The organism is Acidiluteibacter sp., from assembly GCF_055129545.1.
On the sequence record NZ_JBSRUB010000012.1, the window covers coordinates 173,015 to 230,685 of the forward strand.

General features: G+C 37.1%; 38 protein-coding genes and 3 tRNA genes (2 of these 41 running past the window's edge). 19 read left to right on the forward strand and 22 right to left on the reverse strand.

Translation table 11 applies throughout. The features are described 5' to 3' along the window. The 7 genes from ACTB0X_RS05895 to ACTB0X_RS05925 form a co-directional block, all read left to right on the forward strand. Nucleotides 1–1,918 carry the 3' portion of a T9SS type A sorting domain-containing protein gene (locus tag ACTB0X_RS05895; protein ID WP_463024062.1) on the forward strand. It extends 374 nt beyond the left edge of the window, so only the last 1,918 of its 2,292 coding nucleotides appear in the window; its start codon lies beyond the left edge, outside the window; its stop codon occupies nt 1,916–1,918. Nucleotides 1,919–2,026: 108 nt separating this feature from the next. Then, nucleotides 2,027–6,841: a T9SS type B sorting domain-containing protein gene (locus ACTB0X_RS05900; RefSeq protein ID WP_463024063.1), complete on the forward strand. Its 4,815-nt coding sequence runs from the start codon at nt 2,027–2,029 to the stop codon at nt 6,839–6,841. A gap of 129 nt (nt 6,842–6,970) precedes the next feature. Continuing rightward, complete coding sequence (gene guaB / locus ACTB0X_RS05905) at nt 6,971–8,446, forward strand: IMP dehydrogenase (RefSeq protein WP_463024064.1); 1,476 nt, start codon at nt 6,971–6,973, stop codon at nt 8,444–8,446. Nucleotides 8,447–8,495: 49 nt separating this feature from the next. Beyond that, entirely contained in the window at nt 8,496–10,463 is a 1,968-nt protein-coding gene (locus ACTB0X_RS05910) for a peptidylprolyl isomerase (RefSeq protein WP_463024065.1), read from the forward strand. A 2-nt stretch (nt 10,464–10,465) separates the two neighbouring features. Beyond that, nucleotides 10,466–11,329: a hypothetical protein gene (locus ACTB0X_RS05915; protein ID WP_463024066.1), complete on the forward strand. Its 864-nt coding sequence runs from the start codon at nt 10,466–10,468 to the stop codon at nt 11,327–11,329. Nucleotide 11,330: 1 nt separating this feature from the next. Further along, a complete protein-coding gene (locus ACTB0X_RS05920) occupies nt 11,331–12,695 on the forward strand; it encodes a peptidylprolyl isomerase (protein WP_463024067.1) in 1,365 nt (454 codons plus the stop codon). A gap of 11 nt (nt 12,696–12,706) precedes the next feature. After that, nucleotides 12,707–13,684, forward strand: coding sequence for an AAA family ATPase (locus tag ACTB0X_RS05925; protein ID WP_463024068.1), 978 nt, complete (start codon nt 12,707–12,709; stop codon nt 13,682–13,684). A 4-nt stretch (nt 13,685–13,688) separates the two neighbouring features. On the opposite strand, the gene ACTB0X_RS05930 is transcribed toward ACTB0X_RS05925, so the two are convergent. Then, nucleotides 13,689–14,606, reverse strand: a complete 918-nt coding sequence (locus ACTB0X_RS05930) for a hypothetical protein (RefSeq protein ID WP_463024069.1) — start codon at nt 14,604–14,606, stop codon at nt 13,689–13,691. A 111-nt stretch (nt 14,607–14,717) separates the two neighbouring features. Beyond that, nucleotides 14,718–15,065: a 4Fe-4S dicluster domain-containing protein gene (locus tag ACTB0X_RS05935; RefSeq protein ID WP_463024070.1), complete on the reverse strand. Its 348-nt coding sequence runs from the start codon at nt 15,063–15,065 to the stop codon at nt 14,718–14,720. A 105-nt stretch (nt 15,066–15,170) separates the two neighbouring features. Here ACTB0X_RS05935 and ACTB0X_RS05940 point away from each other — a divergent pair, with 105 nt between their 5' ends. Next, nucleotides 15,171–16,232 carry an acyl-CoA reductase gene (locus ACTB0X_RS05940; protein WP_463024071.1) on the forward strand — a complete coding sequence of 354 codons (1,062 nt, stop codon included), beginning with the start codon at nt 15,171–15,173 and terminating at the stop codon, nt 16,230–16,232. On the opposite strand, the gene ACTB0X_RS05945 is transcribed toward ACTB0X_RS05940, so the two are convergent. Next, on the reverse strand, nt 16,233–17,687 hold the full coding sequence (locus ACTB0X_RS05945; RefSeq protein ID WP_463024072.1) for a choice-of-anchor Q domain-containing protein: 1,455 nt from the start codon (nt 17,685–17,687) through the stop codon (nt 16,233–16,235). 34 nt (nt 17,688–17,721) lie between these two features. After that, nucleotides 17,722–18,345: a thioredoxin family protein gene (locus ACTB0X_RS05950; RefSeq protein ID WP_463024073.1), complete on the reverse strand. Its 624-nt coding sequence runs from the start codon at nt 18,343–18,345 to the stop codon at nt 17,722–17,724. A 75-nt stretch (nt 18,346–18,420) separates the two neighbouring features. Here ACTB0X_RS05950 and mnmC2 point away from each other — a divergent pair, with 75 nt between their 5' ends. Next, nucleotides 18,421–19,092, forward strand: a complete 672-nt coding sequence (mnmC2, locus tag ACTB0X_RS05955; protein ID WP_463024074.1) for a tRNA (5-methylaminomethyl-2-thiouridine)(34)-methyltransferase MnmC2 — start codon at nt 18,421–18,423, stop codon at nt 19,090–19,092. 203 nt (nt 19,093–19,295) lie between these two features. Here mnmC2 and ACTB0X_RS05960 read toward each other — a convergent pair whose 3' ends face one another. After that, nucleotides 19,296–20,801, reverse strand: coding sequence for an OmpP1/FadL family transporter (locus tag ACTB0X_RS05960; RefSeq protein WP_463024075.1), 1,506 nt, complete (start codon nt 20,799–20,801; stop codon nt 19,296–19,298). A gap of 12 nt (nt 20,802–20,813) precedes the next feature. After that, on the reverse strand, nt 20,814–22,022 hold the full coding sequence (locus ACTB0X_RS05965; protein WP_463024076.1) for a hypothetical protein: 1,209 nt from the start codon (nt 22,020–22,022) through the stop codon (nt 20,814–20,816). 115 nt (nt 22,023–22,137) lie between these two features. Between ACTB0X_RS05965 and proS the strand changes: the two genes are divergently transcribed. The 4 genes from proS (at nt 22,138) to rpsT (ending at nt 24,741) form a co-directional block, all read left to right on the forward strand. Then, complete coding sequence (gene proS, locus ACTB0X_RS05970) at nt 22,138–23,616, forward strand: proline--tRNA ligase (protein ID WP_463024077.1); 1,479 nt, start codon at nt 22,138–22,140, stop codon at nt 23,614–23,616. A 2-nt stretch (nt 23,617–23,618) separates the two neighbouring features. Further along, on the forward strand, nt 23,619–24,314 hold the full coding sequence (locus ACTB0X_RS05975; RefSeq protein ID WP_463024078.1) for a hypothetical protein: 696 nt from the start codon (nt 23,619–23,621) through the stop codon (nt 24,312–24,314). 81 nt (nt 24,315–24,395) lie between these two features. Beyond that, nucleotides 24,396–24,467: transfer RNA gene (locus tag ACTB0X_RS05980), tRNA-Glu, on the forward strand. A gap of 22 nt (nt 24,468–24,489) precedes the next feature. Next, complete coding sequence (gene rpsT, locus ACTB0X_RS05985) at nt 24,490–24,741, forward strand: 30S ribosomal protein S20 (RefSeq protein ID WP_463024079.1); 252 nt, start codon at nt 24,490–24,492, stop codon at nt 24,739–24,741. A gap of 216 nt (nt 24,742–24,957) precedes the next feature. Here rpsT and ACTB0X_RS05990 read toward each other — a convergent pair whose 3' ends face one another. Next, nucleotides 24,958–25,500 (reverse strand): hypothetical protein, encoded by a 543-nt coding sequence (locus ACTB0X_RS05990; protein WP_463024080.1) that lies wholly within the window; start codon nt 25,498–25,500, stop codon nt 24,958–24,960. Between the two features lie 322 nt (nt 25,501–25,822). On the opposite strand from ACTB0X_RS05990, the gene mscL reads away from it, so the two are divergent. Next, the gene (gene mscL / locus ACTB0X_RS05995) at nt 25,823–26,260 is read left to right on the forward strand and encodes a large-conductance mechanosensitive channel protein MscL (RefSeq protein WP_463024081.1); all 438 of its coding nucleotides are present in this window, start codon (nt 25,823–25,825) and stop codon (nt 26,258–26,260) included. Between the two features lie 39 nt (nt 26,261–26,299). On the opposite strand, the gene corA is transcribed toward mscL, so the two are convergent. From corA to ACTB0X_RS06025, 6 genes are all read right to left on the reverse strand, one after another. Beyond that, nucleotides 26,300–27,403 carry a magnesium/cobalt transporter CorA gene (gene corA / locus ACTB0X_RS06000; RefSeq protein WP_463024082.1) on the reverse strand — a complete coding sequence of 368 codons (1,104 nt, stop codon included), beginning with the start codon at nt 27,401–27,403 and terminating at the stop codon, nt 26,300–26,302. A 29-nt stretch (nt 27,404–27,432) separates the two neighbouring features. Then, nucleotides 27,433–28,503: a mechanosensitive ion channel family protein gene (locus ACTB0X_RS06005; protein WP_463024083.1), complete on the reverse strand. Its 1,071-nt coding sequence runs from the start codon at nt 28,501–28,503 to the stop codon at nt 27,433–27,435. Nucleotide 28,504: 1 nt separating this feature from the next. Continuing rightward, on the reverse strand, nt 28,505–31,531 hold the full coding sequence (locus ACTB0X_RS06010) for an ATP-binding protein (RefSeq protein ID WP_463024084.1): 3,027 nt from the start codon (nt 31,529–31,531) through the stop codon (nt 28,505–28,507). A gap of 121 nt (nt 31,532–31,652) precedes the next feature. After that, a complete protein-coding gene (gene purB, locus ACTB0X_RS06015; protein WP_463024085.1) occupies nt 31,653–32,996 on the reverse strand; it encodes an adenylosuccinate lyase in 1,344 nt (447 codons plus the stop codon). 18 nt (nt 32,997–33,014) lie between these two features. Further along, on the reverse strand, nt 33,015–34,730 hold the full coding sequence (locus ACTB0X_RS06020) for a M3 family oligoendopeptidase (RefSeq protein ID WP_463024086.1): 1,716 nt from the start codon (nt 34,728–34,730) through the stop codon (nt 33,015–33,017). 38 nt (nt 34,731–34,768) lie between these two features. Then, a complete protein-coding gene (locus ACTB0X_RS06025) occupies nt 34,769–35,338 on the reverse strand; it encodes a DUF5606 family protein (protein ID WP_463024087.1) in 570 nt (189 codons plus the stop codon). A 121-nt stretch (nt 35,339–35,459) separates the two neighbouring features. Here ACTB0X_RS06025 and ACTB0X_RS06030 point away from each other — a divergent pair, with 121 nt between their 5' ends. Together ACTB0X_RS06030 and ACTB0X_RS06035 are read left to right on the forward strand one after the other, a co-directional pair. Beyond that, nucleotides 35,460–44,828 carry a PKD domain-containing protein gene (locus tag ACTB0X_RS06030; RefSeq protein WP_463024088.1) on the forward strand — a complete coding sequence of 3,123 codons (9,369 nt, stop codon included), beginning with the start codon at nt 35,460–35,462 and terminating at the stop codon, nt 44,826–44,828. A 77-nt stretch (nt 44,829–44,905) separates the two neighbouring features. Next, entirely contained in the window at nt 44,906–46,306 is a 1,401-nt protein-coding gene (locus tag ACTB0X_RS06035) for an FAD-binding oxidoreductase (RefSeq protein ID WP_463024089.1), read from the forward strand. Nucleotides 46,307–46,345: 39 nt separating this feature from the next. Here ACTB0X_RS06035 and ACTB0X_RS06040 read toward each other — a convergent pair whose 3' ends face one another. From ACTB0X_RS06040 to ACTB0X_RS06055, 4 genes are all read right to left on the reverse strand, one after another. Further along, the gene (locus tag ACTB0X_RS06040; RefSeq protein ID WP_463024090.1) at nt 46,346–47,686 is read right to left on the reverse strand and encodes a T9SS type A sorting domain-containing protein; all 1,341 of its coding nucleotides are present in this window, start codon (nt 47,684–47,686) and stop codon (nt 46,346–46,348) included. Between the two features lie 124 nt (nt 47,687–47,810). Next, a tRNA-Leu gene (locus ACTB0X_RS06045) sits at nt 47,811–47,894 on the reverse strand. A gap of 72 nt (nt 47,895–47,966) precedes the next feature. After that, nucleotides 47,967–48,039, reverse strand: a tRNA-Lys gene (locus tag ACTB0X_RS06050). 113 nt (nt 48,040–48,152) lie between these two features. Beyond that, nucleotides 48,153–49,316 carry a hypothetical protein gene (locus ACTB0X_RS06055; protein WP_463024092.1) on the reverse strand — a complete coding sequence of 388 codons (1,164 nt, stop codon included), beginning with the start codon at nt 49,314–49,316 and terminating at the stop codon, nt 48,153–48,155. Nucleotides 49,317–49,393: 77 nt separating this feature from the next. Here ACTB0X_RS06055 and ACTB0X_RS06060 point away from each other — a divergent pair, with 77 nt between their 5' ends. Both ACTB0X_RS06060 and ACTB0X_RS06065 read left to right on the forward strand, forming a co-directional pair. Beyond that, a complete protein-coding gene (locus ACTB0X_RS06060) occupies nt 49,394–50,209 on the forward strand; it encodes an SDR family oxidoreductase (RefSeq protein ID WP_463024093.1) in 816 nt (271 codons plus the stop codon). Further along, nucleotides 50,210–50,707, forward strand: coding sequence for a shikimate kinase (locus ACTB0X_RS06065; RefSeq protein ID WP_463024094.1), 498 nt, complete (start codon nt 50,210–50,212; stop codon nt 50,705–50,707). It begins immediately after the preceding gene. Here ACTB0X_RS06065 and ACTB0X_RS06070 read toward each other — a convergent pair. The 4 genes from ACTB0X_RS06070 to ACTB0X_RS06085 form a co-directional block, all read right to left on the reverse strand. Then, nucleotides 50,700–51,209, reverse strand: coding sequence for a phosphoribosyltransferase family protein (locus ACTB0X_RS06070; RefSeq protein WP_463024095.1), 510 nt, complete (start codon nt 51,207–51,209; stop codon nt 50,700–50,702). The genes ACTB0X_RS06065 and ACTB0X_RS06070 overlap by 8 nt on opposite strands. Nucleotides 51,210–51,236: 27 nt before the next feature. Beyond that, on the reverse strand, nt 51,237–51,821 hold the full coding sequence (locus ACTB0X_RS06075; RefSeq protein WP_463024096.1) for a class I SAM-dependent methyltransferase: 585 nt from the start codon (nt 51,819–51,821) through the stop codon (nt 51,237–51,239). After that, a complete protein-coding gene (rlmD, locus tag ACTB0X_RS06080; protein WP_463024097.1) occupies nt 51,818–53,248 on the reverse strand; it encodes a 23S rRNA (uracil(1939)-C(5))-methyltransferase RlmD in 1,431 nt (476 codons plus the stop codon). Before rlmD ends, ACTB0X_RS06075 begins: the two co-directional genes overlap by 4 nt. A gap of 87 nt (nt 53,249–53,335) precedes the next feature. Further along, a complete protein-coding gene (locus ACTB0X_RS06085; protein ID WP_463024098.1) occupies nt 53,336–55,294 on the reverse strand; it encodes a tetratricopeptide repeat protein in 1,959 nt (652 codons plus the stop codon). Nucleotides 55,295–55,371: 77 nt separating this feature from the next. Between ACTB0X_RS06085 and rocD the strand changes: the two genes are divergently transcribed. Next, entirely contained in the window at nt 55,372–56,655 is a 1,284-nt protein-coding gene (gene rocD / locus ACTB0X_RS06090) for an ornithine--oxo-acid transaminase (protein ID WP_463024099.1), read from the forward strand. 56 nt (nt 56,656–56,711) lie between these two features. Here rocD and ACTB0X_RS06095 read toward each other — a convergent pair whose 3' ends face one another. Further along, nucleotides 56,712–57,671, reverse strand: the 3' portion of a protein-coding gene (locus ACTB0X_RS06095; protein ID WP_463024100.1) for an HTTM domain-containing protein. Its footprint extends 357 nt past the window's final position; the window shows 960 of its 1,317 coding nt (coding positions 358–1,317); its start codon lies off the right edge, out of view; the stop codon is at nt 56,712–56,714.

The following is a 57,671-nucleotide window of genomic DNA, read 5'->3' on the forward strand; positions in this document are numbered from 1 at the left end:
ATTAGAGAAAATAACTTACCGATCACAACCGATCGCATTAAGCGGCCAACCACCAAGTAATGGGTGGGTTTTTGGTTATACTTCAGGTTGTTGTCGAAGTCCCGATATTCAAAATTTATCAAATACTTCTGCATCATACTTTTTTAAAGCAATCATGTATGGCGATGGGAGAGCTTCTCAATATCCTTGTTACGATAATTCGCCGCAATTTATGGCTCATGTAGAACCTGCTCTTTGTGAAGGATATGATTTTCAATTCAACAGCCATGTGGTGGATAATGAATTCGATTCTTTGTCTTACCAATGGGCCAATGTGGTGAACTCAAGTGCTAGTACAACAATTTATCAACCTGTATATGCGGCATGGGAGGTAGGTTTTTCAAGATTAAACCCAACTCCTACAACTGCTCAAAATCCTTTGAATAAATCAGCAACCTTAAACGCAAGAACCGGAGATATAAATTTTAATACTATTTTGCCTGCTTCAGTCCCTGCAAATAGATTCGGGATTTATGTGGCGTCCATTCAGGTAGACTCTTGGAGAAGAAATGCCACCACAGGTCAACGAACTAAAGTGGCCACAGTATTTCGAGATATGTCATTCAGTATATTTCGCTGTCCCAATATTGATTTTTATTATTTAGATGCATTAAATGATACCATTCGGATTGATCAAAAAAACTTGCCACCAAGTTTAGAAGTGAATGGACGTAAGAATATAAAAAGCATTGATACCACCCTAGGTTATGGGGATTCATTAGTATTGGATTATCGATTGATTGACAATGGGATTAGTCCATGTGGAGTAAATCGAGTTACAGATATTTATATGGTACCTATGGGGGCGCAATTTGATTCGTTATATTCAAATCCTATTGGAAATTGTATGCTACCTCCTTGCGCAACATTATTTCCTGCACCTACAGGTCAATTGAATCGAATTTCTGCCTCAAGAACATTGAATACCCAATTTAAGTGGGCATTAGATTGTTCCCATCTAGCCCCAATTGGAAACAACGGTTCAACAGATAAAACACGATTGTTTCAATTTGTTTTTAAACTGTACGATGATTTTTGTCCGATTCCCTTGGTTAACTACAGTTCCTTAAATGTAACTGTAGAGTTGCTTAAAGTACCAGATGCTCCAAAGATTTATTGTTTTGATAGAACCGCTAACGGTATAAAGTTCGCTTATGAAGCCGTAAGTTATCATCCGAGTAGATTTTCAAAAATAGAAGTATATCTAGGCCAAAGAGCACTAAACTCCACTGCGCCATTTGTATTTTCTTCAAGTCCATCAAAAACGATTGTGACTTACACTGCTCAGGATTCATTACCCAACAGTATTTTGCCTCCAAATATGGAGTATGCCATCAAGTTGAAGCAGATAGATTCAGTCTGTGGAAATGTGGCATCTTCACCTTTAAGTAACTTGGCTTCTATTCGTTATGCTGATTTGGTTTCATTCAGGTTTAATTTCGAGAATAACGTTCTAAGTGTGTTGAACCAATTTGTAGGCACTTTTCAATGGTCAAGGAATGGAGTAGCTATTCCAAATTCAAATGCTAAATCCATTCCGATCACTAGTTCGGGTACATATAGATTAGAAGTCATTATTGGGAGTTGTGTGCTTTTAAGTCCGCCTTATGCACTCACATACGTCGGGTTGCAAGATGTATTCCCTGAATCCACTTCAATAACTGTATATCCAAATCCAACGACGAACCAGATTAATATTGGAGGTCTAAAAGATAAAGAGGAAGTTAAAAGTATTCGAGTGTATAACCTAAATGGCGAACTAGTGATTTCTGAATATGGAGAGCGATTGATTGATTTAAGTGCACTTCGTAACCAGTTGTATTTCCTTCGAGTGGAGACTACTTTTAGAGGAATTACAAAGAAAATCATAAAACAGTAGCCAAATAATAGAACTAAATTGTAATTTTTTTTCGAAATTGCGGCAACCTTTGTATTTCTTCACGTCTTTTGGGCGTTAAGAAACTACACGCATTTTAATTTAATGACTATGAAAAAGATAAGTTTACTGCTATTGATTTTTATTGCAGCATCCACCAGTTCTTTTGCCTCGCACTATGTTGGAGGGGAAATTTATTGGCGATGTATTCAGGGTACTGGAAAGTACATTTTCTACATGGATTACTATAGAGATTGTGCTTCAAATACAGCTAACATTGGTACAGGACCTGTAAATTTAAAAATTTACAACACGCCTCTGCCTAACAATGGCGCATTAACCACCCTTAACCTAGCATTTGTGCCACCAGATCCTGGTACACCACTAGGACCAAATGGAGGAGCTTCAGTTGCTCCTTTGTGTACTGGGTGTTCAAATTCCTCACAACCAATATCTTGCGTAACTCAGGATCAAGGGACGCTGGAGAAATATTCTTATCGTTCTCAACCAGTTACGTTGACTGGTAAGCCGCCAACAGGTGGTTGGGTGTTTGGTTATACTGCAGCTTGTTGTCGATCTGGTGATGTGAAAAACTTATCAAGTACTGGAACTTCCTCAATGTTTAAAGCCATTATGTATGGTGATGGACGTCCTTCTCAAGATCCGTGTTACGACAGTTCGCCTCAATTTAAGGAAGCTCCTTCCGTAATAATCTGTGAAGGTTACGATTTTCAATTTAATCACAATGCTACAGATGATGAGCTAGATTCATTGTCCTATCATTGGGCAAACGTTGTGAATTCAAGCTCTAGTGCGACACAATATGTGCCTCAAATTAATAACTGGGCTGCTGGTTATTCTTTAGCTAATCCAACGCCAACACCGGCAATGAATCCGTTAAATAAATCAGCGACTATTGATCCATTAACTGGTGAAATTAGAATGTTTACAATTTTGCCTGCCAATGTTCCTGCAAATAAGGCAGGTATTTACGTTACTTCAGCTCAGGTAGATGCTTGGGGGATTAGTCCAACAACAGGTCAGCGGGTAAAGACAGGTACTATTTTTAGAGACATGCCTTTTAATGTGTTTAGATGTCCTGCTATTAATTTTACATACAATGATGTGAATGCAAATCCCATAAATGTAAATGAGATCAATAAGCCTCCATTTGTTCAAATTGGAGCCACTTCTGGGTCGAATAGTCTGGATACAATTGTTTATGCAGGAGATCTTGTTTCCATTTCATTTTTAGCTGTGGATACGAATATTAGTCCATGTTCACCTACTTTGTTGACTGAGGTTTCTGTTGAGCCGACTGGTTATCAGTTTGATAAATCATTCAATGATCCTCAAGGAAACTGTCCAATTAAGCCTTGTGCTACTTTAACTCCTCCGCCTACAGGTGCTCCTGTAAAACGATTAAGAGGATTGTCAACCGTAGGGACTAAGTTTAACTGGCAAACCACTTGTGATCACTTGAATCCTGTTGGAATTCAACAATTACAAACTGGACGATTTACTTTCGTTATGAAGGTGTATGATGATTTTTGCCCGGTACCTGCAATTAACTACCCGACTATTAACATTACATTGAAGGCTCCTGAACCAATTGGCCCTCCTGTAATTCGATGTGTCAGTATTCAAGAAGACGGTAGTTATGTGATTACTTGGACTGGTCCTGTTTTTCCAGATACCACCAATTCGTTTAATTCTTATGAATTATTCTTAGGTCAGCGTCCTGCAGGAACTAATGCTAACTTTATTTTTCCTCCGGCGACTTCACCAACTGCCATTGGTCTTACCGACTATGAAGGATCATTTACGCTTCCTGCAAGTGCTTTTGATCCTACGTTGGAATATGCATTTAAAATGAGATCAAGATATGGTTGTGGCGGTCTTATACTTTCAGGTTTATCTGAATTGGCTGCTGTTACCAATCGTGTGAAAGCAACCTATTCAGGTACATTGCCTGTAGGTGATCCCAATCGTTTTGAAACTAAGGTGACTTTAAGTTGGAAATCATTGTTCAATGCTCCATCAAACTATACTCCAAACCGCAACCCTTTGTTAATGCCTAGTTCAATGCTAGAATCTTGGGATGGTAAGTTTTACATTTATCAGCGTCATACGCCGCACAATGCTGGGCCTTGGGTTTTGATTGATTCAATTATTGAAACGGATACTTCTAAGTTCAAATGGACTGGAGAAAGTCCTGTGTGTGATGGGTTGGTTTCTTTTAAAATCATGTCAAGAGATACATTGGCCAAATGTGAGTCATTTAGTAATGTAGTGACTAAAAACATGAAGTCTATTAATCCACCTCCAGCACCTCGATTGTTAGAAACTGCAGTACGTGCCAATGGTGATGTGTTTTTAAATTGGAGTATATTCAATACTTCAGCGGATGCGTTTGTTATTTATGAATCCAACGCTGCCGGTGCGCTACTAACCAAGTTAGACAGTATAATGGTTCCCCAAGATACTTTTATACATGTTGGGGCTGGTGCTGATTTAGCAGAGAAATACTATGTTATTGTTCCTTATGATACCTGTAATAAAACGGTGCCTGGGGTAAAGTCGAAGTCGATTAAGACATCTTTGTCAAGTGTATCTTTAACAGGAAGTTGTATAGTGACGGCTAATATCACTTGGCAGCCTTTCTTAGGGTTCGATAACCCGATTACTCAGTATGATTTTTATGCTATTGTTAATAATGTAACTACCAAAATAGGTACAAGAAACATACCTGTAACTTCATTTGATTATAATGTAGGACCTCAGACGTCATATGATTTTTATGTTGTCGCGAAGACTGCTTTGGGGCTTTCTGCACGTTCTAGTATCACTAATGTTGTAACTGCTAGTTTACCTGATACTTTTGTAGTACCATCTCCTGATATACGTTGTGTTCGTTATGTTGGAGGAGTTGTTGAATTGGAGTGGATTAAACCTGAAAATCCAAAAAATAACTTTGAGAATTATAGAGTGGAACGTTTAAATGGAACTAATTGGGGTGTTTTACCAGGCGGTGTTATTACAGATTATAACATTACAACCTTTACAGACGGAAGTCCATTGGGAGATTTGAAATATAGAATTGTTTCAGTTTCAAACTATTGTAATCAGTCCAAAGACTCTATATTAACCGGTTATTTCGTCTCTCCAATTATACTAACTGGGACTCCTTCAACGAGTGGTTTGCCAGAAGTGGACTTAACTTGGACAGACCCATTAATTTCATATATAAATCCTTTTGAGATCCTAAGGGATACAAATGGTATTTATGTTGAAAATACTCGTCCTCAAGGAGTGTTTACTTTTACAAGTAAAGGTGTTTGTGGTGAGGATGGTGTACATACAATACAAGTTCAAGATACCTCAGGTTGTTATTCAATATCCAATACTACAACAACTGCTTATGTGAATGGGAAAGGTCCTGATAAGCAATTTATTGATTATGTCACTTATGACTATTCTGATATTAATAATCTTGTTGTAAAAATAGTGTGGTCTCCAAATTCTGCTAAAGATGTTGCTAGTTACAAAGTGGATCGACCACTTACTCTTAACCCTGTGACTAATCTTACACAGATAGTAGGGAAGGACACATTGTTTGTAACTGATGACAATGCAATTCTTGACGATACTACTTATACTTACATCATCTCTGCACTGGATTCTTGTAATGCTCCTTCTGACGGTCCTTTCGATAAAGCAACTACTATTGATATCGACAGTAAGTTCTTAATCTGTGATTCAGCGGTGGAATTGACTTGGAACAATTACGAGTGGTTCAGATCAGGGGCTCAGGTTGTTTATGAAGTTTACACTTCTCAAACAAAAGTGTTCGCTGATTTTACAAAAATTGGAAACACTACTAGAAATGAGTTCACTCACGAAGGGGTGTTGTCAGGTGATAATTATTATTACGTGAAGGCAGTTGATTTAAATGGTGCAGGTCCATTCTTCTCAAACTCTAACTTAACCCAAGAGTTTGTAGAATATCCTGATCCTCCTGCATTCCAGTACATGCATTCAGTGTTTGTGAATTCGCCTACCTTTATTGAGATTCAGTGCTATGTAGATACTATGGCATTGGTGAAAGGGTATGAAATCTTTAGAGGGGTAGATTCTTCTTCAATGGTTAAGTTGGATCAAGTAGGTATTGATGCAGTAGTTGATGGATATGTAAACTTTGAAGACTACAATGTAGTATCAGATGAGGGAAGCTATTACTACAGAATCAATGCATTGGATTCTTGTGGAAACTTGTCGATCGCTTCTAACTTAGGTAAGTCTATTTTCTTGACCAATACAACTGATAATTTAGCATTAACAAACACGTTGAAGTGGACGGCTTATGAAGATTGGAGAAATGGTGTGAGTCATTATCTAATATACAAAGCAGAGAACAATAAATTCGGAGTTAATGCATTTGATACATTATATGTTGAGCCAAATATGGGCGATGTGATTACATATACTGATGATGTTTCAAATTACTCAGATAGTAAAACTGACTTTGTTAAAAATGGTCAATATTGTTACTATGTGGTAGCAGTTGAGAATGGCAAAGGAGTTCCTACTGATCCGGACATAACGCCAGGTATGGCATTGTCAAATGCGGTTTGTACGAATATGCAACCGACCATGTACATTCCTAATGCATTCTCTCCTGGAACAGGAGTAAACAATGTATTCCGTCCTGAAGGAATCTACTTTGACTTTACCCGTTATGAAATGATTATTTACAACCGATGGGGAGAAGTAGTTTTCGAAACTACAGATTACTATAAAGGTTGGGATGGAGCGCTTAGTGGTGGCACATTTGCACCAATTGGCACCTATGTATATACCATTCGATTCATTGACTCTAATGGAAAAGAACGTTCAAAGAAAGGAACGTTAACCATTGTGAGGTAATCGAAGTTATTAAAACTCGAAAGACCCTGATTAGTTTCATCTAGTCAGGGTCTTTTTTTGTTTTTTTTAAATTTTTTGCTGGCTTAAAATTGTTAATTTTGCCCCTATTTATAAAGAATTTCACCGATTATGAAAAACGCCGAACATTCTAAATTTATCGCAGAAGGATTAACTTATGATGATGTGCTATTGGTTCCTTCCTATTCAGAAGTAATGCCAAGAGAAGTTGTTATCTCATCCATGTTCACAAAGAAAATAAAACTCAATACTCCAATAGTGTCTGCTGCTATGGATACAGTTACTGAATCGGCTTTGGCCATTGCAATAGCGCAAGAAGGTGGAATTGGGGTTTTACACAAAAACATGAGTATAGAAGCTCAAGCAGGTGAGGTTCGAAAGGTGAAGCGTTCAGAAAGTGGGATGATTAAAGATCCAATCACTTTGCACGATAGTGCGAAAGTAATGGATGCAAAAAAGATCATGCGTGAAAATAAAATTGGTGGAATTCCAATTGTAGACGATCACAATGTGTTGGTTGGAATTATTACCAATCGAGACCTTCGATTTGAAAAAGACTTCAATCAAAAAGTGGCAGATATAATGACCACAAAAAATTTAATTACCGCCAAAGAAGGCACTGATTTGTCAAAAGCAGAATCAATCTTGCAGCAGCATAAAATTGAAAAGCTGCCGGTGGTGAATGATAAAAATGAACTAGTAGGATTAATTACCTATCGTGATATCATCAAATTAAAAGAACGTCCAAATGCATGTAAAGATGAGTTTGGTCGGTTGAGAGTTGCTGCTGCGGTTGGTGTAACTGCCGATGTCGTGGACAGAATCACAGCATTAGTGAACGTAGGTGTTGATGCAGTAGTTATTGATACTGCGCATGGTCATTCAAAGGCGGTGTTGGAAACTTTGAAAAGAGTAAAATCTTCCTTCCCAGAATTACAAGTTGTTGTGGGGAACATAGCCACAGGAGAAGCTGCTATAGCTTTGGCCGAAGCAGGTGCCGATGCTGTAAAGGTTGGGATTGGTCCTGGATCCATTTGTACTACTCGAGTGATTGCTGGAGTGGGTGTTCCACAGCTTTCTGCAGTATTGATGGTCGCTGAAGCATTGAAAGGAACGGGAGTTCCAATTATAGCCGATGGAGGTTTGCGTTTTACAGGCGATGTTGTGAAAGCAATTGCTGCCGGTGCCAATACAGTTATGGCGGGCTCCATGTTTGCAGGTGTTGAGGAATCACCTGGTGAGACTATCATCTATGAAGGTAGAAAGTTTAAAGCTTATCGAGGCATGGGAAGTATCGAAGCGATGCAAAAAGGATCAAAAGATCGATATTTTCAAGACATGGAAGACGATATCGCAAAGTTAGTTCCTGAAGGTATTTCTGCAAGAGTTCCTTACAAAGGAAATATATCAGAAGTTATTTATCAATTAGTTGGTGGATTAAGAGCTGGTATGGGCTACTGTGGTTCAAGCACGGTGGAAGAGTTACAAGAGAAATCACAATTTATTCGAATTACAAACGCAGGAATTCGAGAAAGTCATCCACATGGTGTAGCCATTACAAGAGAAGCACCAAATTATAGCCGTTAAAAACAATATTAATCACATAATAAAGTTTAATTACCCAATATTTAACATTATGAATTTCTATAAACAACTATTATTTGTGGCTGCGGCCATTTCTTTTAACACGGCGATTGGCCAAGACAAAGATCCAGTTTTAATGAAAATTGGAGAAGAGAAGGTCTTATTGTCTGAATTCAAGACAGTTTATGAAAAAAATAATTCAAATACCCAGGTGGCAAAGAGTTCACCTGAAGAGTATTTAGATTTATATGTTAAGTTTAAATTGAAAGTGAAGCAAGCCATGGACTTACAGATGGATACACTTCCAACTTTTGTTCAAGAATTAAGTGGTTATCGAAAGCAATTGGCTCAGCCTTACTTAACAGATGAAAAAACCAAAGAGCGTCTAAAGAAAGAGACTTATGAGCGTTTGCAGCAAGAAGTGAGAGCTTCTCATATTTTAATACGAGTAGACGAAACGGCTTCTGCTGCCGATACATTAAAAGCGTATAAGAAAGCACAGGAAGCTAGAAATAAGGTGTTAGGTGGTCAAGATTTTACTGCAGTTGCTAAGGAATATTCTGAGGATCCATCGGTGAGAAATAACGATGGTGATTTGGGTTATTTTACTGCCATGTTTATGGTGTACCCTTTTGAGAAGGCTGCATACGACACAAAAGTGGGTGAAATAACGGATATTGTTAGAACTTCTTACGGGTACCACATTATAAAAGTAACGGATAAAAGAAAAGCAAGAGGAGACATTCAGGTGGCTCACATTTTAGTTCGATTTAATGATGGCGCAAATCAAGAATCTGTGAAAGATGTTGCAGTACCTGATAGTAAAAAGAAGGTGGATGAAATTTATGAAAAGTTAAAGAATGGCGAGTCATTTGAAGAATTGGCTGCACTGTATTCTGAAGATAATAAGACGGCTAAAAGTGGAGGAGTTTTACCTCCTTTTGGAACAGGTAAGATGATTCAACCGTTCGAAGATATTGCCTTTGAATTAGAAGAAGACGGCAGTTACTCTGAGCCATTCAAAACCCAGTTTGGATACCATATTATAAAGAAAATTAAATCTTTTCCAGTTCCATCGTATGAAGAAATGGAATCCAAAATCGAAAAGAACTTGTCGCGTGATGCCAAGAAAATGTATACGACTGAAGCAGTCGTAAATCGATTGAAAAAGGAATATGGCTTTATGGAGATGAAAAACAACTTAAAACCATTTTTAGCTGTTGGGAATGAGTTTGAAGATAAGAAATGGAACGGTGAAGGCATTAAGAAACCAAATGACGTAATGGCAACTTTCGCTGATCAAAAAGTAACCAATCAAGACTTTATTGACTTCTTGGTGAAAAGAACTGCTGACCTTAGAAAACAGGATAGAAATATCTTAATTAAAAAACAGTACACTGATTTTATCAATGAAACAATGTTGGATTATGAGGATACTCAATTGGAAAGAAAGTACCCTGAATTCAAAGCTTTGGTTCAAGAGTATCATGATGGAATATTGTTATTTGAATTAACAGAAGACAAGGTTTGGAACAAAGCAATTATTGATACCAATGGATTTAAGCAATTCTATGAAGAGAATATTTTGGATTATCAATGGCCGGAGCGAGTTGATGCTGTGATTTATGTAGCCAATGATAAAACAATAGCGAATGCAACTTATAAATTGGTAAAAAAGCGTTACAAAAAGGAATGGTCACCTGCAGATATTAAAAAGATGATCAATGAAACTTCTCAGTTGAATTTAGAAATAATGGAAGGAAAGTTTGCTTCACAAGCTAATCCATACATTGATAAAGTGGTTTGGGTACCAAGTTTATCAAAACCAATAGAAGTGGATAGTAAATTTGCAGTCGTTGAAATTTTGGGAGTTATAGAGCCAGGCGCAAAAACAATAGAAGAAATAAGAGGTAAAATAACTTCTGATTATCAAGACTACTTAGAAAAAGAATGGATCAAATCTTTGCAAGAAACTTATCCTGTAGAGGTGAATAAGGAAGTCCTAAAATCAATTAAGTAATTGTGATATTAAACCGATTCAGTGTCTTTTTGACGATGTTGTTTGTAGTGACAATGTCATCGTGTAGTTATTTCAAATCGAAGGAAGATGGGAAGCTAATTGCGTCAGTGTACGAAAAAAATCTTTACGAAAAAGACATTACTGAATTGTTTAATGCGGAAATGTCTGCGGAGGATAGTACTAATGTTGCCAATGCCTATATTGATAAATGGATTAAGGATAATTTATTGCTAAAAAAGGCAGAATTAAATTTAACCATTGAACAAAAAGATTTTGAAAAGCAGCTAGAGAATTACCGGAATTCACTAATCACGTTTAACTACGAAAAACGACTAGTAGAGCAAAATTTGGATACATTGATCTCAGATCAAGAAATTTTGGAATATTACGATCAGAATTCAGCAAATTTTGAACTGAAGAATAATATCCTAAAAGCAGTTTTTGTGAAGGTTTCGAATGAAGCTCCCAAAGTTGAAAAGTTGAGGAAAGTAGTTCAGCTGAAGAATGAAAAAGATTGGCAAGAATTGGAAGAATATTGTGTTCAGTTTGCCGAAACATATTCACTAGACACGGCTGATTGGTTGCTTTTTTCGGAGTTTCGTAAACTAACTGGATATGAAGTGACCGATGAAGAGGCATTTATAAGAAGTAATCCAACCAAAGAATGGAGTGATTCTACGGGTACTTATTTTTTGAATGTATTGACCCATAAAATAAAATCGAGAATCTCACCTTTGGAATTTGCAAAAGATGATATTCGATCCATTTTGCTGAATCAACGGAAACTGAAATTGATCGCCAAGATGAAACAAAGTATATACGAGGAAGCGCTTCGTAAAAAGCAATTTGAAATTTATGAAGACTAAAATGACACAAATAATAAAACAAGTAGCTTTCATCATTTTATTAATGGTTTCTAGCCATTTAAATGCTCAGCCTGAGAATAGTCAAGTAATTGATGAAGTAATAGCCGTAGTTGGAGATGAGATTGTGACAAAGAGTTCTTTAGAAACTCAATATTTGCAATATATTTCTCAAGGGGAGAAGGTTACTGATGATTTGCGGTGTGTTATTATGGAAGACTTATTGTTCCAAAAGCTTTTACTAAATCAAGCAAAGATTGATAGTGTAGATGTTACAGACGGACAGGTAGAGTCGGAAATGGAAAGAAGGCTGCGTTACTTTATTGGACAAATAGGCAGTGAAAAGGCGCTAGAAGCGTATTATAAAAAATCGATCGATCAGATAAAAGCTGAACTGAGAGAGTCTTTGAAGGAGCAATTGCTGATTCAAACGATGCAAGATAAAATAACTTCGGATGTATCGGTTACACCTTCAGAAGTTCGGGAGTTTTATAATTCCTTTCCTACCGATAGTTTGCCATTAATCAACTCTGAAGTAGAGGTCGCTCAAATTGTTAGGTATGCGCCAATTAGTCAAGAAAGTAAGGAGTATGCAAAGGAAAGGTTGAGAGGGTTTAAAGAACGAATTAGGAAGGGAGAAAAGCTATCAACTTTGGCAGTATTGTATTCAGACGATAAAGGGTCTGCTAAAAAAGGAGGAGAAATTGGCTATATTGGTAGAGCAGAAGTAGAGCCAGAATTTGCTCAAGCAGCATTTAAACTAAAGCCGGGTCAGGTTTCTGAAGTATTTTCTACTCGATATGGCTTTCATATAGTAGAGCTAATTGATCGAAAAGGGGAAAAGATAAATGTGAGGCACATTTTAATAAAACCTACTATTGATTATGTTGGTTTGGAAAAGTTGAAATTGGAATTAGATAGTATCGCGAAGGTGATTATGAATGATACCATTACGTTTACACAAATGGCTCTGAAATATTCTGAGGATGAAGACTCCAAAAACAATGGGGGGTTGATATTGAATCCATACTCCGGAACTTCAATTTTCCAGATTGACCAACTAGACCCGTCACTATTTTTTGTCATTGATAAAATGGAAGTGGGTGAAATTTCTACTGCTTTTTCTACTTCTGATCAACGAAATAGAGAGGGATACCGAATCATTAAACTAATCAAAAGGACAGAGCCACATACTGCCAACTTAGACGATGATTATCAAAAATTAAAGAATGTGGCTACGCAACAAAAAGAGCAAGAGGTGGTTCAAAAATGGATTAAAGATCGATTGGAAACTTCTTACATAAAAATGAACGAAAAATATACCGATTGTGATTATAGAAACGATTGGATGAAGAAATCTACTCAATAAATTAGAAGAATATGTCTGAAATGAATTACAAGTCTGAAGTAGAAGCTGTAGATGCGTTAGTGGCGAAATACAAAGCACTAAATGCTGAAATTGGGAAAGTTATTGTGGGACAAGAAGACGTTGTAAAAAGCGTATTGATTTCTATTTTTAGTAATGGACACTGCTTGTTGGTTGGAGTTCCCGGATTGGCGAAAACTTTATTGGTGAATACGATTTCTCAAGTGCTAGGGCTTAGTTTTAATCGGATTCAGTTTACACCAGATTTAATGCCTTCAGATATTATAGGTTCTGAGATTCTTGATGAGACTAGAAATTTTAAATTCATCAAAGGGCCATTGTTTTCGAACTTAATTTTGGCAGATGAAATTAACCGAACACCACCAAAAACACAATCTGCCTTATTAGAGGCAATGCAAGAAAAATCCATCACAACAGGTGGAAAAACTTATCCATTGAGTCATCCATTTTTTGTCTTAGCTACTCAAAACCCGATCGAGCAAGAAGGCACTTATCCTTTGCCTGAAGCGCAGTTAGACCGATTCATGTTTAATATTTGGTTGGATTACCCCACTTTTGAAGAAGAAATAGCCGTTGTAAAAGCGACTACTTCCGACGCTAAAGCTTCAGTAAATAAAATCATGTCAGCTGAGGAAATTATATACTTTCAACAATTGATTCGTAAAATTCCGATTACTGATAATGTCTTAAATTATGCAGTGAAATTAGCCTCTAGTACGCGTCCAAATACAAAAATGGCACATGATGTCGTAAATCAATATATCGGTTGGGGAGCAGGTCCAAGAGCCTCTCAGTTTTTAGTATTGGGAGCTAAATGTCATGCTGCGATTAACGGAAAGTATTCTCCAGATATTGAAGATGTAAAAGCGGTTGCAAAAGCTATTTTACGTCACAGAATGGTGAAAAATTACAAAGCAGAAGCAGAAGGGTTGAGCATTGATTCCATCATTGATCAATTGATAGAAGCATAAAAATTTATTTCCCGTATGGTTGAAATAGGTTTTTACTTTGAATGGTGTCACGGTCTTTTACTTCAAAGTCTTTGTCCTTTTTCTTGAGTCCTTCTTCTACATTAATATCGGCTTCATAATCCCAAAATTGGCCTCCCCAATTGAAGGCATCAAAAATTAAAGCAGGGCCATAGTATTCATATACTCCTGTTAAGGATGGATTGGATGGTCTTAGGGATTCAAATACGATTCGGTTTAAATTGCGTTGAAATTTCAAATTCATACTCACTTCAGCCGAAAATTCAAAGATTTTTCGATATCGGATGTCTCGTTTTTCCCTAAAAATTGGACTGCCAAATCGCAAGCTGTCATCCCGATCAAAGTAAAAAATATCAATCACTTTTTTGTGGCTCATGTTGTTGTTTCCATCCCACCCCAAGATGGTATACATTTCTTTTAGTCCATTGTTGACCAATGCGACATCGTAATACATACTGCCCCACCAATTCTCCGAAGAAAGTACCAATTTTTCAGGATCAATAATTTGATCTGAACGGTCCTTTAATTCATATAAAAGATAATCTCCATCGGGTTTCAATCGTTGAACGAAACCGTGGTAATGATAGGTGTTGTTGGTATTCAATAAACTCCAAGTAAGTATCCGTATGCTACTATCTGCTGACGTTACTTTAATCAGGTTACTAACCAAGTTGAAAGGCAATTTTAGGCTATCATCCTTTTTTAGCAATGCATTCAATTCCTTTTTAAAAGCAGTATTCGCACTGTCTCTATCTTGAAAAAGAGCTGCATTTAAAATCCGCTGCCCCAACTTCACTAATGTTTTTTCGCTTTTAGAATTGTCAGAAATGGAATCATCGTATTGGCCAAATACATTATTTGACAAAAGGAATACTAAAAGAAGTGGAAGTATTGAGTTTTTCATAGTGTTGTCTCTTTGCAATTAACGTGCAAAAAAGTTTTCAATTGCTAAATTAGCGTAAATAAAAAAACCGTCAGAGCAAAGCCAAGACGGTTTTTCATAAAATTGGATTTCTTACAAGTGCATTTTAGCTTTTTTACCCAATAGCACTTCTTTTGATTCTCTATATTCAGGATCGTCTACACAGCAATCTACCGGACAAACAGCTGCACATTGTGGCTCGTCGTGAAAACCAACGCACTCGGTGCATTTGTCTGGAACGATATAATAATAATCTAAACTGATTGGTTCGTTCGCTGTTTCTGCATCAATGCTACTTCCGTCTAACTTTTGAAAATCCCCTGTTAGAGTCGTTCCGTCAGAAAAACGCCATTCTTCTCCACCTTCATATATTGCATTATTTGGACACTCCGGCTCACACGCTCCGCAGTTGATACATTCATCTGTTATTACAATTGCCATGCTTTTTCTTTTTTATGTTGTAGTTTTGTGTAAAACTAAAATTTTGCAAAATAGTTTATTTCAAGGTGCAAATTTAATTGATTTTAGGACAGAATTTATTTTAGAATGAATATAAATAATAGAATAGAAGGGATGGTTGTTTTGGGCCAATTTATGGCTCAATTTGGCGAAAATGGAAGTAGAAATGAGAATTTAACTGCTTTGAATGGATTATTTCACGAGTCTGTTAACGAGTTAATCATTCAATCAAGAATACACAATGGCTGGTTTACGGAAGAAAACGTCCGTTCAAGTTTCGCAGCTTGGGGGGAAACGTTAACTGAAGAAAAAATTAACTTATGGCTTTCCAATTATAGTTTATCACCTTCTAAATCTCCTAAGTCAATTGGAATTATCATGGCCGGTAATATCCCTTTAGTTGGCTTCCATGATTTTTTAACCGCAGTCATTAGCGGAAATAAAGCACTCATTAAATTGTCTTCCGACGATTCATTATTGTTGCCTCAGTTGCTTAAAGTTCTAGTGGTCATTAATTCTGAGTTTGCTAGTTGTTTCGAAATTGTGGAACGATTAAATACAATCGACGCTGTTATTGCAACAGGGAGTAATAATTCTGCCCGATATTTCGAACATTATTTTGGAAAGCAACCCCACATTATTCGAAAGAATAGAACTTCTCTGGCCATACTGACTGGAGAAGAAACAGATGAAGAGTTGGAAAAGTTAGCCAGTGATTTATTCTTATATTTTGGATTGGGATGCAGAAATGTGTCTAAGATTTATCTTCCCACAGGTTTTGACATCAACAGAATATTTAAAGCCATTTATCTCTACAAGGAGTTGGGGAATCATAATAAATACGCCAATAACTACGATTACAATAAAGCTATCTATCTTTTAAATAAAGAGCCTTTATTAGAAAATGGATTTGTGTTGTTTCGAGAAGCAAAGGAGTTAAACTCACCTGTGGCGGTAATTTTATACGAGCGATACAAAGATATAAAAGCCTTAAAGGATGAAGTTAGAGGAATGCGCTCAACCATTCAATGTGTGGTGACGAATTCAACAGAATTTATGGATGCAGTGCCTTTCGGGAAAGCTCAGCAGCCAGAATTATGGGATTATGCTGACGGCGTGGACACGCTTGAATTTCTATTGAAGCTCTAATTATTTAAATTCATAACAACCGGCGTCAGGTGCAGAATCTGTATTTCGACTCTCTCCATCCAAATCTAGTGGTACTTGATTACCGATAGTCCCATCGCCAATGTTAATGGCTGGTGAATTCGCTTTCAAATGATAGTCTTTTTCTCTTTCATTTTCAAAGATATCGTCGGTAGGATTTACAACCATATTGGAATAGCGGACATTGTTTCCAATCGACTTATCTGTTTTAATTATTGAGTTTTTGAAATTGAAATTGACTTGACTAGTATCGTATCCTTCAAAATCCCATTCATTATCTATGTTTCCATAAATAATAGAATTGCTTACATTTATATTGGGTTCACCAATTAATAATCCTTCAGTATAACTTTGATAGCTTTGGGCATAAAATAGTGGCGTTTCTCTTTTTGAATCCTTCCAATAATTGGCAAATGTACAATGCTTAAAATTGTAGGTTCCGGCTCCTGTAATGGCGACATTGTATTCTCCACAGTTTTCAATCAATACATTTTCAGCATCAACCTGATAAAGTGTGCCCAATAAACCAAAACCTGAAGCATTTCTGATGATGGTATTTTTAAGGTTTAGTTTATTGTTAGCAATTACTTTTGTTTCCCCAAATGGGTATATTTCAGCCTGTATACCAATGAAAGCATTTTCAATAATGGCATAGTTGAAGTTGTTGTTTACAGATCCTTCATTGATCCAAATTCGGTCCCATTGTCCAGGTATATCATCATAATCACGCTCTAATCGATCTCCTCTAAATAATACTGGTTCGCTTTTCGTACCATTTACTTGAATGTTTGCACCTTGATAGACCCACAATCCGCCATTATTGTGAAAATATACCCGTGTTCCAGCGGCAACATTTAGTGTTGCTCCCGAATCCACCACAGCATAGCCATAAATAACGTATGGTTTGTCTTTTGTCCAATTTACGGTTTGGTTTTCTTCTGCAATTATACTGAACGGAGGTAATCCCGGGATAGAGGTCGTTGGTGTGAAGTAAATCGCATTTTGCCCATAAGCTATTAATTTTAGGCTTTTAAGATTTCCGTTTATAAAAAACTGAATGTCATCTTCTATAAAAAATGGATTCAGCGAATTATTTGGATCTACAGTGACTTCTACAAACCCAAAAATACTGTCTTTCGGGGGGATAATAATGTCTGTTTGAGCGCCTGGTAATCCATCTATGTTAATTCTAAATTGAGAATTGCCCCCTTTTCCTAAACGAATTGAACTTATTTTAATGCTCTCTTTATAAGGGTTATGTATGGTGAAATTTTTAGTTACCGATCCTATTGTGGTGAATACTGTATCAAAAGAAATACTATCAGTAGAAAATCGCACTTGGGCAGATGAAGACTCAATAAGTTGATCTTCTTTTCTGCAAGAGAATAGCAAAATAGCACCGATTAACAAACCAAAAACGATGATGGATTTTTTCATGGAGACAAATATACCTAAAGAACTGTTATTCCTTCTATTTTATTGCTTCATTGGATTCAATTACTGCATCTATTAATGCCCCAAATTCAGCTTGGAAAGAATTTGTTTTATCTAAAATGTACCACCTTTGCAATGCTTCTGAAATTTCAGTATATAGTGCATCCTGTGTCTTTAATTCTAACATCAATTCTTGGGCACCTTTAGGTCTTGGTCCCCATTCCCCAATTACTTCTAGTGATTCTGCATCAATCGCTACTACTTTTGGAATAGAACGGCCACCATTGGTTAAATAGGAATCCATAATGTCTAGATTTTCATCTCGCAGAATAATCTTTAACTCAATGTTTGGGCTAAATTCTGCTGACTTTGCAATTAATGGTACATTTTGAGCCGCATCTCCACACCAAGCTTCAGAAATCACTAACAAGAACGTCTTTCTTTTGATTTGATTGATTTTTTCAATTAACAAGTCATTCGTAGCAGCAGTTTTAGCTAAACGTTTCATTCGAGACAAGTTTAGTTTCGTATAGTGTGCTAAATCCTCAGATTGATTTGGCCCCGTAGTTTTACCTTCTTCAACTATTTTCTCAGTTAATCGATAATAAGTTTGGAAATTCATTCCTTCTTCAATTCTTTTTTTATCAAATGGAAATTTCATACGCTCGTTGTTGCTTAAATTTGAGTACAAAAATAACCCTCTTTTTTGGGTTCAATTGTAACTAAAGCGACAGAGTTGAAAAGAGAAATTATTACTACTGCAGACGGGTCACATTCCTTATATGTGCCGGAACTAGATGAGCACTATCATTCCTACCATGGATCCATTAAAGAATCGCAACGTGTGTTTATAGAATTGGGGTTGGAGTATGTTGCAGAAAAGATAGATTCTATCTCTATCTTAGAAGTAGGAATGGGAACAGGGTTAAATGTTTTGATGACCGCTTTAGCGAATGAAGGGCTGAAAAAGCACATTCGGTATGATGCCATAGAGGCATTTCCACTAGAGGATGAATTGTTGAATCAATTGAACTATGCTGATCAATTGTTGCATCCTTCTGCAACCGAATTATTCAATGTAATTCATTCTTTAGTCTGGAATGAAAGAGCTCAACTAACAGAGCAAATTACGTTGACCAAAATTGAAGCGCCCATTGAAGCCATTGATTTTTCTCCTGAACAATATGACCTGATTTATTTTGATGCCTTCGCACCTGAAGTGCAAGGAGAATTATGGACAACAGAAATCTTTGCAAAAATGTATTCCATTCTAAAGCCAGGAGGAGTGTTGTCTACCTATTGTGTAAAAGGCGATGTGAAAAGAGCAATGCAGGAACAAGGGTTTACCATTCAAAAACACAAAGGTCCTGCAGGGGGTAAGCGAGAAGTATTGAGAGCAGTTAAATAATTTTTCAATCTAACAACAAATTATAAATGGTTACTTCGGAAATAATTACAGGTTAATTTTTTGAATTCTAGATTATCCAATTTTATTAACCGCTATGCACACAAAGATTTCACTATGGGCGTAAATGTTTTTTCTGCAGTTATGTTATTGACAATTAGTCACATAAAATCAACCATTAACAATTAATAATTAACCATTATCTATTAATACTTCAATCCTACAGTAAACTGAATCAAATGACTGTTTTGCTTCAATTTAGCGAGGTTAGTTATTCCCTGTATGCTTTGAGTTTCAGAATATTTTCGCAGTGAATAGGCTAAATCAATAAAATAACCTCGTTCATCTTTATAACCGATTCCTCCGGAAAACGTCTTGGAAGATAGATTTTCTGATAAGTTGGTGTTTAATGGATTGTCATTGTATTTAAATCCGGCTCTCACACTATATGGTTGATTAATTCTATATTCCATACCTAAACGTACATTGTGAGCTTTTGAGAAATCATCATTGATTCTTACATTTTCTGCATCAAAGCCATAGCTGGAGGTTGCGTCTAATGCATCTTTAAGTTTGGCTTTTGGGTAATTGACATATTCGTAATCAGCAGAAATTATTGCTTTTTTACCTAAAATAAATCCTACTCCCGCGTTTGTTCTCCAAGGGGTATTAATTCGGTATGAAAATTCAGATAAGTATTCGTAGAAATTATCATTACCATCACTCATATTGGAATTTATACTTGTTGAGTAATTGTCATCCAATGAAAGATAAGTCGGTGACTGAATAGATGCCCCCAGTCTGATAATGTCAATTGGCTTATAGATCAATCCAAACTTTAAATTTACACCGCTACCATTTACATCTAGGCTAGTTCTTCGTGTGAAATCATTCACCCGATAGAATTCAGCTGCTTGATTGGCAGAATCAATGGGTGTGGTATAATTCATTTTTTCTTTATAGGTTGTTTGTTGATTGAAATTAATAATAGAAAATGACACTGCAGCTCCAATGTATAATTTGTCTTCATAATTGGCTCCAACTGTAATGCCCAAATCACCCATTCCACCTTTTTCAATTACATTGAATGACTTTGATATACCATCCACATCATAAAAACGAACATCATAACCGCCTCCATTAATTGAGTCAATCAAAAAGGTCTCATATGCCAATGAGATATCACTAGGGTAATATGATCCTATCTGGCCAGCTGCGAGTCCCATTCCTGAATTGTAGGAATTTAATTCTTCAACATAGGTGTCGATTAATGATTCCTTATCCTGAAACCCACTTTTGAAGTTGTATTCTCTATTGAAACTATTCGTTCTACTATATCCTACGGCAAAATTCAATCCTTTCCAACCATTTTTATCTTGTTTGGAATGGCCCACATAACCGATGTTACCGATGTTAAAATTTAAACGTCCATTGTCTGTATTGTTCCCATAAAATTTAGAAGAATTACCTGTAAATAAGAAGCTAGGGGAAAAAGTTAATTCCGAACTTCTGTACACACCTACGCTGGCAGAATTTATAGAGATGGAAGAGAAATCACCTCCAAGTGCAGTAAAAGCACCGCCCATAGAGTTAAACCTTGCAGTTCCGCTGTAATTTAGATTTGAATACCGAAGCGCATCAATTTGATTCTGAGCATTTAAAGATGTCGCTATTGCAAATCCTAAAAGGAATATTGAAAGAAATCTTTTCATAGTTGTTTTCATTTATCTTCTTGGTGAATTACTTCTTGAACCGCCACTTGAACCACCAGAGCTTCTGTTGTAACTTGGTGTACTATTGTAGGAAGGAGCTGATTGTACAGGTCGTGTTTGAGTAGGTCTAGTTTGTGTTGGCCGTGTCTGCGCAGGTCTAGTTTGTGCTGGAGTTGACTGGTTATAATTTCCACCTCTACTAGGTCTGCTGTATGTGTTATTAGTTGGAGAACTGCTCCGTGTTGGACGTGTTTCTGTATTCGGCACAGAAGTCGCATTATTAGGTACTGATCGAACCGGAGTTCGATTGATGATTACAGGTGTTTCAACTTGGCTTGGTTCTACTTGAGAAGGTTGTGCATCATTTGACGGCTGCACAGTAGGACGAGCATTACCGCTCGATGGACGAGTTGTAACCGGTTGTGCAGTGGTATTGGTATTTGATCGCACATTTGATGGCGTGTTTGGTGCCGCTGTATTTACAGGATTGGCAGATCTTCCACTTGGACGAGGTGCATTTCCACTTGTGCTTCTGCCTCCTGCTGATTGATAAGGTGAGTTTATATTGCTTCCGCGAGGACCATAGTGTACATTACTCGAACGGCCGCCGTTATCATAATAGCCTCCTCCTGAATAAAAATTGTTATAATAGCCATTGTTAATGCCATTGTAATATCCATGATTGTAACCCATCATATAGTTGTTGTAACCCCAAGGATTGTATCCCCAAGAGTTATATCCACCATATCCCCATGAATTATATCCCATTCCAAATCCGACTCCAATTCCAATGTTCCAACCGCCCATAGATCCGAAGTATGGATCATAAATACTTCCTCCAATGAATGCAGGATTTCTATTGTAAAAGTAAGGGTCTACAAAGAAAGGGTCATAGTAGCCCATGCCCATTCCAACTGTTGGTCCATGAAATCGTCTTAATCTAGCTGCATATTCATAATCATAATAATTATCGTAATCGAAGTCAGATGATGTGTTGTAGTTATTGGATTGAGTCCCCGTTTGACTTCCATTCTGAACGTATTCTGCAGATGGCTCTATTGGGGCGTCTGCAACTTCTTTTGGAGTTGGAATTGGCTCATCTTTTGGAGAATAATAAATATCGTCAAATTTACTCATGGTGCTAGTGCTCTGAAAACTTGAAGTACAAGCCGAAAGGGCAAATGTTAATCCTATGATAGAGAAATATTTATATTTTAACATTGTGTTGTAGTTTAATGTGTTTTTTTGTCTTTCTTTTTACGACTGGAGGCCCTAGAAAAATCCTTATTTTTGCCACCAAATCAATTCATTTTTATCAAATACTATACCAACAATTATGGCCAAAGACTTTACTTCAAGAAAAGAAAATTATTCTCAATGGTATAACGAAATTGTAGCGAAAGCGGATCTTGCTGAACACTCAGCAGTAAGAGGTTGCATGGTGATTAAACCCTATGGTTACGCCATATGGGAAAAGATGCAAGCGCAATTAGACAAAATGTTCAAAGAAACTGGTCATGTTAACGCTTATTTTCCATTATTCGTGCCTAAAAGTTTATTTGAAGCTGAAGAAAAAAATGCAGAAGGTTTCGCAAAGGAATGTGCCGTGGTGACGCATTACAGATTAAAGACTGATCCGAATGATAAAACCAAATTGATTGTAGACCCTGAAGCAAAACTAGAAGAAGAATTAATTGTAAGGCCAACTTCAGAAGCTGTAATTTGGAACACCTATAAAGGATGGATTCAATCGTATAGAGATTTACCATTACTTATTAATCAATGGGCGAATGTGGTTAGATGGGAAATGAGAACTCGATTGTTTTTAAGAACTGCCGAATTTTTATGGCAAGAAGGGCATACTGCTCATGCTACCAAAGAAGAAGCGATAGATGAATCAAAGTTGATGTTGGATGTGTATGCTGAATTTGCTGAGAAATACATGGCAATGCCTGTGATGAAAGGGATAAAAACAGAAAGTGAGCGATTTGCCGGAGCTGAAGAAACCTTTTGTATCGAAGCATTGATGCAGGATGGAAAAGCATTGCAAGCGGGTACTTCTCATTTCTTGGGCCAAAATTTTGCGAAAGCATTTGATGTGAAATTTGCCAATAAAGAAGGAAAGTTAGATTACGTTTGGGCGACCTCATGGGGTGTTTCCACTCGATTGATTGGAGGATTGATTATGACACACTCTGATGACAATGGATTGGTATTGCCTCCAAACTTGGCTCCAATTCAAGTGGCTATTGTTCCTATATATAAAGGAGAAGAGCAATTGGCTCAAATCTCAGAGACTGCTTTAAAAATAAAGAAAAACCTTGAAGCTAAAGGTATCTCTGTAAAGTTTGACGATAGAGATACCTATAAACCAGGTTGGAAATTTGCAGAATACGAATTTAAAGGAGTGCCAGTAAGAATAGCAATTGGTCCTAGAGATTTGGAGAATGGAACTGTCGAGGTAGCGCGAAGAGATACTTTAGAAAAAGAAGTACTTCAAATTCAAGACATCGAAGTGAAGATTGAAAACTTATTGACCAATATTCAGAATAATTTGCTCCAAAAATCAATTGATTTTAGAGAAGATAACTCTCATCATGTAGATACTTATGAAGAATTTAAAAAAGTGTTGGATGAAAAGTCTGGATTTGTATATGCTCATTGGGATGGAACTGCTGAAACAGAAGAAAAGATTAAGCAAGAAACAAAAGCGACCATTCGTTGTATTCCTTTGAATCAAAAACAAACGGAAGGAAAGTGTGTCTATTCAGGTGCGCCATCTAAAGGGAAAGTGATCTTCGCAAAAGCCTATTAATCATGGAGAGGAAAGAATCAAAATTGAAGCTCATTGCCAAAGAGCTAGAGGTTAAAGGGAATTTGAAGCAAGCTGTTTTCAGAAACACCAAAGAGCAGTTTAAGCAATTGAAAAAGGTTGTTAAGAAGGTTGTTGACGATCTCAATGAATTGACAAAAGGTAAACTAGATGAAAACATTGAAATCTTGTTTATCGATAAGGGAGATTACGAAGTACGAATAAAGTTTGCAGGAGATGTTCTAGTGATTTATATGCATACAAATGTATTTGAGTTTGAACGTTCACATACGATGTACAGCACAAGTTATATTAAAGACGATCAGCAGCGTTCTTTCTGTGGGATGATCAACTTTTATAACTTCTTAGCGGATTCATTCAAATACGATCGATTTAACGACAGTGGCTATTTAATAGCGCGAATATTTGTGAATAAGGACAATCATTTTTTTGTGGAAGGGAAACGACAATTGGGTTTTCTGTTTAACGACTTTATGAATAGCAAAATCTCAATAGATTCTTTACAGTCAATTATTGAAACGGCTATTTTGTACGCAATGGAGTTCGATTTATATACTCCACCATACAACGAAGTCAAAGAAATTACCATTGGATCTATGATTCATGAGTCGAGTGTTATGAAGGTAAAAACTTCAAAAAGAATGGGCTATAAGTTTTCACAAGAGGAAGATGAAGAATAATTAATTTTTTTTTTCAAAAATGCTTGCTGAAAATAAAAAAGGTGTTACTTTTGTCAACCCAAATCAAGGGCAAACAAATACGGTCCGTTCGTCTAGGGGTTAGGACGCCAGGTTTTCATCCTGGTAACAGGGGTTCGATTCCCCTACGGACTGCAAATTTTAAAGAAAAAAAACTATGGCTAATCACAAGTCGGCAATTAAGAGAATCAGACAAGCTAAAGTTCGTAACGAAAGAAATCGTTACCAAGGTAAGACAACTAGAAACGCTATTAGCAAATTAAGAGCTACAACTGAAAAGAAGGATGCTCAAGATTTATTGCCAAAAGTGGTGACTATGATTGATAAGTTAGCTAAGAATAACATTATTCACAAGAATAAAGCTTCTAACTTGAAATCAAAGTTGACGAAGCACGTAGCTGCTTTGTAAGAACTTTTCTTTAAAAGAGATTTAAGAAGCTTCGATTTTTATCGAGGCTTTTTTTTGCTGGCAATAATTTACAATGATCCATTATGATATGGAGTTTGGGTGCGCAACGTCAATTCATAGCTACAAGCTAATAATAGCTATAAAGTCAATTGCTATAATCATTTAGATAGATGGTTTTACGCTGATATAAGACTCGAAAAGATGTGGGGTGTAGAATTACTCTACTAACTGGTACTTAGTTGAGACTCCTTCCCAATCAAATAGGAAAATAGGCATTACTTCATCCAATCGCTTCAAGAATAAAGGGTTTGGAGATTTCATGTTTCTGAAGTATTCTTCTTGATAATCGGCTAACTCAAATTTGAAGAAGATAGCTTTAGCCATTGAATATAGCGTGTTGTTTGAAGGGTGATTAACCTTCTTAAGAAATGACATGTAGTCATTAATTGCCTTTTCAAATGCTGATGGTTCTACGTCAAAAACCAATGCAAATTTTTCAATGATTTGATTGAAAACTCTACTGTCTTGGTGCGATTCTAAAAATTTAGGAGCGATCTGTAAATTGGCTGCAATAACAATGAGCAAAAAACGGTCTTTTGCTTCAGAGATTAATTCAAATTCAACAATTAATTCTGGTGAATTTAATATGATTGCTTCAATTTCAGGAAAACCCTCATCAACTGCTTCTAATATCGCATTGACAGCAATGTTGCTGAGTTTATTTTCATTTAGTTTCTTTTTTCCAAATATGGCAAACATATAGAATGAAATTAGTTCTTTTCCTTACTCACAAATTTAGGGACTAAGCTGAGGGCTTCTAACCAATTGAAAATTCCTTATTAACAAAGTTATTAACCGAATGAGCTATTTTGTTGATAAGTAGGGTAGTGTTTGTATATATTCATTTTAATTTCAGTTAATTGTGAATTTAGAGTTGTTTGTTTGTTGCTATCTTGCTGATTTTTTTAACCATTTAAAGGTGACATAAGACTTAATAAATCGACTGTTTAACGAAAAAGTAGTGATGAATAGTTGATTAATCCACTATATTTGACCCGTTATAAACCAATAAGAGAAAAGAATGTTAAAGGAATTTCAAGATTTCATCAGAAAAGGGAACGTATTGCAAATGGCAGTAGGTTTGATTATGGCACTATATTTTGGTGCAATTACTAAATCATTTGTAGACGATATCTTAATGCCACCATTAGGATTATTGATCGGTGGAGTAGATTTCTCCCTATTAAAATTAATCTTACAAGACGGTGTTGAAGCAGTAATGGATGGTGATGTCGTCGTGGCGGAAGCTGTGAAAGAGGTGAGTATTAATTACGGAAACTTTATCAATACGATCATTACTTTTTTAATTGTAGCATTTGCTGTATTTATGTTAGTGAAGGCATACAATAGAATGGAGAGAAAGAAAGAAGAGGCTCCAGCACCTGCGGCACCTCCTGCTCCTACAAAAGAAGAAATTCTATTGGCTGAAATTCGCGATGAATTGAGAAAAAGATCTTAGGATCGAATTACATTATATAAGAAGTGGCTTTGGAGAAATCTAAAGCCACTTTTTTCGTTTAAAATAAATGATCATAAAAATTGTAATAATAATCATGACCGCCCATGCAATTGGATAGGCATATTCATAGCCCAGCTCGGGCATATGCTGGAAGTTCATCCCATAAATACCTGCTATAAAAGTTAACGGGATAAAAATGGTAGAAATAATTGTCAATACCTTCATTACCTCGTTCATTCTATTACTTAAGGCATTCATGTGAAGGTCTTTTATGCTATTTAACAAATCTCTGTAAGATTCTAGCGATTCAACCACATGTATGGCATGATCATAAATGTCTTGAAAGAAAGGACGAGTTTCTTTTTTAAATAGATTATTCTCTGATCGAATAAGACCACTTAAGGCTTCTCTTACTGGTAAGACTGAACGGCGTAAAAAAACCAAATCTTTTTTGATCGTTTGCATTTTTAAAAGGGACTCTTTATCTGCATTGTCCATTACTTCTTCTTCGAGTGCTTCCAGTTGTTCTGCAAAATGCTCAATGGCGAAATAATAGTAATCAACAATCGTATCAATTAATCGGTAAAACAAATAGTCCGGCCCCTTTGATCGCATTCTGCCTTGACCTGAAGTTAGTCGATCTCTCAAAGTGTTAAAGATATCTTGTGGCTTCTCTTGAAATGAAATCACAAAATCTTTTCCTAAAACAAAGCTAATCTGCTCGTAATCTAGCTCTTCATTTTGAACTCCATTAAACATTTTAATAGTAAAGAAGATGTACTCACCATAGTCTTCAAACTTTGGGCGGTGATTCAAGTTCATTACATCTTCTAGCAATAAGCTGTGTAACTTAAATTGTTCTCCTACTTTTTCTATGAATTCCGTATCATGTAACCCTTCTATATTTACCCAAATGTTTTTATCAGGTGCCCTGAGAGCATTAATTTGATTCAGGTCATTACTTTCTAAATAATCAATTTCAGTGGCATTGTAAATATATGCTTCACATTTTACCGACTCTACCTTTTTATCACCTGAAAAAAAGAGTTGCCCCGGAGCTTGACCTACTTTTTTCTGCAAGTGCTCACGATTGGTTTTTGTTCTATTTTTTCGCTTGGTTATTTTTGCAATGGCCTTTTTCATGATTACTCAAACGGTTTTGGGTGTTCTTTTTAAATTAAGTCTTCTTTCTTTACAATGCCTTGTGCTAGCAATTCTTTAGTCGTTCGCTCTGTCATGTCACTCATGAAAATAAATTCATTTCTAGTATCGGATACATACGCCTTTAGTCTCATCTTTAAATAGCTTCTTCGCTCTTTTACATCATTTAGAAATAGAACAACGATTGGTTTGTTCAAGTAGATGTATGGAGAAACTTGTGCAGCTTCTATTGCAATTTCTCTGGCTCTTGAGGTATCTAGATCAATTGGTAACCAAATCTCAGCCACCACTTGACAATTGGATTCTCCCGCATTTGAGTTGGAAACTGCTGTATTCACTACTTCTGAGTTGGGCACAGAAACCAAGGAATCATCTTTAGTAACGATTCTGGTGGAGCGCAAACCAATTTCAACAACTTCGCCGTAATAGTTACCCACTTCAATTTTGTCTCCAACTTGAAATGGTCGATCAAAAACAATCATGATCCCTCCAAAAATGTTTTTTAATATGTCTTGTGCTGCAAACCCAATTGCTATACCAATAGATGCTGTTACGGCAATCACGGTTTCAAATGGTGGTTGAAAAACTCCAGCTATGATTATTGTAATAATTAATGACCAACCAACAATTTTAATGAAAGGGATTAGACTCTTAAACGTGTATCGGTGTTGTGCATTTCGCTCTGCTAAAGAATCGGCTATTTTTGAAAGAATACTAATGGAGAAATATCCAATTACTAGAATTATAATCGTCCAAAATATTTTACCAAAGGAAATGATGCTCTTAATGCCTTCAAGCGGAGGGGTCTTTTCATTTAAGTCTTCTTGATTGGCCGCATCAATTCTTTTTCCTACTTTTTCAAAGACAGCGCTGTCTTCTTTTGTCACTGCGGGAGCGATGTCTGCCTTCGTTTTTATGTTTTTGCTACTATCCGATTTTACGCTGTCTTTTTTTAGGTCGACAGTGTCGTATAAATTCTGTGGGATAAGCGCCTTAAAAGGATTATTATTCGACTGACTATATCCGCTAAATTGAATAATGAACAACAAAAGAAATAACCCATTTTTTAGAATAACTTTCATACTAGTGGATGATATTTAGATTTTTTAATAGGTTAACAACTTGCCTGAATAGTAATTGGTTGATGTGATATAAACCTTCTTTATTTTTTATGATAATTCCCCGATCTTCCAAAACGATTAAATTAAGTCTACTTTGTTCAATGGAGTGATTAAACAAAATTGCGTGTTCTTCAATCCCAATGTTTTCTTGAATAATCATTGCATGTAGCGTGTGGATACTTTGTTTTTCTATATTGTTTAGAAATGAAAAGTCAAATCCAGATAGCTTCCCGATATGTATGGTATTGCTCTCTACTTTTTTTGCAGATCGAAGCCAGTAAAGTAATGCAATACTTATGTTACTGTCTGAAAATTTATTCAATTCTTTAAAGAAAGCTTTTCGAAGGTATTCCTGCTTTTCTTGATCACTTAATTTGCTGTATTTATTCTGTGAACTCACCATTTCTCCTTCTTCAAAATGAATGTTATATCCACTTACTCTGTGTCGGTTGATGATGATTTTATTAATCTGATTTTCATCAATTTTACTCATCTGAAGTGCAATTCTATAGTACGACTCGATGCGTATTGATTTATTTAAAAATTGCCATGCATAGAGCTTGCAGCTATTGATCCAATAGATGTATTTTCCAGTTTTTGAGATTAATTCGAGGTAAGCTTTTAATGCATCAAAACCATTTACTTTTTTAAGAAACAGGTAATTGATATCTTCTAGAATAATTAATGAGTTGCTGTGTTGAGCAATCAACTGCTCTTCTAGTTCATCAAATGTAGCTGCATTTGTTTTGATAAAGTCATTGAAAAAATCAATTAACTCCGACTTTTTATAAATGGTACGGTTTACTTTGGTTCGATGGATAGGAATATTAATAGGGTTTTTCAAGAAGAAATTGATCAGTGTACTGGAACCACTTCCTTTTTCACCTGTAATAATGGTAGAAGAGTATTTTCCTACTTGCCAATTATTGAATGCTTTATTCAGTGCTGTTAACTCATCTGATCGACCTACAAAGAAACTTTCATCATCTATTGGTTCTACTCGATATAATCGCTGATAAACATAAGGTAGTTGCTCAATAGCTTTATCTGTATCGCTTAAAAAATCTGCTAGTTCAGCACTAATTCGAACTTTCTTTTCATTGAGTCCAAAGTATTTTAAACCTTTTTCATACAGATTAGTGGTTTTGCCCCAATATACCAAAGTGTAAGCCTTGATTTTGTAATAGTACTTTTTGATCAACTCAATGGCTATCTGCTTGTAGTTTTGAGTATGCCGGAGTGCTTTAGCTTTAGCCAATGAAATTCTGAGATTGAGAATATTCTCATTCTTTGTCAGTCGATCAAGCTCTTTATTTAAATCATCTATAGAGCGATCCAGAACTTTAACAATACTTGTGCTAATTTCAATTAAACTGTTTTTAATCTCTTCAGTTTTGGCAATACTTCTGTTCATTCCTTCCAATGCCAAGGTTTGAACTTCTTCGAATGGTTTGCCATCATTGGAATAGGTAATTGCAGAATCGAGATTGTAGGTTACAATACTATTGATGTCGCTGATGGCAGTTCTAACGGATTCTAGTTTTTCAAGAACACTTGATTTTAAATCTTTATTGCTCCTAATAAATCGAGGATAGGTTTCTAGTTGCACCAACTCTTTTGGGTCGAAATGCTCTAATTCATTCTTCTTAAAGGCACGATCGTATTGAGCAGAACCAGAGATGATCCGCTGAGGTTGAATTTTATCAATTTCCGTTTTAATCTTTGTTTCTAGTCGCTCAATGAGGTATGGAATGTTTTGACTGTATAATTTTTCAATCGACTCAGGGATTACTTGATTCGTCAGGATGATATTAAGCTTATCCTTTTCAGTGGTTAAAAATGCTGCAAACTTTTCACCTTTATATTGCTCACAAGTAGAAATGCTGTGTTTTAATTCTTGTAAATTCTTCTCAATAGTTGAAATCTGTGCAACAAGACTATTGTCTATTCGAGTTACACAGCTATTACTTAGTAATTCGTGCTGTTGCAATCCAGCATATACAATATTGTAAAGCTCTAAGTCTAGCTGAAAGTCGTCCAGCATTGCAAAAAGAGTGTTTTTCCACCCATTGCTAATTCTTAAGTAGTTGAGATGAAGGGATTCACTTTTACTTTGGATCTTCGCATCTGAAAATTCAACAAATGGAATCTCCATCGTTCCAACCCGATCAAAGGTAAAGCGATATTCTTTCGTTTGTATTTTAAGTTTGTGCTTAATTTCTCTCTGAAGCACTCCATTAAGTTGATTCAGATCATTGTAAATGTTTTGAAAGTGATTCGGTGCAATTCTATCTGCTACTAATTTCTTCAATTCATCGATTGTTATTTCTTCTTTATTGAAGATTGCAATCTGTTGATTGATAAATTGATCGATCTTCCATACCTGATCAATGGTTTGCGTTCTTGATGAGAGTAATCTGGTGTATTCTTCAATTAATGAATAAGGAAGTTGAAATTCAAAGTAATAAGAGTAGAGTCCTCTGACAGGTACATCATGTAACCATACTTTTTCTCCTTTTTTCTCTTTGCGAAATACATCTGCAATCTTTACAGGAATATTGGAGGTAGCTCGAAAGAAACTTTTAAAAGGCTTTCTGAATTTTATTCCAACAGAATCAGAAGGTTGAATGCGAAAGCGTTCTTCTTTTTCCGGAATTGTAATTTTTCCTGGAATTTGTTTTAATTCTTGATTGCAAAAATCAATGTATGATTTAAAATCTTCCGCAAATCCATTCTCTCTTTTTTCTGGATAATAGGCACTTAAAAGTTTGTAAAGGTGGTTGTTGGTATTGTTGATTTCCTTAATGACTCTTAATTCTTCTTGTCGTTTACTGTCACCAGTTAATCGGCTTGAGAAGTTGGAGTAAATATTCTCAGCATCCTTTACGAATTTAAGTTGTAAAGTAATTTCTTCCTCAAAAAAAGTAAAAAGAGCAGGGAAAAATTTTGATTCTATTTGCTCATCTGTATCGTTAAAGTTCTCCTGCATATTATAGGTAATTCAAGGTGTTAAATTATGAATTTTTGAATTGATGTAAATCCTTTTAAAATTCATAGCAAAAAAAAGGAGCTTGATCGCAAGCTCCTTTTAAAAATCCATTGGGATAATATTAAATCCCTGTATAATTGTAAGGTGTAATTTGTTTTAATTCAGCTTTTATAGACTCTGAAACATTCAGCGTTTCAATGAATTTACTGATTGATTTGGCAGTTATTTTTTCATTGGTTCGCGTCAATTCTTTTAACGCTTCATAAGGTTTTGGAAATCCTTCTCTTCTCAATACTGTTTGAATGGCTTCTGCTACTACCGCCCAATTGTTTTCTAAATCCAACCTGATTTTGTCTTCATTGATGATGAGTTTTCCCAATCCTTTTTGCAACGATTTCAATGCTATTAATGTATGTCCATAAGGCACTCCTACATTTCTCAAAACGGTGCTGTCCGTTAAATCTCGTTGTAATCTACTTATTGGGAGTTTGCCGGATAAATGCTCAAAAATAGCATTGGCGATTCCTAAGTTTCCTTCTGAGTTTTCAAAATCAATGGGGTTCACTTTGTGTGGCATCGCCGATGATCCTATTTCTCCAGCTTTAATCACTTGTTTGAAATAGTCCATCGAAATGTACGTCCAGATATCTCGATCTAAATCAATTAGTATGTTATTGATCCGTTTAGAAGCATCAAAAAGTGCCGCTAAATTATCGTAATGCTCTATTTGGGTGGTGGTTTGTGATCGTTTTAATTTCAGGCCATTGTCCACAAAGTTATTGGCAAATCCTTTCCAGTCGATTGATGGATAAGCGACTTGATGTGCATTGAAGTTTCCAGTAGCTCCACCAAATTTAGCTGAAAAAGGAATGCTTTTTAATTGGGCCAATTGAATTTGTAGCCGTTCCACAAAAACATAGATTTCTTTTCCTAATCGGGTAGGAGAGGCCGGCTGTCCGTGGGTTCTAGCCAATAATGGAATTGCTGACCAATCGGTTGAAAGCTGATTCAATTGATCGATCGTAGCTTCTAGCTCAGGAATAATAACTTCTTCCACTGCATTTTTCAATGACAACGGAATCGAAGTATTGTTGATGTCTTGAGAAGTCAATCCGAAATGGATAAATTCAGCACTGTTGCCCAATCCCAATGACTCAATCTTTTCTTTGATGAAATACTCTACAGCCTTCACATCGTGGTTGGTCACCTTTTCAATGTCTTTCACTCGCTGTGCATCACTATTGGTAAAGCTGGTATAAAGCAATCTTAGTTTTGGGAAAATATCTGCCTTTACTGACTTTAATTCTGGCAATGGCAATTCGCATAATGCGATAAAATATTCTACTTCTACCAAAATCCGGTAACGAATTAAGGCCGCTTCTGAAAAATATTTTTCGATGCTTTCGGTGTGTCTTCTATATCTTCCATCTATTGGAGAGATAGCATTTAAGTTATTAAAATCCATTGGATTGTTTTACAAATATTATTGGTCTAATGATTTCAATTCGTTGATTACAAATTCAATCAATTCCTTTACATACGCTTTAGAAAAGTCGAATTTAATTCCTGCAGCTTCATAGATTTCGCCAATGGATTTGGTGTAACCTAATTTTAGAGCTGCTTTATATTGCTCCAATCCCTTAGTGGGATTATTTCTGTAGTTTCTCCATACGGCCACGGCACCCAATTGAGCCATTCCGTATTCAATGTAATAGAATGGCACTTCGTACAAGTGCAATTGCCGTTGCCATGCGTTGCTTTTGGCTTCTTCCCATCCTGTCCAATCGGTTACGGCGCTTGAAAATTTTGAATTGATTCGATTCCAAGTGGTGGTTCTCTCTTCTATGGTGTGTGTTGGGTTTTCATATACCCAATGCTGAAATTCATCAATGGTAGCCACCCATGGAAGCGTAGTCAATACACCAATTAATTGTTCTTTTTTGGCTCTTTTTAAGTCGTCCTCATTTTCAAAAAATACATCCCAATGATCCATACTCATTAGCTCCATACTCATGGAAGCCAATTCAGCAACTTCAGATGGTGTACTTTGAAAATCAACCAATTCTAAATTAGCCATTAAAAAGGAATGAATGGCATGTCCGCCCTCGTGCATCATGGTCACCATGTCTCTGAAAGTGCCTACTGCATTCATATATATAAATGGAATGCCACTTTCATAGAGTGGATAATTAAATCCTCCTGGCGCTTTCCCTTCTTTTGATTCTAGATCGAGGTAACCTAAGCGTTGCATGGTTTGCAAGCATTCTCCAAAAAAAGGATCTAAACGATTGAAAACGGTAATTGATTTTTCGACTAATTCAGTCGCATCTTTAAAAGGAACTAAAGGAGCTTTCCCCGTTAAATCGACACTTTTGTCCCAAGGCTTTAATTCTGAAACCCCCAACAGTGCTTTGCGTTCTAGGTCTAATGCATTGATTGTTGGCATCAGCACAGTTTCAATGCTCTCATGAAAGTCGAAACAATCTTGTGGCGAATAATCAAATCGTCCGAGGGCATCGAACATATAGTCTCTGTAGTTGGAATAATCTGCATTCCGAGCCACTTCATCTCTATCTGCAATTAATTCGCTAAACAGTTGATTGAGTTTGTCTTTATCTTCAAGTCGTCTGATGCTAATTTTTTCAAATGCTGTTTCTCTCTTCGATCGATCCGTTTCTTCAAACAATTTTGCAGCTCGTTGAAGCGTCATTTTTTCGCCATCAATTTCTACAGACATGGCTGCAGCGATGGATCCAAATTCTTGTGATTTTTGCTCCAATCGAGTTAAAATGGGAATGTTTTTTTCTCGGAAAATTTCAACACTTTTTTGAATGCCACGAATCAGAATGAAATATTTATCAGGATTCAATTCTTTTAGATAATCAGAATCCAATAATTTTCGTTCCAACTGATTGTTAATGGGTGCTATTTTTGGATTTATTTCTTGCACAAAAAAGTTGAATCGTTCTTGAAGATGAGGATCTCTGGTGTCGATATTCATTTTGATGTATCGCCAAGCCATGTCTTCTTCCAAAAAAGCATCCAATTCACTTTTATCTTTCAGCCAACTCTCCAATTCTTCAACAGAAGAGATTTTGCGAGTTAAAAGCTCATTGAAATAAGGATCAACAGCTTCCCAATTGGGAATAGAAAAGTCGTTTGGCAAAAAATGCCTGGTCAATTCTACAGTGTTTTTCATAAGTTGAGGTTGGGTGCAAGAAATAGTAAAAGCAATGATTACTTTTTCTTTTTGCTTGCAGTAGTTTTGGTTTTATCGGTCGTTTCCTTCTTTTTTGCAGGCGCTTTCTTTGCAGGTGCTTTTTTCTCAGCAGATGGTTTTTTCGCGGCCTTTTCTTCTTTTTTTGGAGCTTCTTCCTTTACTTCTACTTTCAATAAATTGTTTTTATGCAATAAATTATACCATTGCATAATTTTTTTTACGTCAGAAGCATACACTCTTTCTTTGTCAAAATTTGGAAGTGCCTTTTCTAAATGAGCCGACAATTCGCTAGCAGATGCTTTATGGTTGATGGTTTCTTTACCGTCTTCTAGCGCATAAATCTTTTCAAATACTTCAGAAAGTAAAATGTCTTCTTCGTAAGTGTAGATACTAATGTCTTCTAAAGCAGATATTTGTTGGTTTGAGTAAACCGGAAATCGTTTATTGTCTACTAATGATTCAGCAATAAGTCCATTTTTGGTCTGTGAAACGACTTTGTGTAAACCTGGTTTTCCCGCGATTGAAATGATTCCTTTAATGTCCATTGTTATAAATATGATTTCCGGCAAATATACAGATTTGAACATTTTAAAACGAAGTGAAAAATTCAGCACCGATTCACGCAACTAATTAGCATGATATACGTCATTCAACTAGATATTTTTGTATTTTTAACAATTATTTTACTCACTCAATTACTACCGATTGATGAAAAGTTTCTACAAACTAGTACTCGTCTTATTATTCGCTTTTACCGCCAACTCTCTTTTTGCATCTCATTATATGGGAGGTGAAATCACATGGGAATGCAACGGGAGCAACCAATATATTTTTACTGTAAAAATTTACAGGGATTGTAATGGGAGTTTCTTTGGGGGGAGTACGAATCTGCAAATTTCAAATTATCCTAATGTTGGAAATACTACCAGCGTGCCAATTGTAAGGCCATTGAGTGAAATTAGAGATATTAGTGCAACTTGCGGGACTAAACCATGTAATCCACCAAATACAACCATTAGCCCTAACGTTCCTGGTGCGGTCGAAGAGCATATATATAGATCAAGTCCTGTCACTTTAAATGGAGTTCCAGGGGTTGCTGGTTGGATTTTTACTTGGGATGGATTTGCTAGGAATAATGCAATTGACAACCTTGTAAATCCAGGTGGTGAAGGTCTTACTTTAAGGGCCAAAATGTTCGCATTTAATGGTCAAAACGCCAATACCTGTTACGATGAATCTCCTAAATTTTCTGAAGCCCCAGCCTCTATTTTGTGTATTGGAAGTCCATTTACCTACAATCACAATGCAGAAGACCCTGAATTAGACTCTTTGGTTTATTCATGGGCACAACCGTTAGATGATTTCTCAGGAACCTATGTTGAAGGTTCAAATCCTTCTCCTCTTCCTTTTGTGAATGGCTATTCTTTTACCTCCCCATTTCCTGGTACTACCCAAAACCCAAATAATATCCCTGCCTCTTTGAATACCGCAACTGGTGAGATCAGTTATCAGTCATTTACCTCTGGAGAATATATATCCGTAATTCGTGTAGAGTCGTTCCGTTGTGGGATTAAAACAGCAGAAATTTATCGGGATATACAAACTGTGTTGTTAGGTTCTTGTTCTCCCAATAGAGCACCAGTGATTGTGCCACCCTTTCAGTCTACGCCTGGAATTAATGATTTATACCGAGATACAGTAAAGGCTGGAGACTTGGTTACTTTTAACGTACAGGCTTTTGATCAGTTTGATGCCACATTAAATCCGACAATTGACTCGGTATATGTGTATGCCAGTGGTCGTCAGTTTGGATCTAATTTTACGAATCCAAATGCTGGTTGCTCTACGCCGCCTTGTGCTGTGTTTAGCCAAGCCATGCCAGCAAAAGGATTGGTTGCGGTCTCCAATAGTTTTACTTGGCAAACCACTTGTGATCACATTGCGAATAATGATGGTTGCGTAAGCTCCAGTAATACGTACAATTTTGTAATTCGTGCTGTGGATAATTCTTGTCCTGCGCCTGCACAGCGTATCGTTACCATTTCGATTACCGTATTGGCAGAAGATGTCATCAAATCACCCGATATTCATTGTTTGGATGTAAAAGCAAATGGAGATGTAGATTTAACATGGAATCAACCCATCGATACTTCGAATTCATTTAATGCATGGATGATCTTTAGTTCATTGAATCCAAATGGACCTTTTGTGAAAGTGGATAGTATTTTTAATTACAATACTTTAAGTTACACCCACGTTGGTGCAGGAGCAAATGCTGCAGCAAGATATTATTACATCAGAAGTAGGTCAGGTTGTAACGATGCAATTTTGACTCCTGCGAAAGATACATTGTCTACCATATTTTTAAATACGACTCTTGATGCAGCAAATGGCTGTGCCAATTTAAGTTGGAATCAGTTTAACTCATTAGGCTCTTCAGGAAATTATCGAATTTTTAGAAATGGGGTTCAAGTCGGAACCACCAACTCTACAACGACTACTTTCTGTAGCCCAGTATCAAGTTGTACTGGTAGTATTGTTTTTCGTGTACAACGAGACAATACAATTGTCACTCCTAATTCATCATCCAACGTATTTACTTTTAATTACACAGGGCCAACCCCTGTAGCTAACTTCTCATCTGTAGCGAGTTGCTCCTCAAAACCAGTGGTATTTACAGATTTGTCCACAGTTTCAGCAGGAGTAATTACTTCCTGGGCTTGGAATTTTGGCGATGGTTCAGGTACCTCTACACAGCAAAATCCTTCTTACACGTATGCTGCAGCGGGGACTTATACCGTTTCACTTACCGTAACTACGAATTTAAATTGTACTCAAACGACCACGAAACAAGTAACAGTGACCAATTCTCCTCCAGTAAGTGTTGGAGTAAATAAATCCATCTGTAGAGGTGGAAGCACAACCATTGGCGGAGCTCCGACTACATTGGCTGGGAATACAGTTCTATGGTCACCTGCTACTGGATTAAGCAGCACTTCTGCTTTTAATCCGACCGCTAGTCCTACCACTACAACAACATATACGGTTGTTGTGTCAGATGCTTCTTCATGTACAAGCACAGGTCAAGTAACAGTAACTGTGACCAATATCCCAACTGCAAGTGCTGGATTAGATAAAGTTATTTGTGCTGGGGCAACAACTTCAATTGGAGGAAGCCCTACTTCAAATAGTTCAACAGCAACTTATTTGTGGAGTCCTGCGACAGGATTGTCCAGTACAACAGTGGCTAATCCAACAGCTAATCCAACTTCAACAACCACTTATACTGTTAGAGTTTCTGATGGTCCAAATTGTACTGCTACTGATCAAGTATTGGTGACTGTAAATCCTGCTCCACCAGCAAGTGCAGGCACAGACAAAACAATTTGTACAGGAGGTTCAGTAGTTATCGGTGGAAGCCCAACAACAACTGGAGGAAATACCGTAACATGGTCTCCTGCGACAGGTTTGAGTAGTACAACTGCATTAAATCCAACTGCGAATCCAACTACAACTACAACCTACACAGTGACTGTAAGGAGTGCCAATAATTGCACATCAACCGATCAAGTATTAGTAACTGTCAATCCAAATGCTACAGCCAATGCGGGTGCAGATAAAATCATTTGTGTGGGAGGAAGTGTGGCCATTGGAGGAAGTCCAACAGGTATTGCCGGATCTAGTTATTCATGGAGTCCAACGACAGGTTTGTCAAGTTCTACAGTAGCTAACCCAACTGCTAGCCCTGCAATAACAACAAATTATACTGTTACTGTAACGAATAGCAATGGGTGTACAGGAACAGATTTAGTAAGAGTAACTGTAAACCCAACAGCTGCTGCAAATGCAGGTCCAGATAAAATTATTTGTGTTGGTGTTGGGCAAGTAATAGGAGGTAGTCCAACAGGAAATGCTGGCTCTACTTATTCATGGAGTCCAACAACTGGTTTGTCGAGTCCAACAGCAGCAAACCCAACTGCAAATCCTGCAACTACAACAACCTATACCGTTTTAGTAACCGATGGGAATGGATGTACAGGAACAGATCAAGTTCAGGTTTCAATAGGTGCAATTCCGAGTGTAAGCGCCGGACCTGATAGAACAATATGTGTTGGAAAATCAACTACTATTGGTGGTTCTCCTACTGGAGCAGGAACTTCAACCTTTTCATGGAGCCCAGCAACTGGCTTGTCAAGCACTTCAGTAGCTAACCCCACTGCTAGCCCAACATCAACTCAGACATACACAGTAATCGTAACTGATGCTGCAGGTTGTACTGCAACCGATCAAATGATAGTAACAGTCAATCCCTCGCCAACAGCAAATGCAGGGACTGATAAATCAATTTGTCCTGGAGGAAGTATCGCAATCGGAGGTAGTCCAACAGGGCCTGGTGGATCAAGCTATTCTTGGTCGCCAGCAGGAACCCTGTCAAGTGGGTCTGTATCTAATCCAGCAGCTACACCTCTGGTAAATACCATTTATACCGTTACAGTAACCAATGCAAATGGTTGTACTGCTACAGATGCTGTAGAAGTGAGGATTAATGCTGTTCCAACTGCAGATGCAGGAACAGATAAAGTCATTTGTAATGGAGCTTCTACTGTAATTGGTGGAAGCCCGACTGGACCAACAGGAGCTACTTACACATGGAGTCCAGCAACTGGTTTGTCAAGCACAACTGCTTCAAATCCGACAGCAAATCCGACAGCGACAACGAATTATACAGTAACAGTAACGAGTGGAGTTGGTTGTTCTTCAACTGATGTTGTAAGAGTAACAGTTAATCCAAACCCTATAGTGGATGCAGGAACAGATAAAGTCATTTGTAATGGAAAGTCGGTTGCAATTGGTGGTTCGCCAACTAGTGCAACCGCAACTTCTTATTCTTGGACTCCTATTACAGGATTGAATAATGCAACAGTTTCTAATCCAGTAGCCAATCCAATTGCCACTACAACTTATACTGTTGTTGCAATTGATGCGAATGGATGTTCAGGCACCGATCAGGTAATTGTGACAGTAAATCCAAGTCCAATTGTGAGTGCGGGAGCTGACAAAGCAATTTGTCCTGGAGGCAGTATTGCCATAGGAGGTAGTCCAACAGGACTAGGTGGGTCAAGCTATTCTTGGTCACCAGCAGGAACTTTGTCAAGTGGGTCTGTTTCGAATCCAATCGCTTCACCTTTAGTAAATACAATTTATACAGTAACAGTAACCGATGCAAATGGTTGTTCTGCAACTGATGATGTAGAAGTGACCATTAATGCAGTTCCTACTGCTGATGCTGGTGTTGATAAAGTAATTTGTAACGGAAGCAATACAACAATTGGTGGTAGCCCAACTGGTCCAACAGGAGCGACTTACTCATGGAGTCCAGCAACTGGATTGTCAAGTACCACTGCAGCGAATCCTACAGCGAATCCAACGGTTACAACAAACTATACAGTAACTGTGACAAGTGGAGTAGGATGTTCTTCAACTGATATTGTTCGAGTGACTGTAAATCCTAATCCAATTGTGGATGCAGGAACAGATAAAACCATTTGTGTTGGTTTTTCAGTTGCAATAGGAGGTTCACCAACTAGTGCTACAGCTACGTCTTATTCATGGACGCCTACCGCAACATTAAGTAATGCTACTTTATCCAATCCAATTGCTACGCCTTTAGTGACTACAACCTATACAGTAGTTGCAACAGATGCAAACGGGTGTTCTTCAACAGATCAGGTTATTGTAAATGTTAATCTTAGTCCTACAGTAAGTGCAGGTGTTGATAAAGCAGTATGCCCTGGTGGAAGTGTGGCAATCGGCGGAAGCCCAACAGGACCTGGAGGTTCGAGTTATTTGTGGTCTCCAGCCGCTACATTATCCAGTGCTAGTGTTTCCAATCCAATTGCATCACCTGTAGTAAATACAATTTATACAGTAACGGTAACCGATGCAAATGGATGTACTGCTAGTGACGATGTGGAGGTTATCATTAATCCTTTGCCAACAGCAGATGCAGGAACAGATCAAGTGATTTGTAACGGAAAGTCGACAACGATTGGAGGAAGTCCAACCGGGCCAACAGGAGCTACATATTTATGGAGTCCAGCAACTGGATTGTCAAGTGCAACAGCATCCAATCCAACTGCAAATCCAATTTTAACTACCACTTATACCGTGACGGTGACAAGTGGAGTCGGATGTACTTCAACCGATGCCGTTCTCGTAACGGTTAATCCGAATCCAATAGTAGATGCAGGAACTGATAAAACAGTTTGTGTGGGTTTCTCAGCAACTATAGGAGGTGCACCAACAAGTGCAACAGCCACTTCTTTTGCATGGACACCGGCTGCCACATTAGATAATGCAATATTATCGAATCCAACAGCCACACCTTTAGTAACTACAACTTATACAGTGGTAGCAACTGATGCTAATGGATGTACCGCATCCGATCAAGTAATTGTGAATGTTAATCCTAGTCCAATAGTAAGCGCAGGTCCTGATAAGGCCATTTGTATTGGTGGAAACACCGCAATTGGCGGAAGTCCTACTGGTCCTCCTGGAGGTTCAACTTATAGTTGGTCACCTGCTGCTACTCTATCTAGTGCGACAACGTCCAATCCTACAGCTAATCCTGTCGTTACGACAACTTATACCGTTACAGTAACAGATGGGAATGGGTGTATTTCTACAGATGATGTAATTGTAACTGTTAATCCTTTACCTGTTGTAAATGCAGGTTCGGATCAAACAATATGTGTTGGACAATCTGCTCCTTTGGGTGGAACGCCAACAGGTCCTGGAGGCTCAACTTATTTATGGAGTCCAATTACAGGTTTGACCAATTTTGTAGCATCTAATCCTTTAGCAAGTCCTGCAGTTACTACGACCTATACTGTGCAAGTAACAGATGTTAATGGGTGTACTGCTTCAGATCAAGTGACTGTAACAGTAAATCCATTGCCTGTTGTAAGTGCAGGTCCTGATGTGTTTGTTTGTTTAAATGATACCATCACAATAGGAGGTTCTCCAACAGGGCCAGCAAATACGGTGACATATGCTTGGAGTCCTGCTGCAACATTGGTAAATGCGACAGTTGCTAATCCAAAAGCATTTCCCACAACACCAACAACCTATACGGTAACTGTAACTGATGTGAATGGATGTACAGCGACTGATGATGTATTGGTTTCTATCAATCCATTACCAACAATAGATGCTGGAGATTCTGCTTATGTATGTCCTGGTTTTTCTACTCAACTTCAGGCAACTGGAGGAATAACATATACTTGGGATCCACATCCAACTTTGAGTAATTTAAATATTGCAAATCCATTAGCTACACCAACAGCATCAACCACATACTACGTAACTGGTTTTGATGGCAACGGTTGTAGAAATAGAGATTCAGTATTTGTGTTGTATTCTCCATCAGTTCCAACTGAAGCAGGAGCGGATCAAACCATTTGCTTAAACGATAGTGTGACATTAGGCGGTAGTCCAACCTCTCCTTTGAATACGATTTATTCTTGGACGCCAGTTGCAGGGTTAAGCAATGCAACAGTTGCGAACCCAAAAGCTTCGCCAGCAATTACCACTAAGTATTACTTGAGAACTGCCAATGATACCTGTGTTGGAATTGATTCGGTTATTGTAACTGTGAATCCAATAATAACAGCGGCTTTTTCTTCAACTACTATATGTTTGAATGATTCCACTGCCTTTACAGATTTATCAACAATAACTGCAGGAGGAAGTATAACCAATTGGAGTTGGGATTTTGGAGATGGTTCAGCAATAGTGACTGCTCAAAGTCCTAAACATTTATACTTAACAGCAGGAACATTTAATGTGAAACTAGTCGTTACCTCTGATGTTGGTTGTAAAGATTCGATCACTAATGTAATCACTGTTCATCCTAATCCAACTGCTGATGCAGGACCGGACTTTACAATCTGTTTTGCAGATACCATTAATATTGGTGGTTCGCCAACAGGAGATCCGGCCAATACTTTTGCTTGGAGTCCGATCACAGGATTGAGTAATGCAACATTGGCGAACCCAGATGCATTCCCAATAGTAACCACGAAATATTATGTTACAGTTACAGATGGAAATGGATGTTTTGGGATCGATTCGATGGTTGTTACTGTGAATCCACTTCCTATAGTGGATGCAGGAAATGATGTGACGATTTGTGAACAAGAAGAAACTCAACTGACCGCAACCGGAGCAGTAAATTATACGTGGACTCCAATAACTGGACTGTCCAATGCTACAATTGCCAATCCAATTGCTAGTCCCATTGCAACCACTAAGTATTATGTGACCGGCGTAGATGCTAATGGTTGTGAAAATAGTGATTCATTAACAGTATTCGTAAATCCAAGACCTGTAGCTTTGTTTGAGGCAGATACTGTTTGTCAAGGAGCAGTGACAACGTTTACTGACCTTTCAACTGTTGCAACAGGAACTATTACTGGTTGGGACTGGGATTTTGGGGATGGAATGGGAACTTCTACTTTGGCTTCTCCAACTTATACGTATGGAACTCATGGAGTATTTAATGTTCAATTGATTGTAACTTCTAATTTAGCATGTAGCGATACCTTTAATTTAAATATTCAAGTGGATACATTGCCATTAACGAATGCGGGGCCAGACATTACTTATTGTTTCGGTGATACCGCACAAATAAATGCAACGGGAGCATTAACTTATATTTGGACACCAGTAACTGGATTAAGTAATCCAACCATCCCAAATCCAAAAGTGTTTACAACTACCACCACTACCTATACGGTGATTGGAATTGGAGCAAATGGATGTTTTAAATCAGATCGAATCACAGTTACTGTAAATCCATTGCCAGTGATTGATGCAGGAAATGACTTGGCGGTTTGCTTGGGCGATACTGTAATTTTAGGTGGTATTCCTACAGGTCCTGTTGGAGCGAAATATACATGGACACCTTCCACACAGTTGAACTTCGATACCGTTCAGAATCCAATCTGCTCTCCTTTGGTAACTACAACGTATTATTTAGAAGTAGAAGATGGAAATTCATGTATTGCGAGAGATTCAATAATTGTTACTGTAAATCCATTGCCAGTTGTTGCTGTAGGAGTTGATACTACCATGTGTAAGGGAGATATCGTTCAATTGCAAGCTTCAGGAGCCGTAACATACTCTTGGAGTCCAATTATTGGGTTGAATGATCCGTTTATTTCTAATCCAATTGCATTCCCAGATACGACTACTATTTATGTGGTTACAGGAACCGATATTAACGGATGTTTTGACACAGATACAGTAATCGTAGAAGTATTTGATGTGACTATTTCTGATCTTGAAATTTGTGAAGGGGAATCGGTTGAATTAAATCCTATTCTTTCTGGAGACACCGTTGGAATAACTTATTTATGGTCACCTGCAGCAGATTTAAGTGATGCGACAGTTCGGAATCCAATTGCAAATCCATTGGTAAAAACGAAATATTTCGTAGAAGTGAGAAATGCTGCTGGATGTTTTGATGTGGATAGTATGATTATAGAGGTGAAACCAAACCCAATTGCTGATTTTGATTTGGACTTTACACCTGAATGTTCAGGGCTTGTCACTTTAGTGGATAATAAATCCATTAATGGAATTGATTACAGATGGATTGTAAACAATTCGACTGATACAGTGGATGGTTTTGAACCGCAGTTGGATTTTAATTTCAATAGTGAAAATGTATTGACGTTGATAGCTCAGAATTTAACTTGCTACGATACATTAACCAAAGCAATCAATATTGGAAACATCGATAATTACTTGGAGTTGGTTCAAACCAATGTGTTCTCTCCAAACGGGGATGGAATTAACGATGTATTTAGAATCAATTATAAGGGTGATTTAGCCAATTGTGTTGAGGTAACTATATTTAACCGATGGGGAGAAATTGTCTACACCTCAAACACTGAAAAAAGTGGATGGGATGGTAGAACCCAAAGTGGAGATAAAGCTGCGCCTGGAACCTATTTCTATGTGATCGAATTGCAAGATGCACAAGTGAAAGGAAGTGTATTCTTGACGAGATAAAATAATATGAATGATTAGAAACCGCCTCTATTCGCTGTAGTGAAAGAGGCGGTTTTTTAGTATAATAAATTTCAAACATGACATTTAATAAACTGACGCCTTCTGCAATTGATTATTTAATTTCAATTTGTCCGTCTCATACTTTAAAAGGAGAAGAACAATTTGAGCAGTATACCCATGATTACACCGAGGATTTAGTTTTTGAACCTGAATTGGTTTTAAAACCAAAAGAGGTCGCTGAGGTTTCAAAAATTTTAAAGTATTGTAATGAACATTCCATTTGTGTTACTCCAAGAGGAGCGGGTACTGGGTTAAGCGGTGGCGCATTGGCAGTGAAAGGTGGTGTACTAATTTCTTCTGAGAACTTAAATAGAATTTTAACGATAGATGAAGATAATTTGCAGGTGACCATCGAGCCTGGAGTAATTACTGAAGTATTGCAAAATGCAGTCAAAGAAAAAGGATTGTTTTACCCTCCGGATCCGGCAAGCAAAGGGAGTTGCTTTATCGGTGGAAATATAGCCGAGAATTCAGGAGGTCCGAAAGCAGTTAAGTATGGAGTAGTTAAAGATTATGTGTTAAATCTAGAATTGGTATTGCCAAATGGTGAAATCATTTGGACAGGAGCCAATGTGCTAAAGAATGCGACAGGTTATAACTTGACACAACTAATTGTTGGGAGTGAAGGGACGTTGGGGTTTGTTACTAAAATCGTTTTAAGATTGATTCCTCATCCGCAATTTGACGCTTTGATGTTAGTGCCATTCAATACCATTGAAGATGCCGCAAAAGCTGTTTCTGCCATTTTTAAAACAGGTGTAGTTCCTTCAGCAATGGAATTAATGGAACGAGATGCTATTTTAATGGCGCAAGATTTTATCGGTGATTATAGTTTGAAATTAGAACCCCAGACTCAAGCTCATTTATTAATTGAAGTTGATGGAAATGAAGAAGCTACTTTAATGAGTGAGTTGGAGAAAATTTATAGCATTATTGAGCAATTTGATTGTGGGGAAGTATTGATGGCAGATAATGAAGCACAGAAAAATAATTTGTGGCGGTTAAGACGAGTAGTGGGAGAAGCGGTTAAAAAACAATCCATTTACAAAGAAGAAGACACAGTGGTTCCTCGTGCTGCTTTGCCTGAATTACTTAAAATTGTGAAGTCAATTGGTGCTGAATATGGCTTTCGATCGGTGTGTTATGGACATGCAGGTGATGGAAATTTGCACATCAATATATTAAAGGATGACTTGAGTGATGAATTTTGGAATACGAAGCTTTCTTCTGCCATTCGTCAACTTTTTATAGAGGTCAAACGAATGGGAGGAACTATTTCAGGAGAGCACGGAATCGGATTGGTGCAAAAAGAATATATGGACATTCTATTTAACACCACTCATATCGAATTGATGAAAGGTATAAAAAAAGTTTTTGACCCCAATGGGATTATGAATCCAGGTAAAATATGGATGTAAAAAAAGGGAAGCGCGTTATTAGCTCACTTCCCTTTTCGATTATTTTGTTAGAATTATCTTTTTGGAAACCATTCCACTATTCGTTGGAATCGAAATGAAATAAATTCCACTTTCTAATTCAGAGATATTGAACTGTTGTTGCGAATTTAATACCTGAAATTCCTTTATTAATTGTCCGGTAATGGAACGAACAGAAACTGTCGAATTTAAGTTTTCGTTATTCAGGTTTAATGTGAATATTCCTTGAGAAGGATTGGGGTAGATAGAAAAACCATTTTGCTTGTTCTCGATAATACTAGTTGGAATGCATGGATTTACATTGATATCAAATGTAAAATTAGTGACACCACAGTTTTGGTCATCCAGTTGTATAGTGGGGTGGTAAGTTCCTGCTGTGTTCGGACTACCTAATATCCACTTAAAATTGACAGTACGACCTGTGGTAGTAAGTTTAGCCAAAGGCAATGTTTGTAAAAGACGAGCTCTTACATTTTGGTTGGCATCAAGGTCAGTAATATTGGCAAAAAAGTCTATGGTGTCGCCTAAACAAGCGGTTATAGAATAGTTGTTTGTATTATTAATACCACTTAAAGAAGGATTATGATTTGTAGCAACATTGTCGATCACCTCGATTGCCCACTCTCGTTGACTTTTTCCGGCTAACTGTCCATTTTTATATTCCGAAACAAGCACATTTATAAGGTATTTTCCATTAGCTGTAGGATTAACTGTTAAAACTCCGGTTGATGGATTTAAAGTAGAGGTTCCATTTGGGCCAAAAGGATCATTGGTTGTGTATCCTGAGGGATAGTTTCCCGAAGCATCCGCAAAAGCGTAAACTAGGGAGTCCCCATTTATATCTGAAGCAGATAAATCGATATCGGTAGCGCTATTTTTTTGTGCAAATCGAATCACAGAAGTATTAAACTGAGCGGAAGTATTTTGACGACTAAAAAATAAAATCTCTGCTTTAACTTCCTCCATTCCAACTGGGCTTTGCAGATTGTTGCGCGGAGGCATGCAGCATGGACCATCAAGAGTTAAGACCACCCCATTACAATTGAGTGAGGGGAATGTAAATTGTGTTTTGTATTCGACGATAATATGCGGATCAATTAGAGAGCAAGATATATTAGAGGCATAATTGGTGTCATATTGTAGTTGTAAACTTCCTAAAGAGCAATTGTTTCTATAGTCAACGGTTAAGTTTGGACGAATGATTGGATTGCCTGCAACGTATGCAATAAATGAAGTGACTCTTATTTCATAGGTGCTGCCAGTTAAATGTTTGTATGAAATTTCAGCACCGATAAAGTCAGAAGCAATGGCTTGGGTGAATAGAAAACCTGTTAAGAGAAGAGATAATATAATTTTTTTCATGGTTTTATAGATTGTTTTTTTACTAGGACGTTGATGAGGTGGAAGAAGTTGCCTAAAATTGAGGATGAAGTTGAGATAAACAAAAAAAGCAGCAAGTTTTTCAACTCGCTGCTTTTCTAAAAAGTGCCCCGAACGGGATTCGAACCTGCACATCCATACGGACACATGGCCCTCAACCATGCCTGTCTACCAGTTTCAGCACCGGGGCAATTTCGTTTAAAGATAAACGATTCTGCTTAAATCAAAAAAAGGACAGATAAAAATATCCGTCCTTTTTTTGTGACTTGTCTGGGGTTCGAACCCAGGACCCCATCCTTAAAAGGGATGTGCTCTACCAGCTGAGCTAACAAGTCCTGCTTTGTTAAGCGGTTGCAAATATAAAGCGATTATTCAAATTGACAAAGCGGAATCGACTGATTTTTTTCTTTTTTTTAATCTTTTTTTTAAGTCCCTTTTATAAAGGGGTTTACTTTATGATTTTTGTGCGCTCAAAGGGCTTGTTTCGGTCAAAAAGGTAGCGATAGGTGCATAAAGTACGCAACTTATCCGCTCCTAAATTCTCAATAACGTGAATCATCTTCGGATTAAAGTCACCAATCCAGGTAATCACCGCTTCTTTGTATTTACTTTTTATCGCCACTTGCTTCTTGATGCTGTTAAATAATGCACCTTCTAGTCCTTTACTTTGATGATCTGGATCAATACCAAAAGCCAACCCAAAGAATGTATCACAAACCCCCATTTTTTGATAGAGTAAAAATTTCAATTTTCCCCACCAATTAAAATTGTCACCCACTCGTTTGAAGATTTGATTGATCTCGGGCAATGCAATAAAAAATCCAACAGGAATTCCTTTGAAATATGCAAAATGAATTAAGTCTTCATCAAGAATCGGCTTGATTGTTTTCATAATAATCATGGCCTGCTTTTGCTCCATTGGCTTAAAGGCTTCATGTTTTACCCAAGCTCGATTGTAGATTGTTCTAAAGTCTTCGGCATATTTATACAAATCCGATTTATCAATCGTCTTAAAGGTATATTCAGGTGATTTAGCAATTCGGTTTGCTTTATCAATTAATACTTCTGCTAGTTCATCTGTGGTATTTCTAGAGTATATGTATTGTTCGTAATACACTTTGAACCCATAATTTTCAAAGAATGAGACGTAGTATTCAGGATTGTAATTCTGACAATAATAAGGTGGAGCGGTAAAATTTTTGGTTACTAATCCCCAATATTTATCTTTTTCACCAAAGTTTATTGGTCCATCCATGGCTTCCATTCCTCTTTCTTCCAGCCATTTCTTTGCGGTATCTAGCATTAAGAAGGCAGCATCCTGATTATTGATGCATTCAAAAAATCCAATTCCACCTGTTGGCTGTTTAAACCCTTTCGAGGTTTTTTGATTAATGAAAGCCGCTAGACGACCAATGGTTTTATTGCTGCTATCTTTTAAAATCCAACGAACTGCCTCTCCATTTCTAAATAGTTTATTGGTCTTTTTGTCAAATATCTTTTCAATATCTTGACGCAAATGGGGAATCCAATTTGGGTCATTTTTATACAGTCGGTTCGGAAAGTCTAAAAACTCTTTGGTATTTTTTTTGTCGTTAACCTCAAGAATATTCATTGGAAGTGTACATTTACGTAATTATTTCTAACAGCAAAGAAATACACTTTATCTTTATTTTCAAATAAAGTCATACTATGAAAGGTAAGGTCGTCATCGTAACGGGCGCAACTTCTGGAATCGGCAAAGCAACTGCGGAGTACTTCGGTCTGAATGGCAGTAAGGTAGCTATTGTAGCTCGCCATGCAGAAAATGTGGAAACTACTGTAAATACTTTTAAATCCAAAGGTGTTGATTGCATAGGTATAGTTGCTGATGTTGGCATTAAAGCTGACTGTAAACGATTAGTTGATGAAACGATTGCTGCTTTTCAGTCTATAGATGTGTTGATTAACAATGCTGGCATCTCAATGAGGGCACTTTTTGTAGAAGCTGATATCAGCGTCATCGAAAAAGTGATGCAAGTTAATTTCTGGGGAACAGTCTACGCTACTAAATACGCACTTCCGCATATTTTAAAGAATGGAGGTTCTGTAGTTGGTGTTTCTTCGGTTGGTGGATTAATTGGTTTGCCTGCAAGAACTGGTTATTCTGCCTCTAAATATGCCATGCAAGGTTTTTTAAACTCACTTCGCACAGAAAATAAAAAAACAGGATTGCATGTAATGGTGGCTTGTCCAGGATTTACATCTTCTAATATTAGAAATACTGCATTGACTGCTGATGGCTCGCCACAAGGCACTTCTCCAAGAGAAGAAGGTAAAATGATGAGCGCCGAAAAGGTAGCAGGATATATTTATAGAGGTGTTACTAAACGTAAAAGAACGGTGACAATGACATTAGACGGCCTGTTAGTGCGTGGATTAAGTCGAATTTTTCCTAAACTATTTGAACGTGTAGTCTATAACACCTTAGCAAAAGAACCCAATTCTCCTTTTGAAAAATTAGATTAGATGAAACTTTTTATCCTTGGTTTCATGGGTTCTGGTAAAACGAAGTTGGGTAAAAAAGTAGCGCACCACCTCAATTTACCTTTTTTTGATTTAGATCAATTCATAGAGGAAAAGGAAGGAAAAACGATTACAACTATTTTTGAAGAAGGTGGCGAAGAGGGATTTCGGTTGATTGAAAAAGGTACACTTGAATCGCTTATAAATCAACATTCTAATTTTGTTTTGTCAACTGGCGGTGGAACACCTTGTTTCTTCAATAATATGGATTTAATGAATGACGTCGGTAAAACGATTTACCTTAAATTGGACCCGAATATATTATTTGGGCGGTTGAAATCAGCCCAAGCGAAACGCCCTTTAATTGCCAATCTTACTGAAGAAGAATTAAAACTATATATAGAGCAGAAGCTTTTAGAAAGAGAAATTTATTACTCAAAAGCGCAGCTTATTGCAGATGCTCCAAACCTTACGCCAAATAGAATTCTTTCACTTATTTAAGGTGAACACTATGTTTACCTGAAGGACTGAATTTGACTTCTACATGATCTTGCAAAGTAGTAGACAAAGAAGTGCCCACATAGTCTGCACTTATTGGGAAACGACGGTGATTTCGATTGACTAAAACTGCTGTAGAGAGCTTTTTTATAGGTCCATTCAGGAAATAATTCACTCCATAGATTAACGTTTTTCCTGAATTCAACACATCATCAACAACAATGATCACCTTGTCGGAAAGGTCTTTTTCGTTTATAGATAACTCAATTTTACTCTCTATCGGATTGTCTTTGTTAATTTTTAATTCAACCAATTGAATTTTAATTTTCGAGATCTTCTCCAACGTTTCACTCAATAGTTGAGCGAATTGATATCCTTTTGGTGCAATACCCGCAATAATAATCTCTTTCTCGGTATAGTTGTCCTCAAAAATTTGATAAGCAATTCTATTCACCTTTTGGATGATCTTATCATGATCTAAAATCAGAGTTTTACTAGCTGCCATATCTGTTGTTTGAATTCAAATTTAAGTCTATTTCTGAAGAATCATAAATAATTCTCTACCTGATCGTGGTTTTATACTGTTGTGACTTTCTACTAATGTTTTAATCTTAAACAACGGTTCGAAGTAGGTTAGGTATTCTTTTCGAGTTCCTCCAAATGGAGGACTGTTTTCGCCAAAATCTTCGCTCCACAGTAATCCTACTAATTTTCCGTTTGGAGCAAGTAAACCAAAAGTTTTCTCAGCGTAATGCTTTCGCAATGTTCGGTCAATTGCGCAAAAAAAAGTTTGTTCAACGATCAAATCATAGGTTCCTTCATGGTCAAAATAATTTCCTTCAATGAGGTAATTCTCAGAAATAGTAGGATTATTCTTCTTGAAATTAGCCAATGCTGTTGGCGATAAATCAATTAAGTATGAGTTAGTAAAGCCATTCTCATGTAAGTAGGCTAATTCGTACGCATTTCCACCACCAGGAATCAGAATTCTAAGACTCTTATCTTTTAATTGATCAATGTATTCTTTTAGAGCAGGACTAACACCGCCCAAATCCCAACCGGTTTGACCTTCTTGATATCGATTGTCCCAATAAGTTTTATCTAGTTTGGCTTTCATCTTCTTTCTAATAACACCACATTTTCTATATGATGTGTGTGTGGGAACATGTCGACTGCTTGTACTTTTATGACTTTGTAATTTACGTCTAACGCTTGTAAGTCTCTTGCTTGGGTTGCTGGGTTACAACTCACATAGACAATTCGTTCTGGATTCATTTCCAACATTCGCTCAACTACTGAAGGGTGCATCCCTGCTCTCGGAGGATCTGTAATGATGACATCAGGTTTTCCATTTTTTGTTACAAAATCTGCTGTCAACACATCCTTCATATCTCCTGCAAAAAACGCAGTATTACTAATTCCATTCAATTCAGAATTGTGTTTGGCATCCTCAATCGCTTCTGGTACATATTCTACTCCGACCACTTTTTTAGCTGATTTCGCAACATAATTCGCGATGGTTCCTGTTCCAGTATATAAATCGTAAACCGTTTGATCCGATTGGATATTTGCGAATTTAGCCGTGATTTGATATAAGTTTTCTGCTTGTTCTGAGTTGGTTTGATAGAAGGATTTAGGGCCGACTTTAAATTGAATCTTTTTAGTTGGATCTTGAAAGTCAGTCATCGCTTCTAGCATGTGGTCATTCCCCTTGAATGTTATCACTTCTTGGTCGCCAATCGTGTCATTTGCTTTTCCATTGATCACATACAACAAACTAGTGATCTGTGGGAATTCATCTGCCAAATGCTGCATCAGGCCAATTCTATTTTCTTTTTCTTCCTGAAAGAAAACCACGATCACCATTAATTCACCTGTTGATGAAGTTCTGATAATCAGATTTCGCAGTAAACCATGTTGATCACGGATGTCGAAAAAAGAGAGATTGTTCGCTTTCGCATAGGCTCTGACTGCTAAGCGAATCTGATTGGAGGGATCAGATTGCAAATAACAATGGTTGATGTCCAGTACTTTATCAAATCGACCTGGAACGTGAAATCCCAAGCCATCTTGGTCCAATTCATTTTCTTCTGCAATCTCTTCCTCTGTAAACCATCGTTTGTTAGAGAAAGTATATTCTAATTTATTACGGTAATAAGTTGTTTTAGGCGCTCCAAGGATGGGTTCAAATTCAGGTAAATCTATTTTTGCTAAACGCTCTAAATTGTCTTTCACTTGCTTGGCTTTATAGCCCAATTGATCTTCATAAGAAAGGAATTGCCACTTGCAGCCACCGCAAGTTCCAAAATGCTCGCAGAATGGTTCTACACGTTTTTCAGAATATTTATGAAATTTGATGGCTTTGCCTTCAACGTAGTTTCTTTTCTTTTTTGTGACTTGGATGTCTACCACATCGCCTGGAACAGCATTGCTCAAGAAGATCACTAAATCATCTACTTTCGCTAATGTTTTACCTTCGGCAACTGCATCCAAAACAGTCACATTTTCCATTATTGGAATATGTTTTCTTATTCTTCTTCCCATGGGCGCAAAATTACTTTTTTAAGAGGGGTTTTAATAATCGGATTGCTTAGTTCCTTAAAAAAATGATTTTAAAGAAATATTCATCCATTAATTCGAATTATTCAACTGATTTAATCGGTTGACTACTTCAGGAATTCCTGGTTGTATATTTTGAATGGCATCCAATGCTGCTCTTTCATTGACATATTCGCCCATTTGACCATAAGCGATGGCCATATTGAAATAAGCATCTACATTATTAGGGTCGATTTGCAAAGCTTTCTGATAATATTTAATGGCTTCTGCTGGTCGACCCAAAAAGCCTTCAGAGGTACCAATAAAATTATAGGCTTCTATGTTGGACGGATCTAACTCTATGACCTTAAGAAAGTATTGTTTCGCAGCTTCGAAATCACCTAAAGTTCCAGCAATGTTTCCCATCAAGCTATAAGCATCAATTGTCGGGGTTGTATTCGTAAATACAATTAAATTATTGAGTGCTTCTTTTTGTTTTCCTTTGGCAACCTGAACTGTGGCCAAATTAAAATAGGCTTTAGTATAGGTTGGGTCCTTCTTTAACAATAAGTTGAAAACCTTTTCTGATAAATCAAACTGGTTATTGTATTTATAGGTCAATGCTAAATTGTTGTATGCATCCCAATACCCAGGGTAAATTTCTACTGCTCTTTGCAAGAAGAAAGCACTTTGAGTATAGAAGTTTTGTTTTGTTATTTTATTCTTTACTTCATTTCCTTGTTGGGTTAGTATGCTGCCATAATTATAATTTATTCGAGCACTCTCTTTTCCGTCTAAAATATCGGCTGAATAGAGTGTAGAGTTGTTTTTCCAATCAGCATTCCGATCGATTGTTTTGGCGCTCAACAAAGCGAGAATAGGAAGGAAGGTTAAATAAAAAATAGTTTGCTTTCGGAGGAGCAATTTGTTGAACAATAGTGCTACTATCACACAAAATGCGATGGATGGAACAAACAAGAAGCGCTCAGCAAATAAGGCCCCGATTGTAATAATCAATTGGGAAACCACAGCAATGGAAACCAGGTAAAACGCAATTAGGGCAGCGATTTGATTCTTTTTAAAAAAACCAACAATTCCAAAAATAAGTGATCCGAAGAACAACAGCACACCTGCAATCCCTTGCCAAGTGTTGAGCGCAACTATTGGAATTAAATTATACGAGTAATCGTGTAGTAATACATTTGGGAATATTAGTTTCTTTAGATATAAAACTTGTAGATAAAAAGCGGTGCCATATCTCTCAGAAAGACTTTCGGTATGCGCGGCTGGGTTGTTCAAAAGTTCAGAGAGTCCTTCGCTAACTGGTGTGGGCATCGAATTGATAATATATGAATGCCACCCATAAAATAAAGCCGAAAGTACAAGCATTAAAGCCGCAGGTTTAACGAGGTTTTCTATAGAAATGTCTTTCTTGATCCACAATAAAATTGGAATGGCTAAAAAGTAGGTAATGGCTGATTCCTTTGAAAAGAGCGCCAATGTGTAGATCGTTAATGCAAAGATGAGGTTCTTTACATGGCCTTTCTCTAGGTAATTTAACCAATGAATAGCACTCCACAGCAAGAACAAAGAAGCGAAAAGTTCATCACGACTTTTGATGTTGGCCACGACTTCTGTATGAATCGGATGTGCTGCAAACAGCAAAGAGGCAATCAAAGCGATGTATTGCCCATCAGTGCCAAATAATCTGGATAGTAATCGAAAAAGCAAGAGGACGATACATCCAAAGAGCAAGATGTTGATGAAGTGACTCACAGTTGGATTATCCTCAAAAAGTTGATACTCTAAAGCGAAGGTCAGCGGTGCCATTGGACGATACAGTCCATCATTGAAATTATTGACTCCTTGCAGTAAGTTGGTGGTCAAAATTTCATCCATTCCACTGATGCCTTGCGTCACATAATCATGGTCGAGGATTACTGCAAAATCATCGAGTGCATATTCATTTTTTAGGGTGTTTGAATAAAGAAGTACCCCAAATATAAAAGGCAGCCAATAGAGGTGTTTATTTTGGATTAGTTTTTCTAACATGGTGTCTATCTAAAATATTCCGTTCAAATATAGATATATTTGTACTTCAATTTTTGTAGAATTAAAGTAGACGAGAGATGAGTTTAACACTAGAAAAGATTAACGCTTCAAATCAAGCGATAGAGATGGAAGACAAATATGGTGCACACAACTATCATCCACTTCCGGTGGTTTTAGCGAAAGGAGAGGGTGTACATGTTTGGGATGTAGAAGGAAAGAAGTATTATGATTTTTTATCTGCTTATTCGGCTGTTAATCAAGGTCATTGTCATCCAAAAATTGTCAATGCATTAGTAGAGCAAGCGAAAACATTAACGCTGACTTCGCGAGCATTTTATAACGATGTATTGGGGCCTTTTGAAAAGTACATTACCAATTACTTTGACTATGACAAAGTGCTTCCAATGAATACAGGAGCTGAAGCTGTGGAAACAGCAATTAAATTATGCAGAAAGTGGGCATATGAAAAGAATGGAATTCATGAAGATGCTGCAAAAATTATTGTTGCAGATGGAAACTTTCATGGAAGAACCACTACGATTGTTTCGTTCTCAAACGATACAAACGCACGTAAAAATTTCGGTCCATATACTCCTGGTTTTATCAATGTTCCTTACAATGATTTAGGAGCACTTGCTGAGGCATTGAAGCAAGATAACATAGCTGGATTTTTAGTGGAGCCAATTCAAGGTGAAGCTGGTGTATTTGTTCCAGATGATAATTACATGGCTGAAGCGGCCCGTTTGTGTAAAGAAGCTGGTGTGTTATTATTGGCAGATGAAGTTCAAACTGGGATCGGCAGAACAGGAAGTCTATTGGCTGTTTGTAAAGGATGTACTTGCTCCGGGAAAACATGCGAAAGTAAGGCTGGATATAAACCTGATATTTTGATTTTAGGTAAAGCAGTTTCTGGTGGTGTTTTTCCAGTTTCAGCAGTTTTAGCCAACGACGAAGTAATGAATGTGATTAAGCCTGGTCAGCATGGTTCTACTTTTGGTGGAAACCCTCTAGGTTGTAAAGTGGCTATCGCTGCTTTGGATGTGATTGTTGATGAAGACTTGACCGCTAAAGCAGGTACTTTAGGAGATTTGTTTAGAGCCGAAATTAATAAATATGTTGAGGTGTCTAACTTGGTTTCTTTGGTTAGAGGTAGAGGATTGTTAAACGCTATTGTGATTAATGATTCAGAGGATAGTTCCACAGCTTGGGATATCTGTGTGGCCCTAAAAGAAAATGGACTATTGGCAAAACCAACTCATGGGAACATTATCCGTTTTGCTCCACCATTGGTGATGACGGAAGCAGAATTGAGAGAATGTATTGACATTATTATTTCTACGTTGAAGCAATTCGAGAAGTAAGAGAAAATAATCAGATAAACCTAAAGGTCCGCTTGGTATTTCCAAGCGGACTTTTTTTATTCTTTCAATTCCACGACATAATCTCTTTCTTCAAAAATACCTTCTTTCACTTTAGACAAATCCATGTCTTTATAAAGCATTTGTGCTGGTCGACCATTAAAGGAGACTTTGACTTTGGCTTTTACTTCAATGTTTCGAAGTCCTTTTTTTTCTGCTGTTTCTCGAATAGCTTTTGCTAGTTGAACTCCAGTTTCAGGATGCATACTCAACAAACGTAATTGATCGTCATTCAAACCAAAGCTTCTTAAATCCACATTGATGACTTCTTTTTTGTCATAATTCATCACGGCAAATTCGAGTTGCTCCGTTTTTCTAGCTTGGATTTTCATCCGCCACGAAAAATATTGAGCTTTACCAGTCCATTCTGTATTTCCTTCAAAAAGTAAATGCCGAAACGGCAATGCAAGCTGAATGATGAAATAAATGGCCAATCCGATAATCACTTTTTTATTGAAGGCAAAGCTTTCAGTTGCATTAGATTGAACTGTTTTTAAAGTTGGTAAGTATTTGGTAAGAAAACTTCTGAAAGTGTCTGGTTCGATGAATAAAACCAATGCGCCCATCATCAAGAAAGGAAAAATATTGATGTCGTCAAACAGCCATGCATTCATAATATTGAAAATTAGCGCAGCGATAAGCGCCAGTTTTCGTGTCGGTTTGTAGAATAAAAGAAATCCAATGATTAGATCGAATGCTAATCCTCCATAACTGATAAAATAAATGGCAGCCTCAGATTGCAACATTGAACTCATTGCTGAGCTCGCAGCTTTCTGCTCTAAAATGGTTTTGACTGGTTCCATTTTAATCAACCAATCAGAGTTGATTTTGGCGATGCCTCCATAAAAATAAACAATCACTAATTGCAATTGGAACAATACTAACTGCCAGTTAGGGATATGCTTCGTTGATCCCTTTTTAATACTCAAAGCTTCGTCAGAAGAGGTGATTGCAAAAAA

Coding starts and splice junctions, on each gene's coding strand:
- ACTB0X_RS05900 (WP_463024063.1), top strand. CDS start 2,027: ATGAAAAAGATAAGTTTACTGCTATTGATTTTTATTGCAGCATCCACC.
- guaB (WP_463024064.1), top strand. CDS start 6,971: ATGAAAAACGCCGAACATTCTAAATTTATCGCAGAAGGATTAACTTAT.
- ACTB0X_RS05910 (WP_463024065.1), top strand. CDS start 8,496: ATGAATTTCTATAAACAACTATTATTTGTGGCTGCGGCCATTTCTTTT.
- ACTB0X_RS05920 (WP_463024067.1), top strand. CDS start 11,331: ATGACACAAATAATAAAACAAGTAGCTTTCATCATTTTATTAATGGTT.
- ACTB0X_RS05925 (WP_463024068.1), top strand. CDS start 12,707: ATGTCTGAAATGAATTACAAGTCTGAAGTAGAAGCTGTAGATGCGTTA.
- ACTB0X_RS05930 (WP_463024069.1), bottom strand. CDS start 14,606: ATGAAAAACTCAATACTTCCACTTCTTTTAGTATTCCTTTTGTCAAAT.
- ACTB0X_RS05935 (WP_463024070.1), bottom strand. CDS start 15,065: ATGGCAATTGTAATAACAGATGAATGTATCAACTGCGGAGCGTGTGAG.
- ACTB0X_RS05940 (WP_463024071.1), top strand. CDS start 15,171: ATGAATATAAATAATAGAATAGAAGGGATGGTTGTTTTGGGCCAATTT.
- ACTB0X_RS05945 (WP_463024072.1), bottom strand. CDS start 17,687: ATGAAAAAATCCATCATCGTTTTTGGTTTGTTAATCGGTGCTATTTTG.
- ACTB0X_RS05950 (WP_463024073.1), bottom strand. CDS start 18,345: ATGAAATTTCCATTTGATAAAAAAAGAATTGAAGAAGGAATGAATTTC.
- ACTB0X_RS05960 (WP_463024075.1), bottom strand. CDS start 20,801: ATGAAAAGATTTCTTTCAATATTCCTTTTAGGATTTGCAATAGCGACA.
- ACTB0X_RS05965 (WP_463024076.1), bottom strand. CDS start 22,022: ATGTTAAAATATAAATATTTCTCTATCATAGGATTAACATTTGCCCTT.
- proS (WP_463024077.1), top strand. CDS start 22,138: ATGGCCAAAGACTTTACTTCAAGAAAAGAAAATTATTCTCAATGGTAT.
- ACTB0X_RS05975 (WP_463024078.1), top strand. CDS start 23,619: ATGGAGAGGAAAGAATCAAAATTGAAGCTCATTGCCAAAGAGCTAGAG.
- rpsT (WP_463024079.1), top strand. CDS start 24,490: ATGGCTAATCACAAGTCGGCAATTAAGAGAATCAGACAAGCTAAAGTT.
- ACTB0X_RS05990 (WP_463024080.1), bottom strand. CDS start 25,500: ATGTTTGCCATATTTGGAAAAAAGAAACTAAATGAAAATAAACTCAGC.
- mscL (WP_463024081.1), top strand. CDS start 25,823: ATGTTAAAGGAATTTCAAGATTTCATCAGAAAAGGGAACGTATTGCAA.
- corA (WP_463024082.1), bottom strand. CDS start 27,403: ATGAAAAAGGCCATTGCAAAAATAACCAAGCGAAAAAATAGAACAAAA.
- ACTB0X_RS06005 (WP_463024083.1), bottom strand. CDS start 28,503: ATGAAAGTTATTCTAAAAAATGGGTTATTTCTTTTGTTGTTCATTATT.
- ACTB0X_RS06010 (WP_463024084.1), bottom strand. CDS start 31,531: ATGCAGGAGAACTTTAACGATACAGATGAGCAAATAGAATCAAAATTT.
- purB (WP_463024085.1), bottom strand. CDS start 32,996: ATGGATTTTAATAACTTAAATGCTATCTCTCCAATAGATGGAAGATAT.
- ACTB0X_RS06020 (WP_463024086.1), bottom strand. CDS start 34,730: ATGAAAAACACTGTAGAATTGACCAGGCATTTTTTGCCAAACGACTTT.
- ACTB0X_RS06025 (WP_463024087.1), bottom strand. CDS start 35,338: ATGTTCAAATCTGTATATTTGCCGGAAATCATATTTATAACAATGGAC.
- ACTB0X_RS06030 (WP_463024088.1), top strand. CDS start 35,460: ATGAAAAGTTTCTACAAACTAGTACTCGTCTTATTATTCGCTTTTACC.
- ACTB0X_RS06035 (WP_463024089.1), top strand. CDS start 44,906: ATGACATTTAATAAACTGACGCCTTCTGCAATTGATTATTTAATTTCA.
- ACTB0X_RS06040 (WP_463024090.1), bottom strand. CDS start 47,686: ATGAAAAAAATTATATTATCTCTTCTCTTAACAGGTTTTCTATTCACC.
- ACTB0X_RS06055 (WP_463024092.1), bottom strand. CDS start 49,316: ATGAATATTCTTGAGGTTAACGACAAAAAAAATACCAAAGAGTTTTTA.
- ACTB0X_RS06060 (WP_463024093.1), top strand. CDS start 49,394: ATGAAAGGTAAGGTCGTCATCGTAACGGGCGCAACTTCTGGAATCGGC.
- ACTB0X_RS06065 (WP_463024094.1), top strand. CDS start 50,210: ATGAAACTTTTTATCCTTGGTTTCATGGGTTCTGGTAAAACGAAGTTG.
- ACTB0X_RS06070 (WP_463024095.1), bottom strand. CDS start 51,209: ATGGCAGCTAGTAAAACTCTGATTTTAGATCATGATAAGATCATCCAA.
- ACTB0X_RS06075 (WP_463024096.1), bottom strand. CDS start 51,821: ATGAAAGCCAAACTAGATAAAACTTATTGGGACAATCGATATCAAGAA.
- rlmD (WP_463024097.1), bottom strand. CDS start 53,248: ATGGGAAGAAGAATAAGAAAACATATTCCAATAATGGAAAATGTGACT.
- ACTB0X_RS06085 (WP_463024098.1), bottom strand. CDS start 55,294: ATGTTAGAAAAACTAATCCAAAATAAACACCTCTATTGGCTGCCTTTT.
- rocD (WP_463024099.1), top strand. CDS start 55,372: ATGAGTTTAACACTAGAAAAGATTAACGCTTCAAATCAAGCGATAGAG.